At 43.7% G+C, this 57,671-nt stretch carries 61 protein-coding genes, 1 tRNA gene and 1 pseudogene (1 of these 63 running past the window's edge); 9 read left to right on the top strand and 54 right to left on the bottom strand.

Going from position 1 to position 57,671, the window contains the following annotated elements; translation table 11 throughout:
- A protein-coding gene (locus L5M51_RS15285; protein ID WP_263173594.1) for a hypothetical protein crosses the window boundary here: on the top strand, positions 1-1,678 show its 3' portion. It extends 230 nt beyond the left edge of the window; the window shows 1,678 of its 1,908 coding nt (coding positions 231-1,908); its start codon lies off the left edge, out of view; its stop codon occupies positions 1,676-1,678.
- 61 nt (positions 1,679-1,739) lie between these two features.
- Positions 1,740-2,048, top strand: coding sequence for an EscU/YscU/HrcU family type III secretion system export apparatus switch protein (locus tag L5M51_RS15280; protein WP_028761167.1), 309 nt, complete (start codon positions 1,740-1,742; stop codon positions 2,046-2,048).
- A 52-nt stretch (positions 2,049-2,100) separates the two neighbouring features.
- Here L5M51_RS15280 and L5M51_RS15275 read toward each other — a convergent pair whose 3' ends face one another.
- The 50 genes from L5M51_RS15275 to L5M51_RS15030 form a co-directional block, all read right to left on the bottom strand.
- A complete protein-coding gene (locus tag L5M51_RS15275; protein ID WP_028761168.1) occupies positions 2,101-2,499 on the bottom strand; it encodes a DUF2802 domain-containing protein in 399 nt (132 codons plus the stop codon).
- A gap of 230 nt (positions 2,500-2,729) precedes the next feature.
- Complete coding sequence (locus L5M51_RS15270) at positions 2,730-3,224, bottom strand: chemotaxis protein CheW (protein WP_006082380.1); 495 nt, start codon at positions 3,222-3,224, stop codon at positions 2,730-2,732.
- A 7-nt stretch (positions 3,225-3,231) separates the two neighbouring features.
- Positions 3,232-4,212: a chemotaxis protein CheW gene (locus L5M51_RS15265; RefSeq protein WP_263173592.1), complete on the bottom strand. Its 981-nt coding sequence runs from the start codon at positions 4,210-4,212 to the stop codon at positions 3,232-3,234.
- On the bottom strand, positions 4,196-4,987 hold the full coding sequence (locus L5M51_RS15260) for a ParA family protein (RefSeq protein ID WP_028761170.1): 792 nt from the start codon (positions 4,985-4,987) through the stop codon (positions 4,196-4,198). The genes L5M51_RS15265 and L5M51_RS15260 overlap by 17 nt, the downstream gene beginning before the upstream one ends.
- A 71-nt stretch (positions 4,988-5,058) precedes the next feature.
- Positions 5,059-5,580 carry a membrane anchored protein in chemotaxis locus gene (locus L5M51_RS15255; RefSeq protein WP_173248599.1) on the bottom strand — a complete coding sequence of 174 codons (522 nt, stop codon included), beginning with the start codon at positions 5,578-5,580 and terminating at the stop codon, positions 5,059-5,061.
- Between the two features lie 13 nt (positions 5,581-5,593).
- Positions 5,594-6,721, bottom strand: a complete 1,128-nt coding sequence (locus tag L5M51_RS15250) for a chemotaxis response regulator protein-glutamate methylesterase (protein WP_263173589.1) — start codon at positions 6,719-6,721, stop codon at positions 5,594-5,596.
- Between the two features lie 20 nt (positions 6,722-6,741).
- Positions 6,742-8,991, bottom strand: a complete 2,250-nt coding sequence (locus L5M51_RS15245; protein ID WP_263173587.1) for a chemotaxis protein CheA — start codon at positions 8,989-8,991, stop codon at positions 6,742-6,744.
- A 15-nt stretch (positions 8,992-9,006) separates the two neighbouring features.
- The gene (locus L5M51_RS15240) at positions 9,007-9,744 is read right to left on the bottom strand and encodes a protein phosphatase CheZ (RefSeq protein ID WP_028761174.1); all 738 of its coding nucleotides are present in this window, start codon (positions 9,742-9,744) and stop codon (positions 9,007-9,009) included.
- Between the two features lie 13 nt (positions 9,745-9,757).
- Positions 9,758-10,141, bottom strand: coding sequence for a chemotaxis response regulator CheY (gene cheY, locus L5M51_RS15235; RefSeq protein ID WP_007649667.1), 384 nt, complete (start codon positions 10,139-10,141; stop codon positions 9,758-9,760).
- A gap of 47 nt (positions 10,142-10,188) precedes the next feature.
- On the bottom strand, positions 10,189-10,902 hold the full coding sequence (locus tag L5M51_RS15230; protein WP_028761175.1) for an RNA polymerase sigma factor FliA: 714 nt from the start codon (positions 10,900-10,902) through the stop codon (positions 10,189-10,191).
- Entirely contained in the window at positions 10,895-11,776 is an 882-nt protein-coding gene (locus tag L5M51_RS15225) for a MinD/ParA family protein (RefSeq protein ID WP_006082389.1), read from the bottom strand. Before L5M51_RS15225 ends, L5M51_RS15230 begins: the two co-directional genes overlap by 8 nt.
- A gap of 4 nt (positions 11,777-11,780) precedes the next feature.
- Positions 11,781-13,163: a flagellar biosynthesis protein FlhF gene (gene flhF, locus L5M51_RS15220; RefSeq protein WP_263173583.1), complete on the bottom strand. Its 1,383-nt coding sequence runs from the start codon at positions 13,161-13,163 to the stop codon at positions 11,781-11,783.
- Positions 13,164-13,174: 11 nt separating this feature from the next.
- Complete coding sequence (flhA, locus tag L5M51_RS15215; RefSeq protein WP_028761177.1) at positions 13,175-15,274, bottom strand: flagellar biosynthesis protein FlhA; 2,100 nt, start codon at positions 15,272-15,274, stop codon at positions 13,175-13,177.
- A gap of 182 nt (positions 15,275-15,456) precedes the next feature.
- The gene (gene flhB, locus L5M51_RS15210) at positions 15,457-16,587 is read right to left on the bottom strand and encodes a flagellar biosynthesis protein FlhB (RefSeq protein WP_028761178.1); all 1,131 of its coding nucleotides are present in this window, start codon (positions 16,585-16,587) and stop codon (positions 15,457-15,459) included.
- 18 nt (positions 16,588-16,605) lie between these two features.
- Complete coding sequence (fliR, locus tag L5M51_RS15205) at positions 16,606-17,403, bottom strand: flagellar biosynthetic protein FliR (protein ID WP_028761179.1); 798 nt, start codon at positions 17,401-17,403, stop codon at positions 16,606-16,608.
- Between the two features lie 4 nt (positions 17,404-17,407).
- Positions 17,408-17,677 carry a flagellar biosynthesis protein FliQ gene (gene fliQ, locus L5M51_RS15200; protein ID WP_012587225.1) on the bottom strand — a complete coding sequence of 90 codons (270 nt, stop codon included), beginning with the start codon at positions 17,675-17,677 and terminating at the stop codon, positions 17,408-17,410.
- Positions 17,678-17,695: 18 nt separating this feature from the next.
- Entirely contained in the window at positions 17,696-18,442 is a 747-nt protein-coding gene (gene fliP / locus L5M51_RS15195) for a flagellar type III secretion system pore protein FliP (RefSeq protein WP_028761180.1), read from the bottom strand.
- On the bottom strand, positions 18,439-18,867 hold the full coding sequence (gene fliO / locus L5M51_RS15190; RefSeq protein ID WP_028761181.1) for a flagellar biosynthetic protein FliO: 429 nt from the start codon (positions 18,865-18,867) through the stop codon (positions 18,439-18,441). Before fliO ends, fliP begins: the two co-directional genes overlap by 4 nt.
- Positions 18,868-18,897: 30 nt before the next feature.
- On the bottom strand, positions 18,898-19,278 hold the full coding sequence (gene fliN / locus L5M51_RS15185; RefSeq protein WP_028761182.1) for a flagellar motor switch protein FliN: 381 nt from the start codon (positions 19,276-19,278) through the stop codon (positions 18,898-18,900).
- A gap of 11 nt (positions 19,279-19,289) precedes the next feature.
- Positions 19,290-20,318, bottom strand: a complete 1,029-nt coding sequence (gene fliM, locus L5M51_RS15180) for a flagellar motor switch protein FliM (protein ID WP_105251943.1) — start codon at positions 20,316-20,318, stop codon at positions 19,290-19,292.
- 39 nt (positions 20,319-20,357) lie between these two features.
- Positions 20,358-20,885 carry a flagellar basal body-associated protein FliL gene (gene fliL, locus L5M51_RS15175; RefSeq protein ID WP_263173580.1) on the bottom strand — a complete coding sequence of 176 codons (528 nt, stop codon included), beginning with the start codon at positions 20,883-20,885 and terminating at the stop codon, positions 20,358-20,360.
- Between the two features lie 84 nt (positions 20,886-20,969).
- Entirely contained in the window at positions 20,970-22,562 is a 1,593-nt protein-coding gene (locus tag L5M51_RS15170) for a flagellar hook-length control protein FliK (protein ID WP_263173576.1), read from the bottom strand.
- A gap of 241 nt (positions 22,563-22,803) precedes the next feature.
- The gene (fliJ, locus tag L5M51_RS15165) at positions 22,804-23,250 is read right to left on the bottom strand and encodes a flagellar export protein FliJ (protein WP_028761186.1); all 447 of its coding nucleotides are present in this window, start codon (positions 23,248-23,250) and stop codon (positions 22,804-22,806) included.
- A gap of 29 nt (positions 23,251-23,279) precedes the next feature.
- Positions 23,280-24,617 (bottom strand): flagellar protein export ATPase FliI, encoded by a 1,338-nt coding sequence (fliI, locus tag L5M51_RS15160; RefSeq protein WP_028761187.1) that lies wholly within the window; start codon positions 24,615-24,617, stop codon positions 23,280-23,282.
- Complete coding sequence (gene fliH, locus L5M51_RS15155; RefSeq protein ID WP_113939467.1) at positions 24,586-25,581, bottom strand: flagellar assembly protein FliH; 996 nt, start codon at positions 25,579-25,581, stop codon at positions 24,586-24,588. The genes fliI and fliH overlap by 32 nt, the downstream gene beginning before the upstream one ends.
- On the bottom strand, positions 25,568-26,620 hold the full coding sequence (gene fliG / locus L5M51_RS15150) for a flagellar motor switch protein FliG (protein WP_028761189.1): 1,053 nt from the start codon (positions 26,618-26,620) through the stop codon (positions 25,568-25,570). Before fliG ends, fliH begins: the two co-directional genes overlap by 14 nt.
- Entirely contained in the window at positions 26,613-28,301 is a 1,689-nt protein-coding gene (gene fliF / locus L5M51_RS15145; protein WP_263173685.1) for a flagellar basal-body MS-ring/collar protein FliF, read from the bottom strand. Before fliF ends, fliG begins: the two co-directional genes overlap by 8 nt.
- 45 nt (positions 28,302-28,346) lie before the next feature.
- Positions 28,347-28,682 (bottom strand): flagellar hook-basal body complex protein FliE, encoded by a 336-nt coding sequence (gene fliE, locus L5M51_RS15140; protein WP_028761191.1) that lies wholly within the window; start codon positions 28,680-28,682, stop codon positions 28,347-28,349.
- Positions 28,683-28,913: 231 nt separating this feature from the next.
- On the bottom strand, positions 28,914-30,257 hold the full coding sequence (locus L5M51_RS15135; protein ID WP_263173570.1) for a sigma-54-dependent transcriptional regulator: 1,344 nt from the start codon (positions 30,255-30,257) through the stop codon (positions 28,914-28,916).
- The gene (locus L5M51_RS15130; protein WP_105251937.1) at positions 30,250-31,332 is read right to left on the bottom strand and encodes a sensor histidine kinase; all 1,083 of its coding nucleotides are present in this window, start codon (positions 31,330-31,332) and stop codon (positions 30,250-30,252) included. The genes L5M51_RS15135 and L5M51_RS15130 overlap by 8 nt, the downstream gene beginning before the upstream one ends.
- 109 nt (positions 31,333-31,441) lie before the next feature.
- Positions 31,442-32,875, bottom strand: coding sequence for a sigma-54 dependent transcriptional regulator (locus tag L5M51_RS15125; RefSeq protein WP_105251936.1), 1,434 nt, complete (start codon positions 32,873-32,875; stop codon positions 31,442-31,444).
- Positions 32,876-33,162: 287 nt separating this feature from the next.
- Complete coding sequence (gene fliS, locus L5M51_RS15120; protein WP_028761195.1) at positions 33,163-33,573, bottom strand: flagellar export chaperone FliS; 411 nt, start codon at positions 33,571-33,573, stop codon at positions 33,163-33,165.
- A 6-nt stretch (positions 33,574-33,579) separates the two neighbouring features.
- On the bottom strand, positions 33,580-33,900 hold the full coding sequence (locus L5M51_RS15115) for a hypothetical protein (RefSeq protein WP_028761196.1): 321 nt from the start codon (positions 33,898-33,900) through the stop codon (positions 33,580-33,582).
- Between the two features lie 30 nt (positions 33,901-33,930).
- Positions 33,931-35,301 carry a flagellar filament capping protein FliD gene (gene fliD / locus L5M51_RS15110; protein ID WP_263173564.1) on the bottom strand — a complete coding sequence of 457 codons (1,371 nt, stop codon included), beginning with the start codon at positions 35,299-35,301 and terminating at the stop codon, positions 33,931-33,933.
- A 33-nt stretch (positions 35,302-35,334) separates the two neighbouring features.
- A complete protein-coding gene (locus L5M51_RS15105; protein WP_028761197.1) occupies positions 35,335-35,712 on the bottom strand; it encodes a flagellar protein FlaG in 378 nt (125 codons plus the stop codon).
- A 141-nt stretch (positions 35,713-35,853) separates the two neighbouring features.
- The gene (locus L5M51_RS15100) at positions 35,854-36,672 is read right to left on the bottom strand and encodes a flagellin (protein ID WP_028761198.1); all 819 of its coding nucleotides are present in this window, start codon (positions 36,670-36,672) and stop codon (positions 35,854-35,856) included.
- Positions 36,673-36,925: 253 nt separating this feature from the next.
- Positions 36,926-37,747: a flagellin gene (locus L5M51_RS15095; RefSeq protein WP_173497644.1), complete on the bottom strand. Its 822-nt coding sequence runs from the start codon at positions 37,745-37,747 to the stop codon at positions 36,926-36,928.
- 94 nt (positions 37,748-37,841) lie between these two features.
- Positions 37,842-39,053: a flagellar hook-associated protein FlgL gene (gene flgL, locus L5M51_RS15090; RefSeq protein ID WP_263173559.1), complete on the bottom strand. Its 1,212-nt coding sequence runs from the start codon at positions 39,051-39,053 to the stop codon at positions 37,842-37,844.
- An 11-nt stretch (positions 39,054-39,064) separates the two neighbouring features.
- Entirely contained in the window at positions 39,065-40,990 is a 1,926-nt protein-coding gene (flgK, locus tag L5M51_RS15085) for a flagellar hook-associated protein FlgK (RefSeq protein WP_263173556.1), read from the bottom strand.
- 40 nt (positions 40,991-41,030) lie between these two features.
- The gene (gene flgJ / locus L5M51_RS15080; protein ID WP_219253409.1) at positions 41,031-42,173 is read right to left on the bottom strand and encodes a flagellar assembly peptidoglycan hydrolase FlgJ; all 1,143 of its coding nucleotides are present in this window, start codon (positions 42,171-42,173) and stop codon (positions 41,031-41,033) included.
- 17 nt (positions 42,174-42,190) lie between these two features.
- The gene (locus L5M51_RS15075; RefSeq protein WP_028761203.1) at positions 42,191-43,282 is read right to left on the bottom strand and encodes a flagellar basal body P-ring protein FlgI; all 1,092 of its coding nucleotides are present in this window, start codon (positions 43,280-43,282) and stop codon (positions 42,191-42,193) included.
- 11 nt (positions 43,283-43,293) lie between these two features.
- Positions 43,294-43,968 (bottom strand): flagellar basal body L-ring protein FlgH, encoded by a 675-nt coding sequence (gene flgH / locus L5M51_RS15070; RefSeq protein WP_028761204.1) that lies wholly within the window; start codon positions 43,966-43,968, stop codon positions 43,294-43,296.
- Between the two features lie 11 nt (positions 43,969-43,979).
- On the bottom strand, positions 43,980-44,768 hold the full coding sequence (gene flgG / locus L5M51_RS15065) for a flagellar basal-body rod protein FlgG (protein ID WP_028761205.1): 789 nt from the start codon (positions 44,766-44,768) through the stop codon (positions 43,980-43,982).
- Between the two features lie 10 nt (positions 44,769-44,778).
- Positions 44,779-45,522, bottom strand: a complete 744-nt coding sequence (flgF, locus tag L5M51_RS15060) for a flagellar basal-body rod protein FlgF (protein WP_219250937.1) — start codon at positions 45,520-45,522, stop codon at positions 44,779-44,781.
- 173 nt (positions 45,523-45,695) lie between these two features.
- Positions 45,696-47,057 carry a flagellar hook protein FlgE gene (gene flgE, locus L5M51_RS15055; protein ID WP_028761207.1) on the bottom strand — a complete coding sequence of 454 codons (1,362 nt, stop codon included), beginning with the start codon at positions 47,055-47,057 and terminating at the stop codon, positions 45,696-45,698.
- 82 nt (positions 47,058-47,139) lie between these two features.
- Entirely contained in the window at positions 47,140-47,910 is a 771-nt protein-coding gene (flgD, locus tag L5M51_RS15050) for a flagellar hook assembly protein FlgD (RefSeq protein WP_168824475.1), read from the bottom strand.
- A gap of 24 nt (positions 47,911-47,934) precedes the next feature.
- The gene (gene flgC / locus L5M51_RS15045; protein WP_006085646.1) at positions 47,935-48,351 is read right to left on the bottom strand and encodes a flagellar basal body rod protein FlgC; all 417 of its coding nucleotides are present in this window, start codon (positions 48,349-48,351) and stop codon (positions 47,935-47,937) included.
- Between the two features lie 2 nt (positions 48,352-48,353).
- Positions 48,354-48,758, bottom strand: a complete 405-nt coding sequence (flgB, locus tag L5M51_RS15040; RefSeq protein ID WP_113939454.1) for a flagellar basal body rod protein FlgB — start codon at positions 48,756-48,758, stop codon at positions 48,354-48,356.
- 143 nt (positions 48,759-48,901) lie between these two features.
- Entirely contained in the window at positions 48,902-49,741 is an 840-nt protein-coding gene (locus L5M51_RS15035; RefSeq protein WP_168824478.1) for a CheR family methyltransferase, read from the bottom strand.
- 100 nt (positions 49,742-49,841) lie between these two features.
- Positions 49,842-50,762 carry a chemotaxis protein CheV gene (locus L5M51_RS15030; RefSeq protein WP_028761211.1) on the bottom strand — a complete coding sequence of 307 codons (921 nt, stop codon included), beginning with the start codon at positions 50,760-50,762 and terminating at the stop codon, positions 49,842-49,844.
- Between the two features lie 205 nt (positions 50,763-50,967).
- Between L5M51_RS15030 and flgA the strand changes: the two genes are divergently transcribed.
- The 3 genes from flgA (at position 50,968) to L5M51_RS15015 (ending at position 52,502) form a co-directional block, all read left to right on the top strand.
- Positions 50,968-51,675: a flagellar basal body P-ring formation chaperone FlgA gene (gene flgA / locus L5M51_RS15025; protein WP_219233958.1), complete on the top strand. Its 708-nt coding sequence runs from the start codon at positions 50,968-50,970 to the stop codon at positions 51,673-51,675.
- A 75-nt stretch (positions 51,676-51,750) separates the two neighbouring features.
- On the top strand, positions 51,751-52,074 hold the full coding sequence (gene flgM / locus L5M51_RS15020) for a flagellar biosynthesis anti-sigma factor FlgM (RefSeq protein WP_107948432.1): 324 nt from the start codon (positions 51,751-51,753) through the stop codon (positions 52,072-52,074).
- 2 nt (positions 52,075-52,076) lie between these two features.
- Complete coding sequence (locus L5M51_RS15015) at positions 52,077-52,502, top strand: flagella synthesis protein FlgN (protein WP_131523073.1); 426 nt, start codon at positions 52,077-52,079, stop codon at positions 52,500-52,502.
- 127 nt (positions 52,503-52,629) lie between these two features.
- Here the strand turns inward: L5M51_RS15015 and L5M51_RS15010 are convergent, their stop codons facing one another.
- Positions 52,630-53,082 carry an LPP20 family lipoprotein gene (locus L5M51_RS15010; RefSeq protein ID WP_198572634.1) on the bottom strand — a complete coding sequence of 151 codons (453 nt, stop codon included), beginning with the start codon at positions 53,080-53,082 and terminating at the stop codon, positions 52,630-52,632.
- Complete coding sequence (locus L5M51_RS15005; protein ID WP_028761216.1) at positions 53,079-53,711, bottom strand: FlgO family outer membrane protein; 633 nt, start codon at positions 53,709-53,711, stop codon at positions 53,079-53,081. Before L5M51_RS15005 ends, L5M51_RS15010 begins: the two co-directional genes overlap by 4 nt.
- 280 nt (positions 53,712-53,991) lie before the next feature.
- On the opposite strand from L5M51_RS15005, the gene L5M51_RS15000 reads away from it, so the two are divergent.
- From L5M51_RS15000 to L5M51_RS14985, 4 genes are all read left to right on the top strand, one after another.
- The gene (locus L5M51_RS15000; protein ID WP_131523072.1) at positions 53,992-55,158 is read left to right on the top strand and encodes a flagellar assembly protein FlgT; all 1,167 of its coding nucleotides are present in this window, start codon (positions 53,992-53,994) and stop codon (positions 55,156-55,158) included.
- Between the two features lie 55 nt (positions 55,159-55,213).
- Positions 55,214-55,289, top strand: a tRNA-Arg gene (locus tag L5M51_RS14995).
- Between the two features lie 51 nt (positions 55,290-55,340).
- Complete coding sequence (locus L5M51_RS14990) at positions 55,341-56,630, top strand: motility associated factor glycosyltransferase family protein (protein WP_220590752.1); 1,290 nt, start codon at positions 55,341-55,343, stop codon at positions 56,628-56,630.
- On the top strand, positions 56,627-56,902 hold the full coding sequence (locus L5M51_RS14985; protein ID WP_263173547.1) for a hypothetical protein: 276 nt from the start codon (positions 56,627-56,629) through the stop codon (positions 56,900-56,902). Before L5M51_RS14990 ends, L5M51_RS14985 begins: the two co-directional genes overlap by 4 nt.
- 66 nt (positions 56,903-56,968) lie before the next feature.
- Here L5M51_RS14985 and L5M51_RS14980 read toward each other — a convergent pair whose 3' ends face one another.
- Positions 56,969-57,436 carry a sugar nucleotidyltransferase gene (locus L5M51_RS14980; RefSeq protein WP_263173545.1) on the bottom strand — a complete coding sequence of 156 codons (468 nt, stop codon included), beginning with the start codon at positions 57,434-57,436 and terminating at the stop codon, positions 56,969-56,971.
- 26 nt (positions 57,437-57,462) lie between these two features.
- Positions 57,463-57,671, bottom strand: a pseudogene (locus tag L5M51_RS14975) (IS3 family transposase); the annotation flags it as partial.

Genomic DNA, 57,671 nt, shown 5'->3' with positions numbered 1-57,671 from the left:
AAACAGCTCAACTCCAACTACAATAGTGCAAAACTCAACTAGCCAACTGCTTGCGTTAGCTACACCTCTCGTACTGAAAATCCCTGAGGCAGTGATCAATCTGGCGCAACAAAATGGCATCTCTCAGACGCAGCTTTCTGCACTCGCGGCTCGCACACAGGGCTATCCATTACCCAACGTCACTATAGTTAACAAGGAGTTTCAATTTGCTAATGGTACCGTTGTAGCACAAGATCCAGGACCCCAGCTGAATCAAGGTGAATTCATCGCGAAAATAGCCTTTCAACAAGGGCGCCCTATTTTATTACTCACCCCAATACAGAGCAAACTCGAAATCATAATTGGGGCGCCAGTAAATGAAACTCAGGTTCCCACAAATAAACCATCTTCTGATCTTGTGATCGCGAAAATTGAACCAGCCCAGATCATTGCCTCCTTTCTAAAAAAACTCGAAAATATCAACTTTCTACCTGAGCCCACAAAACAAATTGTGACGGCCAAAGTCGATATAATGCAGCTTCAAAGTAAAGTAGATATTCCATCAGCGCCTACTGCGACTGGCTCACAGAATATCTCTAACGCGCAAGTCATAACGCCAACAACTAAAGACCTAGGTCAGATCAGCACCCAAAACTCAGCCCTTGAAAATCGGCTTGAGGGTCAATCACCGGCATCACAAATGGGTGAAAACGTAAATAGCAAAAACGGGTTACCTCAAGGCTCAAAAACGTCACAAGAAATCCTAAGTGTGAGTCCTACAGACATAAACAAACTTAAGAATATTTTAGGATCCAGTAGCCAAAAGAGTGAACAACAAGGCAATGATGCTAAGACTGATACTTCGATAAAAGTAGCTGATGTCTTACAAAAAGCGTTCAATAAAGCGGGGGCACTTCCTATTGAGCTATCTCGTTCTAATAGCAACTCGAATTTAGCATCTGAGTTATTGAAACTCCTACCGCATTTAGGGCTACCACCACTGAGCCAATTAAATGATATCGATGAGCTCAAAGCCAATATTCTCGGTCTAGCGAGTCTAAATCTTGCTACGCCTCAATCAAATCAAGCCTCTATGCTCATGAATGGGAGTGCAATTACCTCACTTTTTCAGCTGCTACTTGGCTTTAAAGCCAATAACAATTCGAATTCCGTGAGCAAAAAGCTTGCCGACTACCTTGAACAGTTACAAGCTAAAGTGGGCTTCTCCACTAAACTACTTGGGCAACTGAGCAAAGCAGGAGGCCTTGATAGCATGGGACTATTAGCCTCTAACCTGCATTTATACCAACAGGCAAGTAATGAGAGCGCAGGCAATTTAGTGTGGTTCTTCGCCCTGCCCTATGGTATTAACCAACGACAGGAGCAACTGGAAGGGAAATTTGAGCAAGAAGCCGATCCTGATGACCCAGATAAAAAAATAGGATGGCGTTTACAACTGAAGTTTAACCTAGCACAAGGACCTCTGCTGATTTCAGCCCAAAACCACAATCAACAATTAGATATCCAGTTCAAAGGCAATAGTCAGATACTACTTAATAAGGTTAATAACTTTTTAACGCCCTTAAGCCAAAAACTATCACAACTGGGTTTTACGCCTGGTGAACTATCAACTCAAATAGCGCAAGTACCAGCAACCTTATTACCTGGCGATCATTTCCTCGTAAAAACAAAAGCTTAGTGAGTGACAATGTTCCAACACTAATATTGAGTTCATTATACAAAACATTGGGAATAACGATATGAGCGAAGAGAGTGAACCTAAACAAGCTGTCGCACTGAGCTACGATGGTCGTAACGCTCCTAAAATAGTCGCGACTGGTGAAGGGCTTATCGCAGAGGAAATTATTGCCTTAGCTAAGGCTAACGGCGTTTATATCCATCAAGATCCCCATCTGAGCCATTTTTTGCAATTGCTAGAGTTAGGAGAGGAAATTCCCAAGGAGCTTTACCTGCTTATCGCCGAACTGATTGCATTTGTGTATATGCTCGACGGTAAATTTCCTGAGCAATGGAATAATATGCATAAAAAAATTGTCGAGAAGGCATAAAATAAAAAAGCTAATTCAGAAAATTAGCTTTTAGTGTTCAATTGGCTACCGATTACTTACGATGCAGACGGATCAACAGCTCGGCTTCAGCTTTAGGTAATTCGCATTCCTTAATCAATTCGTCGACACCAGCACCAAGCGCGACCATCTTCATTGCTCGAGTATAAAGTTTTGCCTGTGGATCCTGTTGAGTCGTCTCTTCAATACGTTCAGACTGTTGCAGTATGCGTTTTTCTAATTCAATAACACGACGGCCTACACCGATTGTGCCACTGCGTAATTCTTGCAATTCGCGTTTAAAAGACTCTCGCTGCCGATCGCCCTCTTTAACTAACACAGTCAATGCCTCAACTTTGCTTCTTAATTTACTCAATTGCTTTTGTAAAAAGAGTACTAACCCTAAGCATGCGATGACATAGACTAACGCTGCGATCAAAAATTCATCGCCCATCAAAAATCCTTATACTCACTCAAAGCCATAGATTTGGAGCTGGCTTACAATTGAGTTATCTATTCCAAAGTGCTCACTTAACGTCACCAATATAATTGGCCATTGTTCAAGCTATTATAAAAAGACTTCGTCTACCCATAAATCGTAAATACTCAACATCATCGATTTATTCGCAAATAAACAAAATGGCTGAATGAATTCTAATCATTCAGCCTTATCACACTCATTGATTAGATCTGAGTCAACTCGGCCCATTCTTCGTCGGACAATAATTTGTCGAGATCAACTAAGATAAGTAATTCATTGTCGCGATTGCTCACGCCTTGAATAAACTTAGCACTCTCTTCCGTTCCAACATTAGGCGCATTGTCAATTTCAGAGCGGCGCAAATAAACTACTTCTGCAACACTATCAACTAAGATACCAATGACCTGCTTTTCAGCTTCGATGATAACGATTCGGGTTGAATCATCAACTTCAGCAGACTGCAATCCAAAACGTGAGCGGGTATCAATTACAGTGACGACATTACCACGTAAGTTAATGATCCCTAGTACATAATAGGGAGCACCAGGTACGGGAGCAATTTCAGTATAACGCAGCACTTCCTGCACTTGCATTACGTTGATACCGTAAGTTTCATGGTCCAACTTAAAGGTAACCCATTGTAATACTGCATCATCTTTACTTGCAGCGACTGCTGCTACATTTCTTGTATCTTTCATGTTTACCTCAACCAATTGAGTCCTGACAACCTAAACCCGCATTAAGCATTTCAACTAAGGCTTGTACGTGCAAAATGCCACACATCTGTTCTTTCACTACACCCGCTAACCAAGGGCGTTTACCCGCTTGACTACGCCAGTTGACTTGCGACTTATTAATTTTTACCGCATTGACCAAGGACTCACAAGTCAATCCCCAGTTACTGCCTTCTAATAATACAAGATATTGATAATTTACTGATTGCGCCAGTTTATCTGTGTATTTTTCTGGCATAACCCACGCACAAGTATCAACAATGTTCAATTGCTCCTCCCTATGCGTCTGTACACCAAGAAACCATGCGGGTCGACCAAAGATGTGGTTTATCCGCTCAACTTTTACTATTCCGCCTAAACTCACCAAAGGCACAGCCAATGTCAGCCCTGCTACTTTAAAGAATAGTACCTGAAACTCATCATCGAGCACTTCTTGCAAATCTTTTGTCACACTAGGAGGCGTAATGCCGACTTGTGTTTCTGGCACAACCACTGGCTCAACGGTTTCATTAACAACAGGCTGAGCTTGTGGTACTTCCACCACAGCAGGTTGAACATCAATAGGTGGCGCTATCTCTACTGAAGGTGGTATCGATTCTAACCTTGCAGTCTTTAGTACTGGCGCTAGTAATTTCTCTAACGCTTGCTTATTCACTTGAGCTACAACCTGGCTTACCGGAGCAACAAACTCATGTTGTCTTGGCGCCGCTTTTGGCTGCAACTGCGCAGTAGGCGTTATGGCCTTCTCTACATTCTGCGGTGCGGCAGTGCGACCATTTTCAGCCAAAATTGCCGCATCGAGCAATGCTGCCTCCGTTTGATTAACGGCAACATTTTGATTTGAGTCTGCTTTTACAATGCTGTGAGGGGAAACAATCTGGTTTGGACTGTCGTCTTCCTGCAGCAATAATGCGAAAAAATCAAAAACAGTTTCATCAACCGATTTTGACATGGCCAAACTCCCCAACTAATAAGAAATCTAATAATCTTTCATAGGCTTTAACGCCGCGGCAACCACTCGCATAATGCGATGCTGGTAAATGTGCCAAACTGGCATCTCTAAACTTAGTGTCTACTGGAATAACGTCTTTCCACAAAGTATCACTGTATTCGGCACCAAGAACTTGCAAAGCCGCAGGTGATGCTTTGGTGCGTTTATCGTACATGGTTGGCACAACAGTGTAACTGTAGCGCGTCTTCTTAGATCGCCCCATTAACTCCATTGTTTTAATCATCCGCTCTAGCCCTTTAATGGCAAGAAACTCCGTCTGCACAGGAATAATGATATGCTGACTTGCCGCAAGCGCATTGACCATTAATACCCCGAGTACGGGTGGGCAATCAACGATAGCAACATCATAATCATCAGCAACCAGTGCTAATAAATTACGTAGTACTAATCCCATTCCTTCTTGATGACCTAAGGCTCTGTCTAAGGTAGCCAATGCCATAGTTGCAGGTAATAAATCTAAACCATCGACTAAGGTTGGCACAACATGGGATAAAACGAGTTCCTTAGAAAGGTTTTTATGAGCAAGAAAAACATCAAACAACGAGCCTGGAACCTCTTCAGAATCAATACCTAAGTAATAACCTAACGAAGCATGTGGATCGGTATCTATCATAAGAACACGCTTGCCACGCTTAGCTAATGTTCCCGCTAAACTCGCTACCGTCGTGGTTTTACCTACGCCACCTTTTTGATTCGCTATGGTCCAGACTTTCAAGAAGTGACCCCTACCTATACTGGTTAATATGCTAATGAACTAGAAAATTGTGAGTTCACAAATTCTAAAAATTACTGCTCTTTTCTGGTCGTGACACGAATGCCGCCATTGGGCAAACTAATCACTTTGACACCATCGGCATTCTCAGATATCACCACGGGCAGCATCTCTGCATTTTGGGGGGCAATTGTCTGAGAAACAGCTTTAACCTCTTTTTCTGGCGCTTGAAGCTGTTTAGGAATAGAGGATTCCAGATTAGTTTTTTCCTTCGCCGTATCTATTTCAGTATCTGGTTTGCCCAGCAAAGGCGGAATGCTATTTTGTACCGGCTCAGGACCAATCGCTACAGCCTTCTGCTCACCAGGAGCCGCTAATTGCAACATTGCTTTAGTCTGATCGGGATGAGACGCTAACCAAGTTGCAATGGCTTCAGCCTGTTCGTCAGGTACCATTAACAGCACCTGAGTCGATTCCAAACGTTTTATATCCGCCTGCAGCAAACTATTCTTACGCTTGTAATCAAGGCTTAAGGCACCAAGAACCAAAATGGCTATGCCCATCAACAAGATGATGAGCACACTATTTGTGCTCATCGGATATTGATTTTTAGACACGAACAGACTCTTTTAAAATACATTCGGCCATGTTGTCTAAGGCTATTGACTGGGTGGCAATCCCTGCACTCGCAACGGCTTGTGGCATACCATAAACCACACAACTGGCTTCATCTTGCGCCCAAATGGTAGCGCCTACAGCTTTCAACATCCGTGCGCCTTCTCTGCCATCCGCCCCCATGCCAGTTAATACAACAGCAAGCACATCACCACTAAAGGCTTTAGAAGCAGAAGCAAAGGTGATATCCACACAGGGCTTGTAATTCATATCAGCACTGCCAGCGATAACTTTTAATCGGCCACTTGTTCCAGTACGTTCAACCATCATTTGCATACCACCCGGCGCTAAATATGCACAACCCGGTTTAAGCAGATCGCCATTAGCGGCCTCTTTTACTTCAATCTTACATAAGCCATTTAAACGACTCGCAAATGCAGGGGTAAAGGCAGCAGGCATATGCTGGATTAATAAAATAGGATGCGGATAGTTTGCTGGAAACTGCGTGAGTATTTTTTGCAGCGCAACCGGACCACCAGTAGATGTACCGATCAGCAATAATTTATACTGCTTACCACTTGCACGAATCGTCGTTGCCGTTGAGGTTCTAACAGGAGCTGCGACAGGCGTATGAGCCGATATACTGGTTGTACCTAAAACGCTACCTGTTGGACGCGCACTAGGTGTTGGCGCAACCACAGGACGTGCAATCGGACGAAACATTCTGCGTCGTCCCAATGCCTTAACTCTTTGTTGCAACAATAAAATGGCATCATCTTTGTTGGTCGCAATATCTTCAAAACGTTTAGGTAGAAAATCTAATGCACCAGCATCTAAAGCGTCTAACGTTGCTTTAGCGCCATCATGGGTTAAAGAAGAAAACATCAAGATCGGAGTCGGACACTTAGCCATGATTTCACGAACAGCAGTAATACCATCCATGACAGGCATCTCAATATCCATAGTGATAACTTGGGGATTAAGCTCAGCAGCCAACTTCACCGCTTCGGCCCCATTTGAGGCCGTCGCGATAACTTCCAGTTCAGGATCTTGATTGACAATTTCGCTAACACGTCGTCTGAAAAAACTTGAGTCATCAACGACTAATACTTTAATGGCCATTCCATTCCTTAGCTTGGAAACTAATTCTTACTTTTCGCATAATGCTTTAGCAATCCAGGAACATCTAAGATCAGTGCAATACCACCATCCGATGTAATTGTCGCACCAGCCATCCCAGGAGTGCCATGTAACATAGCGCCAAGAGGCTTAATAACGACCTCTTCTTGTCCTATTAAGGCATCCACTACAAAACCAATTTGCATCATGCCTAATTGCACGATAACCACATGACCATGCTTTTTATCGCCATGTTTAAAGGTCGTTTTGTTTCTATGTAGCCAGTGTTCCAAATAGAACAAAGGTACGGCTTTATTACGTACTATGACAGTCAGTTGCCCATCAACAATATTGGTTTTTGTGAGATCGAGATGGAAAATCTCATTCACGCTAGATAGAGGTAATGCAAACACTTGTTTAGCGACATCGACCATTAAGGTTGGCATAATCGCCAGTGTTAGCGGTACTTTAATCTCAAGTATCGTTCCCTTACCTTTCATGGAATCAATATGTACAGTGCCATTCAGCTGGGTGATACGAGTTTTTACCACGTCCATCCCAACACCACGGCCTGAAATATCTGAAATCTCAACTTTAGTTGAAAAACCTGGTGCAAAAATCAAATTATAGGCTTCGCTGTCTGTCATCCGCGAAGCAGAATCTTCATCGAGCACACCACGGTTTATGGCAATTTTTTTGAGTTTTTCAGGATCCATGCCTGCGCCATCGTCTTCGATTTTCAGCAGTATATGGTCGCCTTCCTGACTTGCAGATAAGGTAATCGTTCCCGTTCTTGGCTTACCACTGGCTTCACGCTCGTTTGGCATCTCGATACCATGGTCCACAGAGTTACGCACTAAGTGGACGAGCGGATCTGCAAGCGCTTCAACGAGGTTTTTATCTAAGTCAGTTTCTTCACCGACCATGATCAAATCAATTTCTTTGTTTAGTGTACGAGCAAGATCACGTACCACCCGAGGGAAACGACCAAACACTTTCTTGATCGGTTGCATACGGGTTTTCATGACAGCGCCTTGCAAATCGGCAGTAACGAGATCTAAGTTCGCGAGAGCTTTCGACATCTCCTCATCATCACGGCTGATGCCTAAGCTCACCAATCGATTACGCACTAACACTAACTCACCCACCATATTCATGATCTGGTCGAGTCGTGCAGTATCTACACGTACCGTTGTTTCACCCTGAGGCACATTCGCAGAGCTAGCCTTAGCAGGTGCTTTATCGACAACCGCAATTTCCACCTTAGGTTTTGCAGCAACGACTGGGGCAGGAGCTGGTACTGCGGCTTTTACTGGCGCAGGAGCATGTGGTGCAGCAGTAGGTGCTACAGTCGAAACAGGGGGCGTAGGCGCTTTTACTTCAGCTTTCGCAGGTGCTCCGCCTTTCCCATGGAGTTCATCGAGTAATCGCTCAAACTCATCATCGGTAATTTCATCAGCATCTACAATCGGTTGAGGCGCAGGTGTTGCCACAACCTTAGGTTTAACAGGCACTTCAGCCTCAGCTTTAAATTTACCTGAGCCATGAAGTTCATCCAGTAACGCCTCGAACTCATCATCAGTGATGTCATCACCTGATGTTGAAGGTGTTTTAATTGGTGCAGCAGGCTTGACAGCAACAGGCTCAGATACAAATGTGGTAGCAGCGACCGCAGGTCCCTTTCCTGAACCATGAAGCGCATCCAATAAAGCTTCAAATTCAGCATCATTGATATCATCGATACTTGAAGACGTATTTTCAATGGAAGATGAGTTATCACTTATGTCAGCAGGGATTTCTTGAAGGGTAGGAGTATCAATAATGACTTCAACAACAGGTTCTGGCTCTGCAACCTTGGCAGAAGCGACTTCAGATGGTAAAGGCGCACCTGAACTGAGCATTTTAAGTCTCGCTAACAAACCTGAATCGGCGGGATCTTGTTGCTCGCCCTGCTGGGTTTGCGCAAACATGGTATTAATTGCATCAACAGCCTGCAAAATAATATCCATCAACTCTGCGTTAACGCTACGCTTGCCTGTCCGCAATAAATCGAAGGTATTCTCAGCCTCATGACAAACATCAACCATGGGAGTTAAGCTAAGAAAGCCAGCACCACCTTTAACGGTATGAAAACCTCGGAAAATGGCGTTCAGCAAGTTAGTATCATCAGGATTATTTTCAAGCGCAACGAGTTGCTCTTGCAGAAGCTCTAAAATTTCACCGGCTTCGATTAAAAAGTCCTGGAGTATCTCTTCATCTACATCAAAGGCCATCAAATTGACTCCCAGTTAGAAACCCAGACTCGATAGAAGATCATCCACTTCGTCTTGACCCGTTACCACATCTTGACGAAGCTCGGCATTCATTATCGGGCCTTCTGCTTCAATATTATTTTTCTGAGCAATCTGACTTTCAATCATAGGTTGCTCACCAAATACCGTCAGCATAGAAACCAGATTACTTTCTACTTCCATTACTAGATCAATAACACGACGTATTATTTGTCCTGTTAAGTCTTGAAAATCTTGCGCCATCAAAATTTGATTAAGCAATTCACGTAATCGAGTCGAGTCATTTGCACTACGAGACATAAGGTCTTGTACATCGTGACAAAGGCCCTTAAATTCAGTCAGCGCTATCTCGCGTCGCATTAATCTGTCCCAAGATGGCATGACATTTTGAATATTTACGGTCACGGCATTAGCCAAAGGTAAACATTCTTCAACCGCATCCATGGTTTTATTTGCAGCTTGTTCGGTCATGTCAATAACGTAATTTAAACGTTGCTTGGCATCGGGGATCTCTGTATTGGCTAATTCAGCAAGACGATTATCAACTTGAAAATCCATCAGCGCACTATGAAGTTGCCGAGTTAATTTACCTACTTCTTCGAATAATTCTCGTTGCAGTGGAGCAGCAAGCTCCCGAAATAAATCATCTGCCTGACTTTGCTCACCTGCACTTAATAATTCAACTAAATGCTGAGCTTGCTCGAGCGTGATGAGCCCTGATGTTTGTGACTTCATAGCTCATCCTTGCTCAAGCGAGTCGTTCGAATATTTTATCTAACTTCTCTTTCAGCGTTGCAGCGGTAAAAGGCTTAACCACATAACCATTCACTCCCGCTTGAGCGGCAGCAATAATCTGTTCACGTTTTGCTTCAGCAGTCACCATTAATACAGGTAAATGCTTTAGCGAATCATCAGCGCGAATTGCTTTTAACAGATCGATTCCTTGCATACCAGGCATATTCCAATCTGTAACAACAAAATCAAAATCCCCCTTTTGCAACATCGGCAGGGCTGTTGAGCCATCGTCTGCTTCTTGGGTGTTATTAAACCCCAAGTCTCGCAACAAGTTCTTGATGATACGCCTCATTGTCGAAAAATCGTCAACAATGAGAATCTTCATATTCTTGTCCAAGGTTTCCTCCGGTGAGCTGACATTCTGTGCTCGATTAATAATTATACTTATGTCCAGTGCTTGAGTTTAGCTTTCAATCGCAACATTGCCTGACTTAATATCTGGCTAACCCGCGATTCACTGACTTCAAGAATGGCGCCAATCTCTTTTAAATTCAATGCTTCATCGTAGTACAGGGATAACACTAATGCATCTCTTTCAGGCAATAATTTAATTGCCTCAACCAGAGCAGAATGAAATTGGTTCTCAGCTAATGCTTCAAATGAATCATCATCGGACCGATCACTCACTGTAAGTATATCCTGAGATACGCCTAAATCTTCTATCCCTATGATTTTTCCGACAGAAACATCGTTAAGAATATGATGGTACTCATCGAGCGTCATATCAAGTTTTTCTGCAATTTCTGTGTCGCGTGCATCACGGCCCAGTTCTTGCTCTAACTCATCAATAGCGTGTGCAACCTTACGATTGTTACGATGAACGGAACGAGGGACCCAGTCGCCACGACGAATTTCATCTAACATGGCTCCACGTATGCGTATGCCGGCGAAGGTTTCAAATTTCGCACCCTTGCCACCATCAAACTTGGATGATGCTTCTAGTAACCCCATCATCCCAGCTTGGAGTAAATCATCTAACTGCACAGATGCAGGTAGTCTGGCGAGTAAATGATGCGCAATTCTTTTAACCAACGGAGCATACTGTTCAACGATCGACGATTTATTGTCTAAACAAGTATACGCAGCGGCTTTATTCACTCGTTTTTTCCTCTTGAAAATCTGGTCGTTGTACTAAACGCTCAACGAAAAACTCCAAATGCCCACCAGGTTGCTGCGGCACAGGCCAGCTCAAAATTTTATTTGCCAATCCTTGATAAGCAATTGCCGCTGGTGATTTAGGATAAGCTTCAACCACCAATTTTTGTTTACGAACAGATTTACGTAAGTTTTCGTCAAATGGAATCGTGGCGACTAATTCAAGTGCAACATCTAAAAATCTGTCGGTCACTTTACTGAGTTTAGCAAATAATTCCATACCTTCGCGTAAACTACGCACCATATTGGCAACTATTTTAAAACGGAACACGCCATGCTCACGGCTGAGAATTTTAATCAGGGCGTAGGCATCGGTAATAGAAGTAGGTTCATCACAAACAACGACTAGCACATCCTGCGAAGCACGTGAGAAACTGAGCACCATATCCGAGATCCCAGCCGCTGTATCTACGACTAGAATATCAAACTGAGTCCGCATCTCGCTAAATGCTCGGATTAATCCAGCATGTTGTGCAGGGCTTAATTCCACCATCCCCTGTGTTCCTGAGGTGGCTGGAACTATGCCTATCCCCTTTGGACCACGCACGATAATATCGTCAAGCTCTGCATCACCAGAGAGCACGTGAGAGAGGTTACGCTCGGCACGAATACCCAGCATGACGTCGACGTTTGCTAAGCCAAGGTCAGCGTCAAGTACCAAAACACGCTTGCCTTTTTCGGCTAATGCCACAGCAGTATTAATAGAAACGCTGGTTTTACCCACGCCTCCTTTGCCACCAGTGACCGCGATTACTTTCACTTTTTCGTTATAGGGTTGATTCATCATACGTAAACCACTTGCTTGATCCAGGGTCATAAATCTACTCAAATGCACAGGCCATATTATCTGACCACGCTGTGTCTTGTAATGATTGTTGTTCTGTACTATCTAACGCTGCGAGTGCCTGCTGGGCTAAATCTAGGGTATCCGCAACTTTCATATCTTCAGGAACTCTTTGTCCATCAGTAATATAACTTAATGGTAATCCGTTTTGGATCAACACACTTAATGCCCCTGCTAACGACACAGATTCATCGAGTTTTGTGAGAACGACACCAGATAGGGGAATGCGTTTAAAATGATTGACTGCATCTTGCAGCACACGGCGCTGCCCTGTCGCAGACAGTACCAGATAACTGCGGATAGGTATCCTGCTATTTGCAGTTAAATTATCAAGTTGCTGGTAAAGGCGCATATCTCGCTGTCCCATGCCAGCCGTATCTATCAATACTAGCTTGCGATTCCTAAACTGATAGAGAATTTGCTCTAATTCATTTAGATCATGAGCTTGCTTTACTGGGCAGCCCATTATTTTGCCATAAGTTGCTAATTGCTCATAGGCTCCGATGCGATAATGATCTGTGGTAATTAAAGCAACATGTTCAGCACCATGATGTGCCGCAAAACGGGCAGCAAGTTTAGCTAATGACGTTGTTTTACCAACCCCAGTAGGACCAACTAATGCAACCACTCCGCCCTGCTTAACAATGTCATCGCCCTGATTATCAAGCATATTCGCAAGACTTTGTGGTAATGCTCTGACTAATTCAGCCGGCGTATAATGCTGGCTCAGCGCGGCTAATTTATTCGCAACCGCAGGGGAGAATTCAGCCTCAAGCAATTTGGCTTCGAGCATAGCACCGACGGGATCGATGCGTTTTTTATGTTCCGTCATCAAGGAGGATACTTGATGTGTCAGTAAATTACGCAAAGAGGCTAATTCATCACGCATGGCCTCAATATCGGCAGTTTGCTTCTGAGAGGTTTGCGGTTTCTTGTCAAACGTCGCCGGAGGATCACGACGTTCGGGCTTCGCTGCGGCTGGCGCTTGTAACCCTTTGGCCCATGCAGGTAATTCGGCATCCGCCTGCTGATGGGACATCTGTTGATTCAAACGGCTTTGCTGCTTCTCAAGTAAGGCTTGTAATGAGTCTGCTGGTGCGGCTGGCTTAGCGCGAGTTTCTACACGAACTGGCTGCTTAGCACCTAGGGACACGAGGTCGTCGCTCACGTCCATAAAGGTCGGTGCTGGCGCAGTGGCTGCAGTTTTCGCTTTAGGTTCATCATAGTCAACGGCAGCGACAATTTCGATGCCACCGTTCACTTTTTTATTTGACATAATGACGGCATCTGAGCCGAGTGTTTCTTTCACTTGGGCCAGTGCGGCGCGCATGTCTTTGGCAAAAAATCGTTTAATCTTCACTTATGCGTCCTCTACTGGCCGACTGCAGATACGATACGTATTTGCTTCTCATCAGGTATTTCTTGATATGAAATGACTCTGAGATTAGGAATAGTATGTTTAACAAAACGTGACAGCGTCGCGCGTAACATACCTGACGTCAACAATATGGCGGGTTGTCCGACCATTTCTTGCTTCTGAGCCGCATCGGCAAGGGACTGCTGCATGCGTTCTGCAAGACCGGGTTCAATATTAGGACCATCACCACCGGTTGCTTGCATTGACTGATGCAACATCTGTTCCAACTCTGGCGCCAAAGTAATGACGGGGATTTCGAGCTCTGGGCCTGAGATTTCCTGAACTATCATACGTTTCAAAGCGATACGTACAGCGGCAGTCAAGACTTCAGTGTCATTGCTCTTAGTGCCATATTCTAACAAAGTTTGCACTATAGTACGCAAGTCTCTAACTGAAACCCCTTCATTTAATAGGTTCTGCATCACTTTTACGACATGTCCTAGTGGCATGATATCTGGAATAAAGCCATCAACCAGCTTAGGTGAGTGTTTCGCAAGCATATCCATCAGTTGTTGCACTTCTTCGTAACCTAACAACTTAGCAGCGTTATTTGTGAGTAATTGACTAATATGAGTTGCAACAACAGTGGCGGCATCGACGACGGTATAACCTAGTGTTTGTGCGTGCTCACGTAACTCAGGGGCGATCCATACAGCTTCCAGGCCAAAGGCGGGATCGCGCGTTTCGATACCATCGAGTTTGCCATAAACTTGACCAGGGTTGATCGCCAATTCGCAATCATGACGAATATCTGCCTCTCCGACGACGACGCCCATTAATGAAATGCGATACGCATTAGGTGATAAATCTAAGTTATCGCGAATATGCACCGCGGGCACTAAGAAGCCTAATTCCTGAGACAACTTTTTACGCACACCTTTAATGCGGCTTAGTAACTCGCCACCTTGGCCCTTGTCTACCAGAGGGATCAAACGATATCCAACCTCAAGACCAATAGTATCCACATGATGTACATCGTCCCAACCTAGCTCTTTAGGCTCTTTATCTTGTCTTTCTATTGGACCCGATTTCACTTGTTCTAGCGCTTTAAGACGTTTGTTTTCATTTCGTTTATAAACAAAATAAGCTGCACCAGCTGTCATAAAGGCAAAGCTTAAAAACGCCATGTGCGGCATACCAGGAACAATACCCATGACAAACAGGACTCCGGCGGCGATACCCAATGACTTATGACTGTCAAACATCTGACTCATCATCATTTGGCCCATATCACCCGACTCGTTTTGACGAGTCACCATCAAGGCTGCGGCGATTGACAATAATAGACCGGGGATCTGCGCCACTAAACCATCACCGATAGTCAGTAAGGTATAAATTTCAACCGCTTCAGAGAAACTTAAGCCATGCTGCACAATCCCTATGATAAAACCACCTACGATGTTGATCACTAAGATCATGATACCGGCAATCGCATCCCCTTTAACGAATTTGGACGCACCGTCCATCGCACCATAGAAATCGGCTTCACGGGTCACTTCGGCACGGCGTATTCTCGCTTGGTCTTGATTTAAGGTTCCAGCATTTAAGTCAGCATCGATTGCCATTTGCTTACCAGGCATAGCATCCAAGGTAAAGCGGGCACTGACTTCTGCGATACGACCTGCACCTTTAGTCACCACCGCAAAGTTGATGATAATCAAAATGATAAATACCACTAGACCAACGGCATAGTTACCACCGATCACCACAGAACCGAAGGCTTCAATCACCTTACCCGCGGCATCACCGCCATTATGACCCTCAAGTAAAACCACACGAGTAGAGGCAACGTTGAGCGCAAGGCGTAATAACGTCGCCACCAGTAACACAGTTGGGAAGGCAGCAAAATCTAAGGGTCTATCGGTATAAATAGCCACCAGCAATACGATGAGAGCTAACGCAATGTTGAATGAAAAGAGTATGTCTAATAGAAATGGAGGGATAGGTAAAACAATCATGGCCAATGCAGCAAGCACAACCACCGGCGTGCCAATGCCTTTAAAAGTGCTGAGCCTAATTTGTTTTACTTGACCAAGAGTCGCTTTAACATCCATTCGCTATAACCTAAACTTTGACGTGTAATAGCATGAAGCAAAAAACGCGCCAACAAGATTAAAGCCATTAATGAAGGAAAGATATGTACTGTGACTGATTGATATACATAAAATTAGCCATAAAAAACAAATGAACTCGACATCATCAGCTTTACCAATGACTACCATCTGAGACTAGTGGTTCAATATTTCAATTCATCTGGTATAGGTTGATTGAGTGGGACAGGAATAGGTTTACGGCCGCGTCCTTTTTGATATTGGCGCAGCTGAAATACATAAGCCAAAATCTGTGCGACAGCAGTAAACAAACCTTCAGGGATCTGCTGATCTAACTTAGTCGTATGGTAAATCGCCCTTGCAAGTGGTGGGGCCGAGACAATCGCAATATTGTGCGCGCGGGCAATCTCACGTATTTTAAAGGCCACATCATCAACACCTTTCGCTATCACAAAGGGAGCCGCAGAGCGCTGCACATCGTATTTAATCGCAACGGCAAAATGCTCAGGGTTAACGACAATCACATCGGCATTTGGCACTTCAGCCATCATACGCCTTTGTGCTAGTTCACGTTGCATCTGCCGTATATGCCCTTTCACCTCAGGTTTACCCTCAGTGTCTTTATATTCATCTTTTACTTCTTGTTTGGTCATCTTAAGTTGCTTGTTGTGATTCCAAATTTGGAACGGCACATCGATGACGACAATAAATAAAATCGAGGAACATAACAGGATAAACATCCAAACCAACAAATCTAATGCATGGTAAACATTACCTGGAAGATGGTCGCTAGACAGCAACATAATGTCATTGAAATAGAAGCTTAATAAAAAATAAGCAGAAAACGCTACTACCGAAAATTTTGCAATACCTTTGGTGAGTTCAACCAGAGCCTGTACGCCAAACATACGTTTAAAACCAGCAAGGGGACTCATTTTACTGGCTTTTGGCATCATAGCTTGGGTCGAAAAATTGATCCCTCCAAGAGAGACGTTACCGATAAACGCAACAACCACAATCAGTAGCATAATTTTAGCCATGGGCCAGGCTATTTCACTCGCAACAACGCCCCACACTTTGAACATTTCATTCGTATCAAAAATTTGCGCCCTATCCATGGTAAATACAATTTCAAACACCCGAGTTAGGCTAATGGCCAAACTTGGGCCTAGCATATAAAACCCACATGCTGCCGAAATTAATACCGCTGCAGTTCCAAGTTCTTTCGAACGTGCAATCTGTCCTTTTGTTCGCGCCTGTTCTAGACGCCTCCCCGTGGGTTCCTCTGTACGTTCATCACTTGACTCTTCAGCCATGGGCTTCTCCTAATCCCATCATATCAAGCCATCAGCGTTACATTGGAGCGCTAACATATCGCAAAGCAGCACTTGAGCCGTCGACCATACTTCATCGAAGTGTGCCATTACCGGTGTTAGGGTTAACCACAGAATAAACAGTCCACCAATCATAGTGATCGGAAAACCAATAGAGAAAATATTCAATTGTGGCGCGGCGCGGGTCATGACCCCGAAGGACAAGTTGACTAATAACAAGGCGATAATCGCAGATATCGACATAGTGAGTGCCGCACCAAACATATACGACCCCCAATCAGCCAGCGATCGATAACTTGTCAGTGTTAAGCCTTGATTAGAAATCGGCAAAGTTTCAAAGCTTGCCACTAGCATACGGATCATCAAAAGATGGCCGTCCACAGCTAAGAAAATCAATGTCGCCAATAAAAGAAAAAAGTTACCAATAACGGGTGTTTGTTGGCCAGAACCAGGGTCAACCATAGAGGCAAAGCCTAAACTGGTCTGCATACCAATGATCTGTCCAGTGAGCACAAAGACTTGCATCACCATTTGAGTCACAAACCCCATGGCAACACCGATAATAATTTGCTGCGCCGTGATGAATACTGCGCTTAACGAAAATAAATCCACATTTTGAGTTGGAGGAAGAACGGGTGCTATCGCAAAGGTAATTGCCATCGCCAATAATAAGCGAACTCGTGTTGGTGTCGTTGCCGCCCCAAATACTACCATGACCATCAACATGCTCGCGACGCGAAACAATGGCCAAATATAAGCGGCAATGGTTTGCATTAAGGTATCGAGCAGCAGCTCCATCGCGTTAGCCTATCACTTGAGGAATGCGATTCACCATCTCGATGAAAAAGTCCATCAGGGTTTCAACTAACCAATGTCCCATAAACATTAGGCCAAAAAGTGTCACTAACAAACGCGGAAGGAAACTTAAGGTCTGCTCGTTAATAGAAGTCGCCGCTTGAAACACAGCAACGATTAACCCAATTCCCAGCCCAGGCAACACAATAGCAGACACCATCATAACGATAACAGCGAGAGCTTCACGAAAAATATCAATTAGCGCCTCAGGACTCATGTGTTTACTCTCCCTTGGCTATCCGAAACTATTCGCTAATGTCCCGAGGACTAAGCTCCAACCATCTACGAGCACAAACAACATGATCTTAAACGGCAGCGACACTATCATGGGAGATAACATCATCATCCCCATAGCCATCAAGATACTCGCCACCACTAAATCGAGTACTAAAAAAGGCACAAATAGCATAAAGCCAATCTGAAATGCGGTTTTTAACTCACTGGTAATGAAAGCGGGCACTAACACACTCATGGGTGCTTCTTCGGGAGACTTAATATCCTTATAGCCAGAAATCTCAATAAAGGTCTTTAAATCCGTCGTTCTTACTTGGCCCAACATAAAGCCTCTCAGCGGCTCTTTCCCTTTATCAAACGCTTGCTGCAAGGTTAATTGCTCATCGATATAAGGCTTCACCCCTTCATCATAAATCCGGTCGAATACCGGTGCCATGATAAAAAAAGTCATGAACAAACTCATGCCAATTAAGACTTGATTAGATGGAGTCTGTTGTAATCCAATGGCTTGGCGTAATATCGACAGGACAATGATAATCCGCGTGAAAGAGGTCAACATGATGAGCATCGCAGGTAAAAAACTCAGCGATGTCATCAGCAGTAAAATCTGCATTGTGACCGAATATTCCGTTGAGCCATCTGGCGCCGTTGTTACTGTTACAGCAGGTAAGACGCCATCTGCGGCCCATGCTGACGGCATCAATAGCAGCATAACTAACCCAACTAACGCGAGGATACGTGTTGTCATTGTTTTAATTTCGCCTGGCGTAATCGACTCGCAAACGAATCAGCTTCTAGATGGATAGGTTCAGCTAACTTATCAATCAAACTCACCTGCTGCGAGCTAACCCCAAGCAAATATTGCTGTTCGCCCACCTGAACTAAGACTAAACGCTCTTTTTGACCGAGGGAAGTCACAGCAATAGTCTTTAGCACGCCATTGGTCGTGGGGACTAAATTAAACCTTCTCAGTAAATAAGCTAACGCGAAAATTAATAATAAAACCAGAATCAAGCCGCCTAACATACTTGCTAAGGTCGCAACTTGAGAAGGTTCTGCCATTTTTGTAGCAGCAGGCGCTATTGAAGCAATATTCGCTGCGCCTTCCCCACCGAGGCTATCGGTGCTCGCTTGAACCGCTACCACTAAACTCTGTATTACCGATGTGCTCATTTAAAGTTCCAACGACTTTTACATCTCGAATTATTTAAGCTTTTTAATTCGCTCAGTTTGACTGATCACATCAGTTAAGCGAATACCGAATTTATCGTTTACCACCACCACTTCACCGTGAGCGATAAGCGTGCCATTGACCATCACATCTAACGGTTCACCTGCGACTCTATCTAACTCAACCACAGAACCTTGGTTAAGTTGTAATAAGTTTCGGATACTAATATAGCTACGGCCCACTTCCATCGAAATGGTGACAGGAATATCTAAAATTGTATCTAACTTAGCCGCTTCAGCCTTAGAAATAGGTCTTGAATCATCAACCAGCTCATCGAGTTCAATTGCGTTGGCTTCTTCTAACGCTTGTTCTGCCATTGCTGCAGCCCAATCATCCGTATCGTCTGTGCTCATCTTACTTCACCTTATAATTCTGATATATCACGAGATTTACCCTTACGCGTCACCAATTGCAGCTCAGATTTAACTGTCTCTGGCCGAGGGATTTTCTCACATATTTTAAGCGCTAGGTTATCTCTAGAACGGCCCATTTTACAACGATATGTCGGTAAATCCTCGATTTTCATCATGATAAACTCGGGTAACTCAATCGGAATAATATCGCCCGCTTTAAAATTCATGACCTCTTTGAGCGTTAATTCATGTTCAACAATATTGGCATCGAACCCGACCTTCACATCCATGATTTCATCGTGCAATGCCTGTGACCAACGCATATCAGTATCTTGCTTGTCACTTTGCACACCCGCATCGAGTAACTCTCGGATAGGTTCAATCATGGAGTAAGGCATAGTGATATGAAAATCACCACCACCTCCATCGACTTCAATATGGAATGAATTAATCACCACAACTTCGGTAGGACTAACAATGTTCGCCATGGCAGGATTGACTTCAGAGTCCAAATAATCAAACTCAACATCCATTACGGGCGCCCAAGCATCTTTATAATCTTCAAATATAATCTTAAGCAGTAACTGTACGATTCGTCTTTCTGTCGGCGTAAATTCTCGCCCTTCAATCTTGGCATGGAAACGCCCATCGCCACCAAAGAAGTTATCCACTAGGATAAATACCAGTCGCGCTTCCATGGTGATCAATGCTGTGCCTTTGAGTGGGCTAAAACGCACCATATTCAAGCTAGTTGGAACAAAAAGCGTATGTACGTACTCACCAAACTTGAGCATCTGTACACCGTTGATCGACACTTCGGCCGCTCGGCGCATCATATTAAACATGCTGATGCGCAAATGGCGCGCAAAACGCTCATTCACGATTTCCAGCGTCGGCATACGCCCACGAACTATTCGATCTTGGGAAGAGAAATCGTAGGAACGGGCATCTTCTCCAACAGCGTCAATTTCGTCATCATCGACGTCATCAACCCCGTGCAATAGCGCATCAATTTCGTCTTGGCTTAATAAATCACTCACTATATTGCCTTCGCCTCTTTTGGTGCTGAAGTTAAAGGGTTATTGCATTACAAAACCGGTAAATAGTACTTTCTCGACAACTTTACGCCCAGTTACTGACTGTAGAGTATTTTGCACACTCAGAAGTGCTAACTGCCGTAACTCATCTTTCCCCGCTTGCGTGCTGAGCTTTTGCACATCTGCACCACTAAAGGTCGTTAAAAGCGCATCTTCAATCAGCGGAATATGTTTTTGTGTTAGCACATCATCATCGGTACCACGCACCATAAGCTGCACTTTAATCTCAACTAAACGAGCCCTATCAGGCCCAGGTAAGTTGAATAAGAAAGGACGCGGCATAGGTACGTATGATGCGGTAGCCACTTCTCCTGATGTTGGGACTTCAGCCTGAACAGCACTATCTGCTGCTACGGCGGGAACCTCTTCGGTACTGCTTCCCATAAAGAACCAGACACCGCCACCGATTAACAGCGCGACTAAAACGCCTACACCAGCAAAAATAAATAGTTTCTTCTTACTCTTAGGCTCTTCAGTACTTTCAAGTTCTAACGATTCTTCCTTAGCCATCACTATTCTCTTTAATTTAGGCGGAAACTCATTACAGTTTTATTTGAAACGTAATTATGTCAGTCATTGCTATAGGTTACCTGCTTAAGCGTAATAATCTATACCTGAAGTTACACTAATCGCTTGATTTAAACCTAAATGTAACTCTTCTGCCGAGATTTCATCCATATCAGCCGCATTTGAACTGCTGCCATCACCGAAACTACCTTCCCGACGCTCACCTTGATCGCCTTGAGAAACATGGCTGTCAGCCAACTGCATCCCTTGCTCTTGCAATAACTCACGTAATCTTGGCATAGCTTGTTCAACCAGATCACGCGTTTGCGGCTGAGTAACATGGAACTGTACTTGGGTTTGGTCGCCATGCACTTGGATCTTTACCAACATATGCCCAAGCTCAGGGGGATCGAGCCGGATTTCTGCATGTTGGATGCCTTGACTCACCATAGTAATCAATTGCTGCTTCATCACAGGTGAAAATCGTTGGATCATCTCCTGCATTTGGTTTTGCTGTTCTACTCCTTGACGCAATGACAGCTGAACTTGCATGGTTTCTTGGCGATTTAATTGTGACATCGAGAGTGTCTGTATGGATGATGTCGACTTAAGTTCTGAGAAAGTATTACTATCATCCATAAAACTTTCGTCTCTGGGAATATCCATTGCAACCGTCAATTTAGCATCTTTCAGTAATAGGTTAGCAGCCAAATCGGAATTGGGACTCCCATCAAGATCACTTTCTGTTACAGATGTTGTATCTAATGGTTCAGATGAAATTGAAGAGCCTAAGGTATTCAGGTCGAAAGTATTTCCCGAGGTAGCGATATTACCCGTATTGGGACTATTCACTGTCGAGCTGCTAGTCGTTGCTTTTGCCGCAGTGTTGGTTGCCGACTTTATCGTTGCACTGTTCGCTAAGCCCGCTTGATTAATCACAGCATTAAGTGTGACATCATTCTCAACTAAAGACTCATCTATGCTCACCCCGACTTCAGTGGCAGAGACAAGCTCAGTGTCTTCTAAAGGTAATTCTGAAGCGTCATCGGTCAAATTTGGATCAATCACAGCATCACTATCCGCTGACGCTTCAAGTATATTTGGGTCTATGGGAAGAATATGTACGAGTGACTTATCAGTCAAAGAAGATGGTTTCACGTCATCTGCGATTGAAATTGCTGCCATATCTGGGCTAGTAGAAACTAACTTTTGTAATTCAGCAGAAAAACCCGCTTCATCGGCATCTATATCTGATGCCAGTTCAATCTCAGCAGAAACAGTAGATGCCAATGCTGAGCCGGTTAATAAAGCTGATGAAGTATCAATATTTTCTTCACCAGTTATATCTTCTTCAGCATTTAAAAATGCTAGCGGCAAACTATCTCCATCTGATGCCGTTTTCTTCATATCATTTGCCATGCTAATTTGGGCAAAAATGAGATTCACGTCGGCGTCATCAGTTGATATATCGTCATCTTTTACTTTATCAGCAGAGGTAACCTGCACATCATCAGTGTTAGCAATGGTTTTTTTAGACGCAGAAATAGAAAATGAGCTAGCGGTGACTGACGCAAGTGTAGATGAAAAGTCTTCATTATTAGACTCTTGGGAAGATGTCTTAGCGGAATTGGCCGCAGAGTTGCCTGTTTTACTTAACAGGATATTGGTCATTTGTTGCATAAGTGCTCCCAAACATCACCCAGCAAAAAAAGAAATGGCTAGGTAGAAACGTCAATTAAACACTGCGGTTGCAGGGTCATGGACTAAATCAAAGCAAATAAGATGCCAAAACATCAGATTTTACGACAGCATATCGAAAAGAATTAACACTGAGAGGTGCCGAATTGATGCTTATGCCATCAATACAAAAAAACTAAAGAGCCTATCCGGCTAGCGAGCAGTAAAGATGCCTATCATTTCACTAACGTTGATGACGGCGATAAAATTGCTGGGAAGCAAATTCATCGGTCATTTTTTGCTCCCTTTTTTGTTCAACCACTTGACGCTTCTTCTCTTTACTGGCTAAGAGTAATTCTACTGCCTTACGTTTTTTTTGCTTTTCCAACCAATGTTGTTGTCGATATTCTTTTTGCTTTTCACCGTCGGCTACGACGCGATTTTGCTGGATAATTGCGTCATCGATCTGACGAATAAAACGGTGAAACTGGTGATAGTGACTAGCACTGATGGCTTGACCTTGCTGGGATTGCATTTGCTTCATGTATTCTAAGCGATAGTTATTCAGAGCACTGAGTTGATTCAACCGTTTTTGACACTCTAACTGCGCCGATTTTAACAATAAAGCCGCTTGTTCTTCGGCATCATTGGCAAGCTTTAACACTAACAACAAGGGATCGGCGTTAGCCATACTAGACCTCGATTAATTCGATGACGCCATTATTTGCACTGTGCAGCAAGTTGCCCAAGCATGACTTGGCTATCGGCAAAGCTAAATGCATCACGCATGGTTTGTCGCAAAAAAGCATTCATTGCTGGCTGCAGTCGTATCGCATTATCAATGCGAGGATCGCTTCCTTGGGCATAGGCCCCAATAGAAATCAAATCTCGATTTTGCTGATACAAAGAATAGGTTTGTTTCACGCGGCGCATAGCCTCCAAATGTTCATTGGAAATCACCATAGGCGCGACTCGGCTAATAGAAGCTTCAATATCAATTGCAGGATAGTGCCCCGAATCCGCAAGCGAACGTGACAAGACAATGTGACCATCGAGGATCGCCCGCGAAGCATCGGCAATGGGATCCTGTTGATCGTCTCCTTCCGTCAACACAGTATAAAATGCCGTAATTGAACCTTGTCCAGGGCCACCGTTTCCGGCGCGCTCAACTAAACGTGGCAATTTTGCAAACACAGAGGGCGGATAACCTTTAGTCGCAGGCGGTTCACCCACAGCCAAAGCAATTTCCCGCTGCGCTTGGGCGTAGCGCGTTAAACTGTCCATAAGCAATAAAACGTTATAGCCTAAATCGCGGAAATATTCGGCAATACGAGTAGAGGTTTCACAGGCGCGAAGGCGCATCAGAGGCGATGTATCCGCAGGCGCAGCAACAACGACTGAACGCGCTCGACCTTTCTCACCAAGAATTTCCTCAATAAACTCTTTCACTTCCCGGCCACGCTCACCCACTAGCCCAACCACAATAATGTCGGCGGTAGTACCGCGAGTCATCATACCTAAGAGTACACTCTTACCGACACCTGAGCCCGCAAACAAGCCCATACGTTGGCCTTTGCCCACGGTCAGCATAGCGTTGATAGCGCGAACGCCAACGTCCAGCGGTTCAGTAATAGCACGGCGAGATAAAGGATTAATGGCAGCGCTATGTCTTGGCGCTTGTTGGTCCGTTTGCAACGCGCCTAAACCATCTAAAGGCACGCCGTTACCATCGAGTACGCGTCCTAGCAGGGATAAACCAACATTGAGTCCAGTTTGTTCCCCCAAAGGCACAACCCGCGCACCAGGCAATACACCACGCAATTCTTCAATGGGCATTAAATATAATAGTTCGCCATCAAACCCGACCACCTCGGCTATTAACTCGCCCGCCATGGTTTCGATCGAACATAAACTGCCCACAGGCGCACGGCAACCGCTTGCTTCTAAGGTTAAGCCGACAACACGCACCAGTTGACCACTGGCCACAGCGCGAAATGGCGGCACCTTACCCTGATGATGATTAAGCCTATTCAGCAGTTGATGTTGGCGATTTTGCATCTGATTCTGCCTCTAATTGCTCACCTGTGTTTGAGGCAAATTGTATATCCTCAGCATGTTGAGAAACCGTATCGACAACCTGATCATCAAGCTCTGATCCCACAGCCTCAGAAGCAGCAATGTGTTTTGCGGTATCTTCAACCTCTATCGCCTCTTGCAGTTGACGCTGCTTGTCACTTAAGTGAGCATGTTGGTTCCGTAAGGACTCAAATACAGCATCGATACGCGATGCGAGGGTCAAATCCACTAAAGAACGATGACTACTGAGAATACAGTCACCTGGACTTAAGGAAGGGTCAACTTCAAGTTCCCACTTACTGCGGGTCAATTGAGCGCTGGAATAAAGTTGTTCGACTAAAATAACATCGTCAGGATGCAAGCGGATTGTGACCGTTTGTTCTTTTATCGGCAGCGATTCTATACCTAAGCGCAATGCCGAAAGCACTTGTTCTGGATGAGTTTTTAATTCGTGGCCAATGACAGATTTCGCTAATGTCATACTCAGGTTTAGTAGCGAGAGTTCAATATCGCCATCGAGCAATTGCAATGGTTTTTCAAATTGGGCTAATAAGGTTTCAAAACGCGAGAGCAATATTTTTGCTTGGGCTAAACCGGTTTCTAATCCTTGCTCATGCCCTTGGGAGAACCCTTCAGTATGGCCCTGCTCTAACCCTTCTAAACGCCCTTTTTCTAGCCCTTGCTCATACCCTTGCTGCTTACCTTCGCTAAAGCCTTCTTCTTCGGCTTGGGCGCGAATGTCTTCAATCTCAGCAATAGTCGGTGGAGAAACACTTTCCACTGTAGTCGACTTAGCGGCTTGATGATTTGAATGGCCGAACAGATTTGAGATAGAGTCATCATCGGCTTCAGTCACATCTGGCAGCGCCCAGTGACTAAATTCGACATCTCCTTCGCTCAAGACCTTATTCAACAATTTATTGTCGCTCGGATTAGAGGAACTCATCGCCACCACCGCCGCCTAACATGATTTCGCCGCTGTCACTTAAGCGACGAGCAATAGACAGGATTTCTTTTTGGGCGACTTCCACTTCACTGATGCGAATTGGGCCCATGGCTTCAAGATCATCACGCAATAATTCAGCGGCACGTTTTGACATGTTACCCAAGATTTTTTCTTTCAGCTGATCATCTGTACCTTTGAGCGCCTTCATCAGTACATCTTGCTGCACTTCACGCAACAGGGCTTGAATACCGCGGTCATCGACATCGATTAAGTTTTCAAATACAAACATCAAATCTTGGATTTGCTGCGCCATTTCTTCATCAGACTCGCGCATGGTTTCCATCAACTGGCTTTCGATACCCGTGTCTAAGTAGTTCATTATGTTGGCGGCCGCTTTTAAGCCACCCATTTTCGCGGCCTGGGCGCCACCTTGACCGGCAAACTGTTTCTCCATGATGTCATTCAGCTCTTGCAGTGCAGCAGGCTGCACTTCTTCAAGATTTGCAATGCGCATCATCAAGTCTAAGCGGGTATTCTCAGGGAATTGACCAAAAATTTCCGCCGCTTGATCGGGTTCTAGATAAGACAAAACAATGGTTTGGATCTGTGGATGTTCGTTTTGAATAATGGTCGCCACTTGGCGCGCATCCATCCACTTCAACGAGTCCAAACCTTTAGCGCCACTGCCCATGATAATCTGTTCAATCAGATTACCCGCTTTATCTTCACCCAGCGCAGCAGTTAAGGCTTTACGGACGAACTCTTCACTGTTGAAACCAATTGAAGAATACTTTTGAATATCATCAAGAAACAGCTTATGTACCCCGATAACTTTTTCCTGACCAAACTCATCCATTGCCGCCATGGCCATACCCACTTTTTGCACTTGCTTCGGCTCTAAGTGTTTTAAAATGGATGCAGCATCAGCCTCACTCAAACTGAGGAGTAAAATAGCGGTCTTTTCAACGCCACTAATATCTTTGATATTAAAGGCAGGTGCGGCCGCAGGAGCCACTTCTTTCGTTTTATTCTCAGCCATTGTCTTGTAACCAGTTTTTCACGACTTGAGTAGAGAGCTCAGGCTCATTCGCCACGAGCGCACGGATAGCTTTAATCATATCATCATCTTTGTGAAGATTAGGGATATGAATTGAACCATCGTCAGCATAACTGTATTCCGCCTCTTGAGTATTGAGCATCCCTAGCGTATCAGCCGCATATTGGTCCTCAATTTCTGCTAATTCATTACCTAATCTGCCATCCTCAGGCATATTCACACTGTCAGGATAGATTAAGCGTTTCAGCATAGGACGTACCACAGCTAAAATCAGCACCAAAATCACTAGCGCACCAATACCAAGCTTAATCGCACGCCAAAACCAAGGTTGCTCCCAAAGCTCAGGTGCGGGTAAATCTTCAACCAATTGATCCATAAAGGGAACGGTTACCACTTCCAGCACATCACCCCGTTGTGAGCTAAAACCAACCGCGCCTTCAAGCAAACGACGGATATTGGTCAGTTCTTGTTCGGTACGGGCAACACGGGCTACTTGACCATTTTCTCCAGCGGCACCAGGTTTAAAGTCCACCGCGACTGACACACTAATGCGGCGCACTGCACCAACTTGCTGGCGAGTATGGCTAATGGTGGTATCTAATTCAAAGTTACGGGTCGCTTCGCGGTGCGAATTACCTGTTGCAGCCGTTGCTGACTCTGCCGCTTTTGTTGCATCTTCTGGAATATTAGACTCCATTGGCGGTTGATTGGATAACGCGCCAGGGATCCCACCAGAAGAGCCGCCAGTGGTGTTATTTTCAACGGTCATTTCACTGCGCAGTGCCGGTAAATCAGGGTTAAAACGCTTAGATGTTTGCTCAACAGCAGTAAAATCCATACTGACGTCGACTTGAGAGGTAAAATTATCAGGACCTAAAATTGGCACCAGAATCGATTCAATCTTAGTGCGATATTCAGCTTCTTTTTGCTGTACTAATTCAAGTTCACGGCGAGCCGTCGCAGACGCGCCATCTTGACTGCCAGAGTTCAATAAACGGCCGTTAGAGTCAGTTACCGTCACCCTTGATGGTTCTAAACCTTGTACTGCAGAAGCAACAATATCGACGATAGCATCGACTTCACCTTGGCCTAAGCCACCGCGACGGGTATTGATCACCACAGTTGCACTCGGTTTAGAGGCATTGCGGGCGAAGACGTTTTCTTTAGGTAACGCAAGAATGACTTTGGCACGGCTGACACTTTGTAGTTGCTCAATCGCACGGGCGAGGTTTTCTTCTTGGCTATGCTTAAGACGAGCCTGTTCCATGCGTTGGCTGACACCAAAACCACTGTCTCTATTTAAAAAATCTTGGTTGGCTGCAGGACTGTCGATACCTGCACGGCTCAACATCATTTTGACTTCTTGATATTTATCTTCAGGAACTTTAATAACGTCCACGTCGATTTGGTACTTAACTTTATTTTTATCAAGTACATCTAGCACTTGAACCATTTCCTGAGTTTCCATTTTACCCAATGGACGATACTCTGGCTCCTGTGCCCACAGCATGACAAAGACCGCCAAGGCTAAACAAATCGCTAAGGCTAAAATCATAGTCACTTGGCGCATCATATCGACACCGCCAAGATTTCCCATCATTCCTGACTTATGTTCTTGCTGGACACCTTGGTCAGCTAAACCGGAATTGGATCCGACAATCATTTCTGTACTCACGATTCGTACCTGCTAATTGGGTTATTCACTGGCCTAGACAGGCATGCTCATTATTTCTTTGTAGGCTTCGACAAGCTTATTACGCACTTGCACTGTCGCCTCGAAAGCGACACTTGCTTTCTCACGGGCAATCACAGTGTCCGATAAAGAAACGGTAGTATCACCCATCTCTAAACGTGTCGCGAGGTTTGACGATGCAGACTGTAAGCCGCTGACATTGCCGACGGCTTGCGATAGCAACTGACCGAAGTCTGCACCACTGGTGTTATTCACTTGCTGCATGATATTTGGCTGAACGCCAAACGACGGCGTTATTTCGCCTTGGAGTTTCTGCATTTCCTGCAGGAATGAATTTGCGCCTATTTGCATGCTGAGCTCCCAGTCGTCGAATTCTTGACGATCAAAATACCGATAACGGGACAATGCAAAATAACGGCCAAGTTTTCAGATGGTCGTGATTGATAATAAATTGACGGGATAAGAAGATGTCAATATCTAAGGATTTTGGATGAAATGAGCCACTTTTACGGTTGTGTATTTTAATAAATACAGCCTCACACTCAATGTGGAGGCTGCGAGATGATAACTTGAATTTATAGACTAATTTGGCAGTTGGATCCCCATATCACGCATCCTTGCCATCTTGTATCTTAGGGTTCGTGCGCTAATTCCTAGCTTTTCGGCGACTAACTTACGACTTCCTTGGCATTGATTAAGGGTCTCTAAAATAATCACATGTTCTTGAGCTTTGAGCTCTTCACCTAAACCGTCTGGCTCAGAAGAAAATGGGTCTAGATCTTCACCGCTTAAAATCACATCCTGCGCATCGATAATAATGTCATTGGCAGTGATCAATTGACCAGCTCTTAATATCAAAGCACGCTGGATCACATTGTCGAGTTCACGTACGTTCCCAGGCCAGCGATGACTCAATAAACGTCGACGCGCATTCTCATCCAACTCAGGCACATCGGCAACATTCAATGCCTTAGCATGTTTAGCCAGTAAATGACGCGCAAGAGGTAAAATATCTGCAGGACGTTGACTTAACGCAGGCCAAGCTAAAGGAAATACGTTAATTCGATAGTAGAGATCTTCCCTAAATCTGCCAGCTGCGACCACTGCCTTTAAATCACGATTGGATGTGGCAAGCACGCGCACATCCAATTTAATGGTTTTACGGCCACCTAAACGCTCAACTTCACGCTCTTGCAAAACCCGCAACAACTTAGCTTGTAAGCCTAAATCCATCTCAGAGATTTCATCGAGCAGCAAAGTGCCACCTTGAGCCTGCTCAAATTTCCCCGGACACGCTTGATAAGCCCCCGTAAATGCCCCCTTTTCATAACCAAAAAGGGTGGCTTCGAGCATGTTCTCAGGAATAGCGGCACAGTTAATGGCCACAAAGGCTTGATTAGCACGGCTACTGTGTTGATGAATATAACGGGCCAAAACCTCTTTACCCGAACCGCTAGGACCTAAGATCATGACAGAGGCATCGGAGGCGGCAACCCGTTGAGCAAGTGCTAATAAGGCTAAACTTTTTTCATCAGCGACGACGGGCTGATCCACATTTTGTTTTAATGGCAAATAGCGTGAGACTTGATTGAGTAACACTTCTGGTGCAAAAGGTTTAGCTAAATAATCAACAGCGCCTAATTTTATAGCGTTCACCGCGCTACCAATAGTCGCGTAGGCCGTCATCAACAGCACTGGCAACTTAGGATGATGCTGCTGCAGGTAGTTCAATAAACCTAAACCACCAATACCTTGCATCTGCACATCGCTAATAACTAAATCAAACTGATGTTGTTTCAAGGCTAAAATAGCGTCTTCACCGGAGGCAACATCAACACACTCATACTGAGCCAGCATTAAGGTATCCAACAAGGCTTCACGTAATGAAGCATCATCCTCAACGAGCAATAACTTTGCTTCAGACATGGGTAATCTCCAAAGGTAATATCACCGCGGATTTAGCCCGTGGGAATACTAAAGACACAGTACAGCCTTTATTCGGTAAACAACTGAGTTGCAGTTGCCCCCCATGATTGCGCACCACAGATTGCACAACGGCTAACCCAAGCCCAGTTCCCTGCGACTTAGTCGTAAAGAAAGGTTCAAATACCTTCTGCTGCATAGTGGCGTCTAAGCCTTTACCATTATCGATGACGTCCAATAATAACCGTTCGCCCTCTTCCTTCGCTTGGATACGAATTTCAGTTGCTCCGGCTTCTATGCTGTTCATGACTAAATTATTAATCGCCGAGCTTAATGCATTGGAATTAGCTAACATCGAGCTGCTTGACGCATCATCAAATAACAAGTCACAGCCTTGCTTTGCCGCTATTGGCTCACAATTTGCCAAAACATTGTCGATAACCTCAGCCAACGAGATTAGATCTCCAAGTTCATCCTGACGGCCTTTCGCCATCAATAGCATGTCGTTAACCTGCCGCTCGAGTTCATTGAGTCTATCAACAAGTTTTTGTTGGAATTTAGCTTTAGCGGCATCGGATAACTTCGGACTCGCAAGGTTTGAAGCGTATAACAAAGCGGCTGATAAAGGCGTGCGCACCTGATGAGCCAAAGTTGCTACCATCTTGCCCAGTGCAGATAAACGTTGTAAATGGGAGATATTTTTCTGTAATAACCGAGTTTCAGTCAGATCAGTTAGCACAATTAATTGACCAGGCTCTGGCGTCAATGGCGTAATCGCTAATTTAACGCGGCGGCCATTACGCAGTGACACTTCGTGGCCATCATCGTCCTGTGGCGCAAAGGCACTGTGGATCACATCAATCCAGCGAACACCACACAAGGAGCGCTCAAGTAATTCAACTGCTACCGGATTAGCATCCGTGACTATACCGTCGCCATTGATAATCACCACGCCGGATGGCATAGCCTGTAAAATATGCTCCATTCGATTGGACATATTAGCGGCCTCACGCAGTTGGTTCCATTGTTTGCTAGTGTGCTTGAATGACTCAATTTGCGCTAGTGGGTTGGCTGACATAGTCACTCCGTCAAAAAATTGCTTATGACGGGGTGACTGCAGTATCTATGCCAAATTGGAAATTGAACTTTAGAGGTTAAAACAACTTATATAACAATAAAATAGAAAACTAATCTTTTGTCATTCCGTACTTACGCATTTTTTCTACAAGCGTTGTACGGCGTATTCCAAGCATTTCAGCAGCGCGAGCTACGACATTATCTTGTAGCTCTAGCGCCTGACGTATCATGTCTATTTCTAGTTCTGCTAACAAATCCTTAAGGTTCACACCTTCAGGCGGCAGCTCACTAGGGAAACGCGTTTCAGGGATTTCAACCGGCTCTTCATCGCTAAAGATAGAAGCTAAAGCATCACGTTCCTGTTGCTCTTCACTCATCTCTACACAATATTCGGGCACATCGATATGGCGATATTTGACAGGTAAATCGTTAACATCGACCAGTCCACCCGGATATAAAATGGTGAGGCGTTCGACTAAATTAGACAGCTCGCGCACGTTGCCCGACCAAGCATGTTCTTTCAGAGACTCTATCGCACGCTGCGTAAAACGCACCTTACCACGGCCTTCGTTATAGACTCGGCTAACTAACTCTTGTAATAGCAAAGGCACATCGTCCTTGCGATCACACAACGCGGGCATTTCAATCGGGAATACGTTTAGGCGGTAATAAAGATCCTCACGGAACTCATTAACGCTGATCATGGTTTCTAAATCTCTATGTGTCGCAGCAACTACGCGTACATCAGCATTAATTGTCTTAGTACCACCAACGCGCTCAAATACCCGCTCTTGCAGCACACGGAGTAATTTAACTTGCATTTGTAGTGGCATGTCTCCTATTTCATCGAGAAATAGTGTACCACCTTCAGCTAATTCAAAACGGCCTTTACGAGAACAGATTGCCCCAGTAAATGACCCTTTCTCATGACCAAATAGCTCACTCTCTAATAACTCAGGCGGTATCGCACCACAGTTAACAGGGATAAACGGACCATCACGGCGCTCAGACAAATAATGGATATTACGGGCGACCACTTCTTTACCTGTACCTGATTGACCCAGAACAAGCACGGTTGCCTCAGATGTTGCTACTTGATTTATCAAGTGCCTCACATTCGCAATACCATCACTGCGTCCCACTAAGCTTCTGAATAACTTTGTTTGATTCGCACTAGTAGGGACTTGAGGCCGTTTAACTTGACCGAATACTTGGCAAAAGTGTAATAATTCAGTGAGCTGAGGATACGTTAAAGGTTCTTCTATATGTCCAAGAATATTAGACACTTGCAGATCGTCAACATTGCCAAGCAACAGCATAGGTTGCCATGGATGTTGACCTGCGATGTTTTTAAGCCCATCAGCATCCATAACATCAGTTAGGATAACTAAAGCTCGAAAACGGGTATCTTGGAGGCTAGCACTTAATTTTTCGGTGTCAATTTGTACAAATTGCTCACCTAAAAAATCCAAAATGCAACACAGGCGATTTAATCGCTCTGATGGAGGGCCGATAAGTAAAATTCGTTGATCTGTTTGCATCATTCAGTAGGCCGTAAAGCTCTAATATGTATTAATTCGCATTAATTATTTATGATTAGTTGCTGTAAAAGCTTAACAAATTCAATGTAACAATCTGTGCCACCATCACTACTTGTGATGAATATTGTATTATCAGCAGACGAGAAGCAAGCCTCAGATGAGGTTTATGCCAAACTGAATTGATTTTAGTTCATTTACATCATGATTCTAGTCTAAAACGTCAATACTTTGACTTTTAGCCAAAAAAAAGACGCAACCAGTGCGTCTATTTTTAATAACGAAATAAGATATTAACCCGCTTCAGAATGCGCAGAAATATTATGTTTATCTGCAGGAATTGCATCCCAACCTTCTTTGATAGTACGTAAAATATCACATACATCATCAATCGCTTTCACATCATTATTTACGTTAGCTTCAGAAATTCTACGCAACATAAAGTCATATAAATCACTCAAATTTCTAGCTATCTGGCCACCAGCATCCATATCTAGGCTATTGTTTAAACCAGTAATAATCCCAATAGCTTTGCCAATGTACATACCTTTATTAGACAAGTCATTTTGTTCAATCGCAAGACGACTTTGTGCTAAACGTTGCAGTGCCCCCGCAAACATAAGCTGAATAATACGATGTGGTGACGCAACAGTAATTTCACTCTCTAAAGACACCTTACGATACGATTGCAGTGATCCTCTCATAAACACCTACCTGTTTAAATCTATAGTCTCATAAACACTAATCTGGCGCTTATTCTTATTACCTGCATGTAATAATGCTTGTCTATCTGCCATAACAACACTTGCTTTACTTGTGTACTCTTGAGTAAGTTCAAGCTGATGTTGAAGATAATCAACATCTGTCATATTAGCATCAGCCACTAATACATTGAGTAAAATTTGACGCTCTCCAACCAGTACTTGCAAGTTCGACACCAACTCGTCAGATTGAGGCTCTTCAGCAGGAAGCTGAGTCAGTTTATTTAAATTTTCACTCAAAAGGACATTAAGCTCATCGAGTTGTTTCACTTATACTCCCCTTACTCATTTATAATTTCACTATCGTTTTTTAACAGCTCCAGGAAGCGAATTCAAACGATCAACAAGACCACTGCTCTGCTGATTTAGTTTTCCAACGACAAGATCCATCGCATTAAATTGCTTCGTTAAACGGGCTGTTAGTTGATCCATTTTAAGCGTGAAAGCTTCTCTTCTATCAGTAAGCTGGCTTTGTTGATTAGTATATCCGGTTTGACGTGACGCAATTAATCCTCGAGACTTGACATAACTATCAGCAAGATCATTAAAGCGATTAGCAAGCCCTTTATCTGGTGTCGAGAATAATGCCTCAACACTGGCCATATCTTCAGAGATGACTTTATTAAGTTTAGTATCATCGACAGACAACTTACCATATCTATCTGTTTTTATACCAATATCATATAATGCTATCGAACTGCCGCTATCAGTTGGCACTCGTTCACTCGATATACTTCGGAGTTGCGATTCTATAGAACGGATCATAGAGTCGCCCTGTAATGCAGCTGCTGTTTTTTTCTCTTTATCATAGGATGACATTTTATCAACTGCAGTCGCTAAACTATTATAGGCATCGACAAAAGCTTTTACATTTGCCTTTACTGCATCATCATCTTGTTCAATTTTTAACGTAGTCGTCTTAGAAACATCGGCATCAGTTAAGTTTAACGTCACCCCTGCAATAGCATTTTTAACTTCATTAGTTTGTGAGGTAACTTTCTGATTATCGATATAAACAACTGCATTTTTAGCATCTTGAAGCGTGGAGATATTTCCAGCACCGAACATATCATTGAGTCCAGTTCCAGTCGTGTCATTAGCTGTAATACTAATTTGATTGTCTTCACCTGACTTATCTGAACTAAAAACCAATCGATTGCCTGCATCACTGGTAATAACAGTTGCAGTTACGCCCGCATTATCTGGGGATTCATTAACTTTTTTAGCAATGGCAGCAAGTGAATCGGTAGCCGAAACATCAATGGAGAAATTCTTACCATTGATACCAAAATCAAGGCTCCCTTCACCTACAGGTAATCCTGGATCTGCAACGTTTTTTCCAGCAATTTTATGATTTACCGCAAGTTGCTCAACTTTAATACCATAGCTACCCGCTTGTGCGGTTTTGTCTGTTGTTGCTGACAAATAAGTTTGATTACTAACAGAAACCTTACGCAGATTGAGGGCATCGCCAGTTTGAAGTTTTTTTAAGGCATCTTGAAACGTAGACAACGCACTTTTTAAGGTTCCCATAGCTGAAACTTTTGCTTTGATGCTGTCTTCCGTTTTATTAAACATCGCTTCTTTCGGTGTTTTTTCGGCATCAACTAAAACTTGCACAATTTCACTAATTTTAAGGCCAGATCCCATGCCTGTCGCTGTTAATGCCATATAGACCTCTCAATCAAACGTACTTACAAATATTTATGCTTCTGTTTTCATCAAAAGCCCTGTGACTTCTGATAGTTTTTCTGCCAAGGCTAATGCTTCTTCACTCGGCATTTGTCTAATCACATCACCAGTATCTCGGTCAAGTACAGTCACAACAGCTTGTCCAGAGTTCTCATCAACCTTAAATGCTAAACCTTTACGCATCATAGACATCATATCAGACAACTCTGTGGCAACTTGAGCCAGCTTACTTGGATTCTGTTCATTTTTCGTTACATCTTGTTCCACAGCTTGTTCAATAGCCGTATTTCGCTTTAATTCAGCATCTGGAGCAGATGCTTTTAGCGGCGTTTGAGCTAAATCAACCTTACTGTGAAGCATAGAAGGTGAACTTGCTATATTGATATCCATAGCCATACCTCAGCAAATTTAGTAATAACTTTAAATGGTTACATTAAAATTACCCTATAAAACTACATTAACCTTTTAAAGTGGCAAAGGGAGATCCGTTACCGAACCTCCCTTATCACTTTCTCACTATTCTGCTTAAAACTACAGCAGTGACAAGGCCACTTGAGGTAACTGGTTGGCTTGGGCCAACATTGCAGAACCCGTTTGTTGCAACACTTGGTTCTTGGTCATTTGTGATGTTTCTTTCGCGAAATCCACATCCACAATTCGACTCTTCGCATCAGCAACGTTGGCTTGAGTATTAGCACTGTTACTAATGTTGTATGCTAGACGGTTTTGTTTAGCACCTAAGTTAGCACGCTGACTATCAATCGTTTTAATGGCAGCATCAATCGCAGCGAGTGCAGTTGAACGGCCAGCTGAACTTGCAACCGACAAACTATTAACAGATAACGCACCAGCATTCGTTGCTTTTACTGAAATCGTAATGTCTTCGCCTTCTTGGTGTCCGACTTGGAAGGTCTTACCTGCGGAGAAATCACCATTCAGTAATTTTGTGCTACCAAATGCAGTTGTATCACCGATTGCTGTAATTTCTAATGCCAGTTCATCAATTTCGCTTTGCAATGCTGTCAAATCGTCAGTACTGTTAGAACCGTTCTCTGCTTGTACTGTCAAATCACGCATACGTTGAAGCATGTTAGTCTGTTCTTGCATCGCACCTTCAGAAATCTGGGCGATTGAAATGGCATCGTTAGCATTGCGCATACCAACATCAAGGCCACGCACTTGGCTGTTTAGTCGGTTCGATATCGCTAAACCAGCAGCGTCATCTTTGGCACTGTTAATACGCAGACCACTGGATAAACGTTCCATAGATGTGGCCAAACCGCCTGCGGAAGTATTTAAATTCTTTTGAGCTTTTAATGAAGTGACGTTTGTGTTTACTGTAATGGCCATGATCGTTTCCTCTTTATACCTGGCTTGTGAACTTGCCTGTCTACTTAAGCCAGGCGGGTCTTAGTGGTTACAGTATATTTAACGGCAGCATCTTTTTTAACTTTAGAGTTATTTTTTAAAATATCTTGATTTTAAAAAATAATTCTAATTATCATAAACATAAATATCAACTCCTATAAAACTTTGCCTACTTTTCTAGATAATTCTAGAACAAGTAGGCAAAAGTGCTTCATATAACATCACGCAAATAACATTAACCAAGAAGAGATAATGCAACTTGAGGTAACTGGTTAGCCTGTGCAAGCATTGCAGAACCCGTTTGTTGTAACACTTGGTTCTTAGTCATAACTGAAGTTTCCTTCGCAAAATCGACATCCACGATACGACTCTTAGCATCAGCAACGTTGGCTTGAGTATTAGCACTGTTACTAATGTTATAGGCCAAACGGTTTTGCTTCGCACCTAAATTGGCTCGTTGATTGTCAATTGTTTTAATGGCAGCATCAATATTCGCAAGTGCAGTTGAACGACCAGCAGAAGTCGCTACGGATAGCGAATTGACAGATAAACTTGCAGCATTAGTTGTCCCTACCGAAATAATGACATCCTCAGCTTCTTGGTGCCCTACTTGGAAGGTTTTACCCGCAGAAAATCCACCAGTCATTAATTTGGTATTACCAAACGCCGTACTATCACCTATAGCAGTAATTTCTTCTGCTAATTGATCCATCTCTTTTTGCAATGCAGTCAAGTCATCAGTGCTATTCGCACCGTTTTCTGCTTGAACAGTCAAATCACGCATACGCTGCAACATATTGGTTTGCTCTTGCATCGCACCTTCGGCAATTTGAGCAATTGAAATCGCATCATTTGCGTTACGCATACCCACATCTAAACCGCGCACTTGGCTGTTCAAGCGGTTAGAAATGGCTAGACCAGCGGCGTCGTCTTTCGCACTGTTAATGCGTAGACCACTGGATAAACGTTCCATTGAGGTCGCTAAACCGCTACTGGAAGTATTTAAATTCTTTTGTGCCTTCATTGAAGTCACGTTGGTATTTACTGTAATAGCCATGTTGAGTTCCTCTTCCTAGTTATACCGCCAAGGCTTGGAGCTTGGCTAAATTTTTAACAATTTATCTTACAGATGGATAGGTACTTGCTTTCTGTTAAATAAAGTCGAACAGGGAAACAGAACCCACCTTACTAAACACGCTAGAGACTGCGTTCAATGCAAGCTGTTGCTTTTCAAATTCCGTAATCGCTGATGCATAATCGAGATCTTCCAAGAGTGATAGCGCTGATGAATTCACCACTTTCTCCTCGGTATGAGTCTCTTTGTAACTTTCGACAACTTTCAGATTATTCCCCGCCACACTTCTGGCAGAACTAATTTGATTGACGCCACTATCGATGTTATTCAATATCTGTGCCAACTGAGCTCGCCCTTGGGGAGTGTTGGCAGAATTAGGGTCTTCAATTAATGCAATCGCACTGCTGATCGTATCAAAAATACTGACTTCGGCCTGCGGCTCCATGGTGAAACTATCGCCAGAGCTGGGTTTTCCATCAATTTTAACTTCTATACCATTAAAACTAACGGGATTAGTGGCATCGAAGTTAGCTACGTTTGCGACGGGATTACTTGCAGAATCGAGCACTTGCAAGTTAGTACCGCCGGCGCCATTATCAGTGAAGTTAAATGTATATGTATCAGCAACATAAGTTGCAGCATCAGCAATTTTTGCTGTTTTAACGCTAAACTCCCCCTGCTGGCTGGCCAAATAATTGACGCTATAATCACCAAGTCCATTGGGTGCTTTCATAAACGCGCTATCGCCAGGGATGTTTGTCCCCATGGCAACACCCGTTTGTACTAAACTATTTTTGACGCCAGAATCGCCGCTATACACTATTTTAGGCGGCGTCGAGTTATCAAAAGCAAAAGGTTCTTTATCGGTACTGAAACCAGAGAACATATAATTGCCAGATTCATCCTTACTATTCGCAATAGAGAGCAATTCTTCTAAGCTGCCTTTCATCTCTTCGGCAATCATTTGCCGCTCAGTTCCTGAGAGTGTGCCGTTTATCGCTCGCATAACTTGCTCACGCATAGAGCCAGTTAAATCTTCAGCACTACCGAGTTTGCTTTCTGCCACAGCAAGACGATTTGTCGCATAGTCAATATTTTTCATAAACTGATCGACGAGTGCATTTTTCTGATTCAGATTATCAATACCCTGTGACGCCACAGGATCATCACCAGCAGTATTGACTTTCTTACCACTGCTCAATTGGTCAAGAATTTTGCTGGTAGCCGTTTGCTTTTGCAGCACACTGGTAATGCTTTGATTAAAAATCTGCGCGGATGATAATCGCATAGTTAAATCTCCTAACGCACTGAGGATAATAAGGTGTCAAAAATCTGCTGTGCGGTCGTCATGATCCGCGCAGAGGCTTGATAGGCTTGCTGAAAACGCATTAAATTTGCTGCTTCTTCATCTAAGTTCACACCCGACTCACTCTCTACTCGCGCATAAGCTTGTTGATACACGGCCTCTGCCGAACCGACACGCACTTCAGCCGCTTTCGTTTTACTGCCTACCTCGAGCTTAGTATTCTCGAACACATCAGCTAGGGTCGACTTTCCCCCATTCATCACCTTACTTTCGCTCAACTTAGCCATAGCGACAGCATTAGAGTTATCCCCTTCTGCGAAGGATAAATCGAAGGTAAATCTGTCATTGCCTGCAGCCGCTTTGCTGTCAACTTCAAAGGTAAAACCAAAAGCGCTAATACTCGGAGGCGTATAAGGGGCTGCAGCCCCAAGGGATGTTCCAGCGGCGTCGAATGCTTCATAGGTTGGAGGCACAACTGTGGTATCGAGCTTTATCGTCAACTCACTGCCCGTTACAGGGAAATTTGCGGCATTGCGATTGCTAATTTGAGTCAGCTTCACTTGGGTATTGCCAGAGTTAGCGGCATCTGCGGTAATCTTTGGTGATGCGGCGGCAATGCCTTTAGGGTCTTTCATGACCACTTCAATGCCATTTGAAGCACCCGCTGTCGGGCGAATGGCAAAACGATCGCCAGACGCCATAGCGCCCGCTTTTATGTCAATTGAAAATCCAGATCCACCCGATAAAGTCGAGCCATTTAACGTCAGTGGCGTAATTGCCCCCGTTTTCGAATCTCTCAGTTCATAAGTTGCAGGCGCGGTAAATGACAGTTCGTAGGCACCACCAGTTAATAAACTGGTGTTATCTATGGTGACGCCTAACGTTGCATTACCCGTATTACCAGAAAATCCTGCTGCACGGCCCAAAGACATCATAGGATCGTTGATATCTTTGAAGATATTGGCACCAACTTGCCCATTGAGGTCAATACCTTGTGCTTGCATTTTATTGAAGTTATCAGCCACGCCCAAGGCTAATTGATCGAGCTCATGACCCGCGGGAATTAACGTTTGATCACGATAATCAAAAATGGCCCCTAACTGACCGCCAAGTTTACTCGGATCAACAGTGACACTTTGCGAACCAATACTTGAAGTCAATTGGAGCTCATTCGGAAATGGATCACCCGCTTGGACTCCCATCGTCATAGCAATTTCGCCAGAAACCAACATCACTGAGCCACCGAGCATTACGCTCTTAGCACCATTTTCTAATGGAATAACATTCACTTGAGCGTACTGGCTTAACTCTTGAACAAGTGCATCTTGCTTATCAAGCAACTGCGCATCCTGATTCGGCGACTTCATTAACTCTAGGTTTAAATTTGCCAGTTCTGTACTGATCTCATTGATACGCTTAGTCATACCAGTGATCTGGTCATTGGTCTGATTAAGCTGGCCATTCAAATACGACTGCATCTGATTAAGACTGCTGGCAACTTGCTGTGCGTTTGTTAGGGTCGAACTCCGAATACCCAAATCTGCAGGCAAATCAGCCACACTATTCAGCCCCGAAAACAGGTCATTCAAGCTTTGTGGCACAACTTTACCTACCTGTGAAAACAGCTGATCTAGCTCACTCAATTTACCGTAGCTGGCTTCGGCGGCACTTAACGTTGTTTGGCCAATGCGTAACTCTCTTGCGGCATAGTCATTGTAGATACGCTTAACGTCATTAACGTAAGTTCCTGTGCCATAAAAACTACTACCAAAACGCTGCGATTCAAGAGTCGACTGGGTTGCCACTTGTCTGTGGTAACCAGCGGTATTGGCGTTAGCTATGTTATTACTGGTAACACCCAGTTGCGACTGGGAGGCAAGCACCCCAGTTCGCGCTATATTCAGTAGATCAACGGCCATTAGTTGACACTCCTATGAACAAACAGGGTTGTAAGATTCATCATTTGTCTTCTCCTGGCAGAATTGATTTCAGTTCTTCACTGATCGACTGCATCACTTTAATGACTTTTTCAGCGTATCGAGGATCAGTGGCATAACCCGCATCCTGCAAAGCTCGGATGAATTGAGTTGGGGAAGCGGCCACTTTCTTCGCATCTTGATAACGTTCACCTTCGGCAATGAAGGACACAAAATCGTTGAAGCTATGCTCAAAGTCACTATAAACTCGGAAGTCAGCTTTTTGCTGGACAGCAACACCGTGCTCAAATTCTAAGGTACTGACGTTAGCCTTATCGCCTAACCAACGACGATCAGCTTTAATGTTGAATAGGTTATGACTCGGCGCACCGTTATTGCCGCGGACGATTTTTTGTCCCCAGCCAGTTTCCAGTGCCGATTGCGCCAATAATACTTCTGGTTGGGTACCTAATGTTTTTGCGGCTTTTTCAGCATGTGGATATAAGGTCGCTAAAAATTCTTCTCGACTACCAAACCTGACAATCTTTTGGGTTTCCCTAAATGCTGCCGTCGGCAAAACTTGGCCGCTAATCACAGGTTCTACCACTGAAAGTGATTGTTCACTCCAGCTCGGCTTAGGCGTATCGATAGCCAGTGAACGATTAGGCGTATCAATGTCCATTGATGAATTGGCATCTTCAGCTCTATCCGGTTCAAATACAGGCCGAGCGATAGCAGCCGGCACACCATGATTTACAACTGTGGGTTCAACCACAGGAGCGGCTGAACTCTGCATAGGCACATTAAGCGCTTTATCGTCGTGGAGCATTTTCATGCCACCATCGTCACGCAATACCGATGCAGGCGTGAAATGACTTGTTTCGGGAGAGAGTTGCTGCACCATCATATCGGCAAGGCCCAATACACCTTTGTCAGATAAATCGACCGATAACTGCTGATCGCGCATCTGCTCGTAAAACTGAGTGTATTGGCTATTGAGTGGACTATCAGACTGAAAAACCGCATTGGCATCGCGCATACTTTTCATCAGCATTTGCACGAAAATACCTTCAAATTGTTGGGCGACCTTTTTCAAGGCGCCCTTCTCATCTTTCTGAGCCTGGGCGCGGAGTGAATCTAGCCCGCCCAGGTCAAGAAAATGTGATGAACTTGAAAGCTTTTCCATGATTTTCCCGACAGAAATTAGATGATGATAAGTTCACCATGCAAAGCTCCTGCCACTTTTAACGCTTCAAGTATTGCTAACACATCTGAAGGGGCTGCACCGACTAAGTTAACCGCTCTAACCAGCTCATCCAGCGTAGTGCCTGGATTAAACATAAACATACGGCGGTCACTTTCTGTTGCTGTAATCGTACTATTACTCGTGACGGTTGTTTGACCATTTGCCAACGCGTTAGGCTGCGAAACCTGTGTCGCCTCCGCAATCGTGACAGTCATGCCGCCATGGGTAATCGCCGCAGGGAGTAAGCGTACGTTTTGCCCAACCACTATGGTTCCAGTACGTGAATTAACGATCACTTTGGCAGATTCCTCTGCGGGAACAACATCAAGGTTTTCAAGCGTTGCTAAAAAGGAGACCCGTTGTGATACATCACGTGGAGCAGTTACCTGAACAGACGTCGCATCTAAAGGACGCGCCATATCAGGACCTAATAGATCATTGATCGCATCGGCCATTCTCTGCGCAGTAGAGAAATCCGAACGACGTAGGTTAAACGTCAAATAATCGCCAGTTGAAAATGGGGTTGCTACACTACGCTCAACAATCGCGCCATTCGGTATACGACCTACAGTTGGCGTATTTTGAATCACCTTTGAACCATCTAAACCATCGGCACTAAAACCACTCACCACTAAACTACCTTGGGCTATGGCATACACATTACCGTCTACCCCTTTCAAAAAGGTCTGTAATAAGGTGCCACCGCGTAAGCTTTTGGCTTCGCCTAAGCTAGATACCGTCACGTCAAGATCTTGACCAGGTTTGATAAAGGCAGGCATATCCGCGTGTACGGCTACCACTGCAACGTTTTTAATTTTCGGTTTGACGTTGTCAGGAAGATTAATCCCAAAGTTTTTGAGCATAGTCATAAAGGTCTGCTCGGTATAACTGGTTTTTTCCCCCGTTCCCGGTAAACCGACCACTAAGCCATAACCAATCAACTGGTTACTACGCACACCTTGCACATTGGCAATATCTTTAATTCGTTCAGCCTGACTAGGTAGAGAAAACACTAGCATGGCAACGGCTAACACCAGTTTATATTTCATGATACGACTCCTTAGAAGGGCCACCAGTCGCTCATAAAGAACTGGCTTAACCAGCCCACTTTTTGAGCATCTGCGAAAGTGCCGGTGCCACTGTATTGGATACGGGCATTAGCCATTCGCGTTGAATCGACAGTGTTATCGGGTTTAATGTCCTGCGAGCGAACGAGACCAGTGACACGAATAAACTCATCACCATTATTGATTGAAATCCATTTTTCACCACGGATCACTAAGCTGCCGTTGTTCAGCACTTGCATCACGTTTGCCGAGATACTGCCATCTAGACTATTGCTCTGATCCGCATCCGATTCACGCTTAGTGTTCATGCTATCTTTGTAACGCAAATCAATTGGCACTCCGCCAATGGACACATTACTACCACCAGCAAAGATGGGATCTAAGCTCATGTCTGAGCCTTTTTTGATCTGATTGCCTGCACTCTTCTTCGCCTGAGTCGATTCCTTCAATACGATAGTGATAATGTCACCGACTTTATGGGCGCGTATATCCGAATACAAGCTAGATGCTTGGCTGTCTTGATAAATAGAGCCAGTTGCGGCAATTTTTGTCGGCGGCGCCTCTGGGTATACCGGCGCGTAAAAGGGATCATCCGCAAGGGGTTTCTTTTGCGTCGAGCTACAGGCTGCAAGCAATAACGCGACGGCCAACACAAGATATCTAGCCATGATGTTTGCCTCTATAAATTCTGAGTCACATAAGACAGCATCTGATCTACCGCTGAAATCACTTTGGAGTTCATCTCGTAAATGCGCTGACTTTCGATAAGGTTCACCAGTTCCTCGGTCACGTTCACGTTAGAGGTTTCTAAGGCGCCTTGACGAATAGCACCCATGCCATCTAACGAAGCGGTACCTTGAATTGGCGTGCCGCTCGCACCAGTTTCCGTATATAAGTTTTGTCCCATAGGATCTAGACCCGATGGATTAATAAAATCCGTCATAGTCAACTGACCCACGACTTGGTTCTCAGCGGTACCCGGCGTTTTTACTGAAACTTCACCCTCTGCTGAAACGGTAATACTGGTCGCATTATCAGGAATAGTGATCGCGGGTTGTAGCAAATAGCCAGAACCTGGCGTCACAATCTGACCCGTATCGTCTAAGGTAAACTGACCATTTCGAGTATAAGCAGTGGTTCCATCAGGGAGCTGGATTTCAAAAAATCCAGGACCTTCAATCATGAGATCCAGTGAGTTATCCGTCGTCAGCATGTTACCCTGAGTAAACATTTTTTGAGTGGCGACGACTTTCGTACCCGCACCTATGTTTAATCCGTTGGGTAGCTTAGTGTTAGATGCACTAACACCACCCGCTTGGTTAACTGTTTGATAGAGTAAATCTTCAAATACTGCGCGGCTTTTTTTGTAGCCCACAGTGCTAGCGTTCGCTACGTTGTTTGAAATCACTGAAATATCAGTTTGCTGTGCGTCTAAGCCAGTTTTACTAATCCATAACGCCGGATGCATAATCTATCTCCTAACTAATACGCATTAATGAAGATGAAGCGCGATCATTCTCTTCCGCGGTTTTCATCATCTTGACTTGCAATTCAAACTGGCGCTGAAGATCAATCAAAGACACCATTTCATCAACAGGGTTAACGTTACTACCCTCTACCGCGCCACTTTCAACTGCGACAAAAGGGTCAGCTGGTGCTGCTTCACCTGACATTTGTCGAAATAATCCATCTTCACCACGCATCATCTGCGCATTGCCGGGATTGACTAACTTCAATCTCGCCACTTCTTCTATCACTTCAGCAGTCGCCCCTTGAGGGCGAACAGACACTATGCCATCCTGTGAAATTGACACTTTATCAATAGGTAATGGCAGCACTATCGGGCCAGCGTCCCCCATTACTGGATTGCCTCTGTCGTTATACAACATGCCCGTCGCATCGAAACTGAGACTACCTGAACGGGTATAAGCTTCACTGCCATCTTTCGCCTGAACGGCAAACCAGCCATCGCCTTTAATGGCAACATCGAGATCCCGTCCAGTGGTTTTTATCGGACCAGAGCGAAAATTAGCTGACGGAGATTCTGTCATCGCAAACACCCTTGAAGGCAACCCTTCACCGAAGGCTTGCATCGATCTGGCCTGCGCCATATCTGATTTAAAACCATCGGTATTAGCATTGGCTAAGTTGTTCGCACGGAGTGCCAGCTCATTCATATTTTGCTTAGCGCCACTCATGGCGACATAAAGGAATTTGTCCACAGACTGCTCCGTCAAATTTTCTACATGACAATATCCAAGCAAGCATCATGCCAACAAAAAATAACGTTTAATTTACTGATAGAATTGAAAAATATGAAAATGAAGTGATTTGACGGCAGGATAAAGGCTAAGTGTTGCCACTGGCGGCAACACTTAGTTAAATAAAGTAATGATTAGCGGATTTGTAATACGGTTTGTTGCAGCGTGTTGTTCACTTCAAGCGTACGGGAGTTCGCTTGGAAGTTACGCTGCGCCGAAATTAAATCAACCAGTTCAGTCGTCAAATCAATGTTCGATTGCTCTAACGCAGATGAACTGATGCTACCAAAAGTTCCACTATTTGCCTCACCCGCTAACGCAGGACCTGAAGCTAAACTGGCTTTCCACGACGTATTACCCACTTGCGTTAAACCTTGTTCGTTAGCAAAACGAACTAAAGCAACCCGTGCTAAAGGCACGGTTGAACCATTAGAATAACTCGCGGTCACTAAACCATCTTCGCCGATTTCAACGTTAGTTAAGCGGCCTACAGTCGTACCATCTTGCGTCAACTCAGTTGCACCAAAAGGAGCCGCATATTGCGTTGGGGCATTAAACTTCACAGTCAACTCTTGAGTACCATCGGCACCTGGCCCTAAAACACCCGCACCACTGACGCCCAAAGCCTCAGTCTTGACTATAGCAGGATCACTACCAGTGTAGACACCAACAGAATTGAACTTGAGGACAGAGCCTTTCCAACCACCAGCAGTTTGAGCCGTGCCCGTTGCATCAGGTGTACCATCGCCAGTGGTATCTGTTTGATAAGTACCAGCAGGACCGGCTAGATCGACTTGTTTTCCATCAACAGCATAGTAAGCTACCCAATTGTTCTCACCATTGTACGAACCATCTTTGGGCTTAACAAAATAAGTGGTCATAATATGTGGCTCACCGAGTGAGTCATAAATTGTCATTGATGTAACGTTATTGTAGGTTTTTGCATCTAGAGGATCGAATGCCGCGGGGTCGAGTGCACTTTCCTTAGCATTTAAGTTCATTTGTAAAGTAACATTCTCAGTCTTTACAGGGCTACCTGCAGTGTCTGGTATTTGTACCGGCTTAGCCGTCGTTAAACTCACTGATGTCGAGTTCCCATCTTTATCCACTGGGAAAGTTTGCAAATAATTACCAGCAGAATCAACCATGTAATTATTTTTATCGACCTTAAATGCTCCAGCACGGGTAAACGAGTGGTCTAATGTACCCAGTTCAGAGGCAGTAACGAAAAAGCCACCCCCTTTAATCGCCATATCAAGGGAGTTATTCGTCAACTGTAAGCTACCTTGATGGAATTGCTGTGCCACTTGGCTCGTCGCAACACCACCACCGACAGCAGTTTTAGCATTTGAAAAAATAGAATTAGCGTAAACATCCGCAAATTCAGCACGGGACTCTTTAAAGCCAATGGTGTTCGCATTAGCAATGTTATTCGCCGTAGTGTTTAAATCTTTCTGCGCGGCAGAAATGCCACTCAATGCAATGTTAAACGACATAATTCACCTCTACACTTGACTCAATTCATTTATGAGCGACTTACGCCCAATTCGGATGCTGCAAAAATTCTTTTAGGCAAACTTAGGTTTCAGACACAGCTAACACATCGGTTAACTTGATGCCCATACCGCCTCTCAAGTTAAGAATCGCGCCAGTACTGGCCGTACCGAGAGAAACGCTGGTCACATGAGCATAGGTCGAGACTGGCAATTCTTGGGATTTCCCATCCACTAAACCACTCGCCTTGATCGTATAGTTACCTGCGGTTACAGGGTTTCCATCTTTATCGAGGCCATCCCAGTTAACATCGACATTTCCCCCCTTACTGCCATCAACTTTAAAGGTGGTCACAACTTGGCCTTTCTCATCCTCAACACGTACAGTAACTTCAGGAATTTTAGCTGGCGTGCTAATCACACCTTTTATTGTTGGGCTTTCAGCTGAAATGTTACCTGTATCAGTTGGGATCAACACCTTGCGACCAACAAGTCCTGATGCCTGTAATGCTTGGCTTGATGTCATAACACCGTTTAAATTAACGATTTCCTTATTCAACTTAGTAATACCATCAACCGTCGAGAATGATGCCATCTGCGCAATCATTTGGTCGTTGTCGACGGGCTTAAAGGGATCTTGCATCGATAACTGTTGGCTTAATAACGAGAAAAAGTCATCTTGAGTTAACTGCTGGCTTTTGGCTTCCGGTACTATTGAATCTTTTGGCAAACGTATGCCATCAAGAAACGGATTACCCGTTGAGCTGGTTGATGAATTCGTCGTAACGGCATTTGGCTGACTCTTATTTTGAGCCGTCTGCGCCGACGCTTGGTTAATTTGATTAATGAGGCTCACAGCTTACCTCCTAAGTAACACATGTTATTTACCCATCCCAAGTGTTTGTTGCAACATAGACTTAGCTGCTTCAGCGACTTGAACATTCATTTGATATGAGCGCGAAGCAGAAATCATATCTGCCATTTCTTCCATGACATTAACATTCGGTTTATAAATAAAGCCGTCCGCATCCGCCATTGGATGATCGGGCGAATATTCTTTCAGTAGTGGTTTATCACTTTCTACAATGCCTTTTACCGCAACGCCTTGAGAAGCTTGTTGCTGACTTTGGGCTTTAGCCATTTCGGCTTCAAAAATGGGATGACGAGAACGATAGGTCTTATCTACACTACTCGAGACGGAATCCGCGTTGGCTATGTTGCTCGCGGTGGTGTTTAGCCTGACCGATTGAGCAGACATTCCCGAGCCAGCAACATCAAATATGCTAAATAAACTCATGATTAATCCCCTCTCAACGCTTTCTTCATGCCACTAAACTTACTATCTAAAAAACCTAGCGACATTTGATATTCAAGTGCATTTTGCATGAATGCCGATTGTTCCTGTTGGATATCAACAGTATTACCATCACCGGTATCGGGTTGATTTGGCACACGGAACTTAACAAATTGCCCAGTCAACTCCGCAAGCCCAAAATGCTTATCTGGCTCTTGCATTTCAAGACTATTTCGCTGCTGCTGTTGGCCTCGAGCGGCCTGCATTGCCGCAGAAAAATCAACATCGCGGGCTTTGTAATGTGGCGTATCTGCGTTAGCGATATTGCTTGAAATGACTTCTGCCCGCTGCGCTCTAATACCGAGAGTGTATTGATGCACACCCAGTGCATTATCAAAATTGATCGCCATAAAATTGCCTCCTCGTGTTCTCACGAAAATAAAGCAATTCATGTGCCAACATCAGGAAAATTTTGAGAATAACAATAAGGATGAGCAAGTGATGGGTAAAAAATTACCGACAATTGTCGGTAATTTTCTTTAGAGCGGCTGAGTTAAGTCTTTTTCTGGTAATAAATGCCAGGGTTACAACGAACCATATCAAACTCGTCCGTTAAACCAGCGATAGATTCTGATGCACCGAGAAATAAAATCCCTTTGGGATTGAGAGCGGCAGCGAATTGCCGCAAAATTTTTGCCTTTGCCTCTGGTGCAAAATAAATCAGCACATTGCGGCAAAAGATAATGTCGAACTTGCCAAGTAGACTATAACTCTCAAGCAAATTATGCGCTCTAAAGTTCACCAACCGCTTCACATTATCCTTTAACTTCATATTGCCTGAAGGTAATGCATCAAAAAACTGACGCTTACGTTCTTCAGATAAACCACGCGCTAATGCCAAACTATCGTACTCGGCATTTTTGCAGCGTTCTAACATGGAAGGAGATAGATCCGTTGCTTGAATCGAAGCACTACCAGCCAAGGCACCAGGCTTCTTCTGTTGATACTCAAGAATAGTCATAGCCAATGAGTACGGCTCTTGGCCTGACGAGCAAGCCGCAGACCAAATTTTGAGCGGACGCCCCAGACGACTGTATTCAGGTAGTAGGACATTATTCAACAACTCAAATGGATAACGATCACGAAACCAGAGAGTTTCATTGGTCGTCATAGCATCGATCACTTCAGCTCTGAGCGCACGCTCAGTAGGCTTCATCGAATGCTTAACCACATCAGATAAGGATGGCAGGTTATATTTGCCCATCAAAGGAGCAAGACGACTGCGCACAAGATATTGCTTATTTTCACCCAGTACGATGCCGCTGTGTTGCTCTAAGAACAACCGAAATTGATTATATTCAGCCTCAGCGAGTGATTTATTTGGCACATTCACATCCTAAATCCTATAGCAAGCACCAAAATCAGTGCGAAACCATCATGTTATAAAGTCGAGATTATAGCGTAAAGCGTATCTAGGTACTAACCTACAGCAATTACAAACTTAAATGCTTATTCACAGCAGCGGCCAGTTCGTCAGGATTAAACTTAGCGATAAAGTCATTAGCCCCCACTTTTTGAACCATTGCCTGATTGAATACACCACTTAACGAAGTATGCAGTACCACTTTAATATGCTTAAGCTTAGGATCATCTCGGATTTCAGCGGTCAAGGTGTAGCCATCCATTTCAGGCATCTCAATATCAGAGATTATGAGGGGGATCTCATCGGCCACATTATCCATCTCTTTGGCGATCTCTTTAAGCTTATCTAATGCTTCGCGACCATCTTTTGCGGTATCAATTTGTAAATTCAATGACTCGAGTGAACGAATAATTTGTTTACGCGCCACGGCAGAATCATCAATAACCATAATATGATAATGCTGAGTTCTGTCGAGGGTCAGTTTTTCATTGGCTTCTTCACTGATAGCCGTTTTAACTGGTGAAATCTCATCTAAGATTTTTTCCACATCGAGAATTTCAACTAATTCACCTTCAATTTCAGTCACAGCTGTCAGATAAGAATAACGGCCAGCACCTTGCGGCGGAGGCATAATCGCTTCCCAATTCATGTTGATGATCCGCTCAACAGAACTGACCAAGAAGCCTTGAACACTGCGGTTATATTCAGAAATAATGATGAAACAGTTTTCAGTGCTTGCTAAAGGTTTTCCCCCTGTTGCCGCACTCAAATCAATCACTGAAATGGTTGTTCCACGAATATGAGCAACACCCTTCACATAAGGATTAAGTTTAGGCAAAGTGGTCAGTGGTGGACACTGCAGTACTTCTTTCACCTTAAACACGTTAATCCCAAACCGTTGACGACCGTTTAATTTAAAAAGCAGCAATTCTAAACGGTTTTGTCCAACGAGCTGGGTTCGTTTGTTGACTGAATCAAGAATACTCGACATAACTCTGCCTTGTTGTTCTGTTTATGTTCGGCCCTATAACTCAGTTGAGTATAGGCATATTAATTGCTTACGTCTTATCTATCGATAAACATAGTCGAAACTGAGTCAATCTTCTGACAGTGATGCAAATTATTATTACAGTAGTCAGCTTCGAACTTAATAAAAGTATAGGTGCATTCTGGCGTTACAAGCTAGTCTCTTCATTATGAAAGTAAATTTAGTCTGTTTTTTTAGTCTTTTCCCCCTCTTCATGCCCGCTTTAGCGAGTGCAGAGCCTATTGTCCCCACCGTATCGGCAATCTCAGAATTAGCTAAAGCGCTTATTTCAGAAAAAATATCCGTTCCAGAAAATGCCAAAGTAAATATTTCGCCACAGATGGTTGACGCAAGAATGCTGCCGTCACAATGTTCGTCTCCAATGAAAGTTGAACTGGCTAGCGATAGGGAAATTAGCCGTAATAACACCTTAAAAGTCAGCTGCGATACACAAGACTTAGCTTACCCTTGGCAAATCTATATCTCGGTTCGGGTGGATATCTTATTCCCCGTTGTTGTCTCAACCGAAATCTTAGCACCAGGCGAACTCATCTCTCCTAGTCAAGTAGAAGTCCGTTACATTGAACAAAATAGCTTGAGAGGTGCCGAATTCGATGACCCGAGTAAATTGGCTGGCGTGCGAGTAAAACGACGAGTAGCAAAAGATAATCCCATATTAAGCAACAACTTATGCTTCGTTTGTAAAAATGATTCGGTATCTATCTACGTTCGTTCTGGCTCATTCGAGCTCAAAACAGTGGGCGAAGCCCTACAAGATGGCAATAAAGGTGATCGGATCAGAGTCAAAAATAGCAGTTCAAACAAAGAACTAGATGCTATAGTCACAGGCATTGGCGAAGTTGAAGTAAGAATGTAAAATAATCTAAAGCTTTTTTGTAAGCTGCCGATACCCCAGTTAAGAAATCCCGTACACACGACGCTGGAGCCTAAAATGGCAATTGATATTAGCAAACTCAACACTGCAACGACTGCGCAAGTTCGTTCAGGTGCAACGAAAACGAGCAGCGATCAATCTGCTCAAGTTGCTACAAAATCGACAACACCACAAAGAAGCGACTCTGTGGTCATTACGGCCCAGGCACAACAACTTCAAGGAGCTCAGACTAAAATGGCTAGCCTTCCTGAAGTTGATCAAAAGAAAGTAGCAGAAATCAAACAAGCTATTGCCGAAGGTCGCTATAAAATTGACCCAGAAAAGTTGGCTGCCAATATTGCAAGTTTTGAAGCCGAACTTAATGACTTAAATAAAGAGTAACTATGACTGAAATAGCTAAACTGGTAGATCTACAACACGCCCATTTGGCTGTTCTTAAGCAAATCATACTCAAGGAAAAAGGCGCTTTGGTTGACCAAAACGCCGATTTACTGCTTTCCCTTGCTAACGAAAAATCGCAATGTCTGAAAGAACTAAAGACTAATGATGATATTCTGGCAAAACACAGTGATAAATCGCTACTCACTCAGCAAGTCGAACTCGTGCATAAAATGGCCGAGATCAAAGACGCATTGACTGAATGCAAAGAATTAAACGAACAAAATGCCAGTTTAATTGAGATGAATTTAGCGAGTTTAAATCGCTTTGCTCAAGCTTTACAAGCCAGTAGAAACGCCTCCAGCCTCACCTATAACGATAAAGGCAAGACCTCGACTATCTCAAGTTTAGGCAATGATTTAAAGGCCTAACAAGCGCATCACTCCCACTTAGCATTCCCTTTTCTAAGCTCTGATTAGATCTTAATGTCTTGTACAAAAAGAAAAGCCGCGTTAATACGCGGCTCAATACATGCTGTTGAACATACATTCAATAACGCTAGAAATACGTCACTTCCTTCACTCGTTGTGGACGGTTCTGTTGTTGATAAAGCGCCCAAACCTGTGAAAAATCAAGTTCTAACTCAGTCACATAATGCTCGCCTGCTGGATAACTCTTAACGACTCGTGCGCCGCGGATCACGCCAGAAACTGACGCTTTGACATTATCGTCCGTCAACATCCAATCACTAACACTGCTGTTTGCCGTTATTTTCTGCCCATAAACTTGTTCCGCTAATTCACGATAAGCCACAATTTTTGATGCCTGCATAGCCATCAACACTCTTTGTGATTGCTCTTTAGCCGGTTGAGTCGCTAAGGGCGCATATCCTATAGCCGTTAACTTAGGAAAACTCGGCGGCGGCACATCTTCCCATTGCACATATCTATCTTTAGCAGCGCAGCCAGTTAGCATTAGCCCCGTGATAAGTAATAAAAGGTAGTGTTTCATTTTCCATCTCCTAAGACACGTACTTCATTCATGCCCGGACTCGCCTGACGATATAAGATGCCATTTTGTGACACAATTTGCTCCGAAGGCTGCATGTAGTTTGCCAACTCTTTTTGAGTCACAAAAGTTTGAGATGCCGATACCACGCGATTGTTACTAATGTTCACAATCCGAGTATTGATCGCCATACCATTGGTTACTACGCTCATAGTCGAAACGACAAGATGCTCAACAGGAAGATCTTTCGACAATTTTTGCCAATCTCGCGTCAAAATAAAATCCCCGTCAGATGTGACTCTCAAGCCATCAGCTAAGTTTAAATCCACCACATTAAACTGAAAGCTATGGAGCGACGTCATTAATCCTTGCTGTAACTGTTGCGCTAACGCATTAGTGCCATTCAAATCGCCCACTAATACTGGTGTTGCAACTACGATAGGTTGATCAGAACGCAAAGCATCATTTTGCTTAACAAGCTCAGTCACTATTCGCTGTGCTAAATGGTTAATCACTGCCGTTGGCGGCAACCCATTGCCATCCACTAAACTCGGTTTGGGCGGCGTAACCGGTTTAGCTACACATCCACCTAACATTATCAATGTTAAGGGAATAATCACACGCTTTAGCATTGGATTTACCTCATCTATGGGTGCATTGGCAGTCAAGTGACTCACTTTCTAAGCTTCAAATTTTTAATGAGTAACAAAAACCAGCAATCTTCGGACCAATATTAACCTCAGTCCGACAATATTCTTCTATTACCCAGTATATCGACTGTAACAATGGAAACTTTATCAAAAGTTCTCATACTCAGGCACGAAATTTGCTTTATTGCCATATTAGGTTAAGAGTCAGAAAACTGGCTCGATTGGTAATATCGCCATTAGCTTAGCGATAAGGATTGAATTGATGCACATACCAGGTTCAGCTTCGCTCATCATTTTGAGCCTTTTACTACTTTCTTTGCCCACCAGAGCCGAATGGATAGAAGCCAGCGGAGAAGCAACTATTATCAATGGTAATACAGCTCAAGCAAGGGAAGAAGCAATTAATCAAGCTGTTAGCTATGCGACATTAAGCACAGGTATTCAAATATCCAGCGAGCAACAAACCTCTAATGGTAACCTCACACAAAATAACTTTGCGATAAATCGCAACGCCCAAGCCATAAACATCCAACTCGTAAGTGAACAAATTCAGGGAAATAAAATATATGTATCCCTACGCCTCGATCTAAATGATGATCCAACACAACAGTGTCCTAATGGCCAATTAAAGGCCGCTATTTTAATACCTCAAACACAAATAAAAGATCGTTCTCAGCTTAGATATGGACAACTTTCAGGCTTTGAAGAGGTCATTTCAGAGGCGTTAGGGAACACTATAGAAGATTACTCTTCAACTGGCTTTAGTCACATCCATGCTAACGAGCGACTCGATATTGAACAAGACCTAGTGGATATTCGCGGTTATCGACTCCCAAGCTGGCTCAGTGAAATTACCGACAGCCAATATATTCTTCAACCGCAGATCATTGATATATCGATAGAGCCTGTACAACCCACCTTCTTAGGATTTTGGGATGAAGCTCCGCTAAGGCAATTTCAATTCAAACTCAGCCTCTATCATGGGATCAGTGGCGAAGAGGTCTGGAGCAAAAGCTACAGCACATCGGCCCCATGGGAATTTGAAGAACAGGCTATCATTGCTCCCAACAGTAATAGATTCTGGCGTTCCTCCTATGGAAAAAGTATTACTCAATTAATATTGCAAGCTACCCGAGATTTAGACAGCACACTTAATTGCAGGCCATTACTTGGCCAAGTCGTTAGCCGACAAGCAGACAGGATTATATTAAATCTAGGCCGTAAACATGGCATTCGTGTCGGTGATAAATTCCAAGTAGTATTACAACAAAACTTACCCGATAGACTCAATGAAATGCGCGCCGTCGCGACCAAAAGTCGTGCAACGGTAAAAATTGAGCAAGTAAGCGAAGAAAGCGCTACCGCAGTACTTGTAGACCAAAATGCCGCCTACAATGTGCAGATAAACGACATAGCGCTTAAGATTTAAGCAACTAAATCATAAGCCTTTTAATCAAAGATAAAACCAGTATAATCACTGTCGTCTCTTCATAGCTCAACAGGATAGAGCAGCCGCCTCCTAAGCGGCCGATCGGGGTTCGAGTCCCTGTGGAGAGACCAGATAGTGACCTTGGTGATATCAAACTCCTAGAAATCCTCCGGAGAAGCGGAATGACCGAGCTATTTGCGTCTAATCTCAATATTATCGTTAAGCGTTGGCCTATCGTAGCTGCTGCGATTAAAAACCAAACCATCAATGAATTAGATGCTCACCTTATCAACGGTCGTAATCAAACTATCAGTGTTAATGGTATTCAGCTCAGTAGTCGTCATGACCGCATCGCCGAAGCACAGCTTTTTATCAAAACATTACCAAGCAAAAGCCATCAGGTGACTGTTTATGGAGTTGGTATGGGTGATGTACCCAGCCTCCTGATTGAAAATCCTCACTATGCTCGTATTGAGGTATGTATTTTAAATTTAGCCGTATTCGCGTTACTGCTTTGCTATACCGATCAGAGAGAATGGCTAAGTCATCCTAATGTGACCTTATACGAACAGGCAGGAAAAACACTGAGTTTTCCATATATTGCAATAACACCTGAACTCAATTTAGTCAGCAATGAAAATGCAATTATCCGCGATTTGATCGTCTTTGAATTAAATCGTCAGTATGCCAATCAAAAACATCTTAATAATGAGAGAGTTGAATCTCGATTTAAGGCCAATATAAAAAATATAGAAAATGATCCAAGCGCAAATTTGTTAATAAAGCGATATAACAAGCCACAGTGTTTTGTCATAGCATCAGGCCCAACCCTTGAAGATCATTACGATTATCTCTTTAAACAGCAACAGTTACCTGACAGTATAAGACCATTAATGATTGCAGCAGACACTGCGTTGAGAGGGTTAGTAAGCCATGGAATCTATCCCGACATAGTGATCAGTATCGATATAAATATTCGCCTAGATCATTTCGCTATAGAAGCTACAGATAACATCTCATTAGTATACTTTCCTAAATTGGCGCCTGAAGTAATAGAACAATGGAAAGGGAAAAAATATTGTGCTTACTCAAAGCATAAACAATACGACGCTTTGGCTAATTATTACCCTAAACTTCGTTTATATACTAATGGTAGTGTTATTCATCCAATTATAGATTTAGCAATTTATTTAGGCGCTTATGAAATATCAATGTTTGGTTGTGACTTTTGCTATGCAAAAAACAAAACTCATACATTTTGGCCTGATGGCTCATTAGGGCCAAAAATAAAGAATGCTAAACATTGGATCCTGAATGGACGAGGGAAAAGAGTACCAACAGACTTGAATTTCAGAGGTTATCTACGTAGTTTAGAAAATTACATTAAGACCAAGCCTAATGTGAGATTTTATCAATCAAGCCTTGAAGGTGCACGAATTCAGGGGACACAGTTTAAGGATTTTAATCGATGAATTATGAACTAAGATTGCAAGAGCTAGTAGATAAATTAATTAACACTGCACATCATTTCAGGCTAGGACAAGAAGCTGATGGTTCAAAAAAACTAAGAGAATGCCTAAATATAATTGAACCTATTATTGAAACATTAGATGCAGATGCTAAAAGTCAAATATTTAAAATAATCTCTCCAATGCTAACTGCCCAAGAAAATCAGGACTGGTTAGCACTAGCGGACTTTCTTGAATACGAAATACCCAGTTTATTACAAAAGAAACCCATTTGAGCTGAGTTTTCAACTTAAAAGTAGATAGAAATAACTATCTACTTTTAATATTACATCTTAAAAAGATCACCAAGAACGACAAAATAGAATAGCTTGTTCTAGATCATCTTTAGTATCAACTTCCCTTAATACGATCTCTTTTGAGGGAAGTGGTAAAGTTAACTCTATTGATTCAAAAACATAACCATCTATTTTTGTCAAGAAGTTACTAGGTGCGACAAAAACGTTTGCCCATTCATACTCTTCACCTTGATAATTTCGATTAAAATAGGTGACAGATTCTCCTTCCAATCCAACATATACAGCTTGCTCACTATTTGCTTTTGCCACCCCTATTAAAACATCAACAGAGCTTGCAGTCTTAAGAAAATCTAGCATACTATTTTTTTCAACTAATAGATCACCATCTATATATAATGTTTTCCCTACTAAATTTTTAGCTCCTTGATGATAACTATAAGCTGTATTAGTCGTTGCATAATCAGGATTTCTTGCAATAATAACATTACGGTGATAAACAGCGGTGTTTTTCAAGGTAGTTGTCACTCTTTGCTTAAATATTAAGCTGCATTTATTACATTGTTTGCGGGTGCCTTATCTGGGTTTAACGTGACTGGACCCACAGCATCACAATTTCTGACTTCCTTGGACCAACGCTCGGGCATTCTTGCCTTTGCCGCTTCGAGCACTTCTTTTCGCTTGGCTAAGATATCACCATCTTGCCCCGCATGACGTTGCCCTGGTGACACAAAGTTCAGCTGGCTGTGCT

The sequence above is a fragment of the Shewanella sp. SM73 genome, assembly GCF_025653795.1.
In the GTDB taxonomy this organism is placed as follows: domain Bacteria; phylum Pseudomonadota; class Gammaproteobacteria; order Enterobacterales; family Shewanellaceae; genus Shewanella; species Shewanella oncorhynchi.
Note: the sequence above shows the minus strand (reverse complement) of the source record. Positions and strands in the feature narration are given on the sequence as shown.

Excerpts from the sequence above, each read along its gene's own strand:
- L5M51_RS15280 (WP_028761167.1), top strand. The coding sequence starts at position 1,740 with ATGAGCGAAGAGAGTGAACCTAAACAAGCTGTCGCACTGAGCTACGAT.
- L5M51_RS15275 (WP_028761168.1), bottom strand. The coding sequence starts at position 2,499 with ATGGGCGATGAATTTTTGATCGCAGCGTTAGTCTATGTCATCGCATGC.
- L5M51_RS15270 (WP_006082380.1), bottom strand. The coding sequence starts at position 3,224 with ATGAAAGATACAAGAAATGTAGCAGCAGTCGCTGCAAGTAAAGATGAT.
- L5M51_RS15265 (WP_263173592.1), bottom strand. The coding sequence starts at position 4,212 with ATGTCAAAATCGGTTGATGAAACTGTTTTTGATTTTTTCGCATTATTG.
- L5M51_RS15255 (WP_173248599.1), bottom strand. The coding sequence starts at position 5,580 with ATGAGCACAAATAGTGTGCTCATCATCTTGTTGATGGGCATAGCCATT.
- L5M51_RS15250 (WP_263173589.1), bottom strand. The coding sequence starts at position 6,721 with ATGGCCATTAAAGTATTAGTCGTTGATGACTCAAGTTTTTTCAGACGA.
- L5M51_RS15245 (WP_263173587.1), bottom strand. The coding sequence starts at position 8,991 with ATGGCCTTTGATGTAGATGAAGAGATACTCCAGGACTTTTTAATCGAA.
- L5M51_RS15240 (WP_028761174.1), bottom strand. The coding sequence starts at position 9,744 with ATGAAGTCACAAACATCAGGGCTCATCACGCTCGAGCAAGCTCAGCAT.
- L5M51_RS15225 (WP_006082389.1), bottom strand. The coding sequence starts at position 11,776 with ATGACCCTGGATCAAGCAAGTGGTTTACGTATGATGAATCAACCCTAT.
- flhA (WP_028761177.1), bottom strand. The coding sequence starts at position 15,274 with ATGGATGTTAAAGCGACTCTTGGTCAAGTAAAACAAATTAGGCTCAGC.
- flhB (WP_028761178.1), bottom strand. The coding sequence starts at position 16,587 with ATGGCTGAAGAGTCAAGTGATGAACGTACAGAGGAACCCACGGGGAGG.
- fliR (WP_028761179.1), bottom strand. The coding sequence starts at position 17,403 with ATGGAGCTGCTGCTCGATACCTTAATGCAAACCATTGCCGCTTATATT.
- fliQ (WP_012587225.1), bottom strand. The coding sequence starts at position 17,677 with ATGAGTCCTGAGGCGCTAATTGATATTTTTCGTGAAGCTCTCGCTGTT.
- fliP (WP_028761180.1), bottom strand. The coding sequence starts at position 18,442 with ATGACAACACGTATCCTCGCGTTAGTTGGGTTAGTTATGCTGCTATTG.
- fliO (WP_028761181.1), bottom strand. The coding sequence starts at position 18,867 with ATGAGCACATCGGTAATACAGAGTTTAGTGGTAGCGGTTCAAGCGAGC.
- fliN (WP_028761182.1), bottom strand. The coding sequence starts at position 19,278 with ATGAGCACAGACGATACGGATGATTGGGCTGCAGCAATGGCAGAACAA.
- fliL (WP_263173580.1), bottom strand. The coding sequence starts at position 20,885 with ATGGCTAAGGAAGAATCGTTAGAACTTGAAAGTACTGAAGAGCCTAAG.
- L5M51_RS15170 (WP_263173576.1), bottom strand. The coding sequence starts at position 22,562 with ATGCAACAAATGACCAATATCCTGTTAAGTAAAACAGGCAACTCTGCG.
- fliJ (WP_028761186.1), bottom strand. The coding sequence starts at position 23,250 with ATGGCTAACGCCGATCCCTTGTTGTTAGTGTTAAAGCTTGCCAATGAT.
- fliI (WP_028761187.1), bottom strand. The coding sequence starts at position 24,617 with ATGCAAAATCGCCAACATCAACTGCTGAATAGGCTTAATCATCATCAG.
- fliH (WP_113939467.1), bottom strand. The coding sequence starts at position 25,581 with ATGAGTTCCTCTAATCCGAGCGACAATAAATTGTTGAATAAGGTCTTG.
- fliG (WP_028761189.1), bottom strand. The coding sequence starts at position 26,620 with ATGGCTGAGAATAAAACGAAAGAAGTGGCTCCTGCGGCCGCACCTGCC.
- fliF (WP_263173685.1), bottom strand. The coding sequence starts at position 28,301 with ATGATTGTCGGATCCAATTCCGGTTTAGCTGACCAAGGTGTCCAGCAA.
- fliE (WP_028761191.1), bottom strand. The coding sequence starts at position 28,682 with ATGCAAATAGGCGCAAATTCATTCCTGCAGGAAATGCAGAAACTCCAA.
- L5M51_RS15135 (WP_263173570.1), bottom strand. The coding sequence starts at position 30,257 with ATGTCTGAAGCAAAGTTATTGCTCGTTGAGGATGATGCTTCATTACGT.
- L5M51_RS15130 (WP_105251937.1), bottom strand. The coding sequence starts at position 31,332 with ATGTCAGCCAACCCACTAGCGCAAATTGAGTCATTCAAGCACACTAGC.
- L5M51_RS15125 (WP_105251936.1), bottom strand. The coding sequence starts at position 32,875 with ATGATGCAAACAGATCAACGAATTTTACTTATCGGCCCTCCATCAGAG.
- fliS (WP_028761195.1), bottom strand. The coding sequence starts at position 33,573 with ATGAGAGGATCACTGCAATCGTATCGTAAGGTGTCTTTAGAGAGTGAA.
- fliD (WP_263173564.1), bottom strand. The coding sequence starts at position 35,301 with ATGGCATTAACAGCGACAGGCATGGGATCTGGCCTTAAAATTAGTGAA.
- L5M51_RS15105 (WP_028761197.1), bottom strand. The coding sequence starts at position 35,712 with ATGGATATCAATATAGCAAGTTCACCTTCTATGCTTCACAGTAAGGTT.
- L5M51_RS15100 (WP_028761198.1), bottom strand. The coding sequence starts at position 36,672 with ATGGCCATTACAGTAAACACAAACGTCACTTCATTAAAAGCTCAAAAG.
- L5M51_RS15095 (WP_173497644.1), bottom strand. The coding sequence starts at position 37,747 with ATGGCTATTACAGTAAATACCAACGTGACTTCAATGAAGGCACAAAAG.
- flgL (WP_263173559.1), bottom strand. The coding sequence starts at position 39,053 with ATGCGATTATCATCCGCGCAGATTTTTAATCAAAGCATTACCAGTGTG.
- flgK (WP_263173556.1), bottom strand. The coding sequence starts at position 40,990 with ATGGCCGTTGATCTACTGAATATAGCGCGAACTGGGGTGCTTGCCTCC.
- flgJ (WP_219253409.1), bottom strand. The coding sequence starts at position 42,173 with ATGGAAAAGCTTTCAAGTTCATCACATTTTCTTGACCTGGGCGGGCTA.
- L5M51_RS15075 (WP_028761203.1), bottom strand. The coding sequence starts at position 43,282 with ATGAAATATAAACTGGTGTTAGCCGTTGCCATGCTAGTGTTTTCTCTA.
- flgH (WP_028761204.1), bottom strand. The coding sequence starts at position 43,968 with ATGGCTAGATATCTTGTGTTGGCCGTCGCGTTATTGCTTGCAGCCTGT.
- flgG (WP_028761205.1), bottom strand. The coding sequence starts at position 44,768 with ATGCATCCGGCGTTATGGATTAGTAAAACTGGCTTAGACGCACAGCAA.
- flgE (WP_028761207.1), bottom strand. The coding sequence starts at position 47,057 with ATGTCGTTTAACATTGCATTGAGTGGCATTTCTGCCGCGCAGAAAGAT.
- flgC (WP_006085646.1), bottom strand. The coding sequence starts at position 48,351 with ATGAGTTTATTTAGCATATTTGATGTTGCTGGCTCGGGAATGTCTGCT.
- flgB (WP_113939454.1), bottom strand. The coding sequence starts at position 48,758 with ATGGCGATCAATTTTGATAATGCACTGGGTGTGCATCAATACACTCTC.
- L5M51_RS15030 (WP_028761211.1), bottom strand. The coding sequence starts at position 50,762 with ATGTCGAGTATTCTTGATTCAGTCAACAAACGAACCCAGCTCGTTGGA.
- flgA (WP_219233958.1), top strand. The coding sequence starts at position 50,968 with ATGAAAGTAAATTTAGTCTGTTTTTTTAGTCTTTTCCCCCTCTTCATG.
- flgM (WP_107948432.1), top strand. The coding sequence starts at position 51,751 with ATGGCAATTGATATTAGCAAACTCAACACTGCAACGACTGCGCAAGTT.
- L5M51_RS15015 (WP_131523073.1), top strand. The coding sequence starts at position 52,077 with ATGACTGAAATAGCTAAACTGGTAGATCTACAACACGCCCATTTGGCT.
- L5M51_RS15010 (WP_198572634.1), bottom strand. The coding sequence starts at position 53,082 with ATGAAACACTACCTTTTATTACTTATCACGGGGCTAATGCTAACTGGC.
- L5M51_RS15005 (WP_028761216.1), bottom strand. The coding sequence starts at position 53,711 with ATGCTAAAGCGTGTGATTATTCCCTTAACATTGATAATGTTAGGTGGA.
- L5M51_RS15000 (WP_131523072.1), top strand. The coding sequence starts at position 53,992 with ATGCACATACCAGGTTCAGCTTCGCTCATCATTTTGAGCCTTTTACTA.
- L5M51_RS14990 (WP_220590752.1), top strand. The coding sequence starts at position 55,341 with ATGACCGAGCTATTTGCGTCTAATCTCAATATTATCGTTAAGCGTTGG.
- L5M51_RS14985 (WP_263173547.1), top strand. The coding sequence starts at position 56,627 with ATGAATTATGAACTAAGATTGCAAGAGCTAGTAGATAAATTAATTAAC.